This window comes from Desulfovibrio diazotrophicus, from assembly GCF_902498985.2.
Lineage (GTDB): Bacteria > Desulfobacterota > Desulfovibrionia > Desulfovibrionales > Desulfovibrionaceae > Desulfovibrio > Desulfovibrio legallii.
In genome coordinates, this window is the sequence record NZ_OX346397.1 from 1,931,716 (window position 1) to 1,988,716 (window position 57,001).

General features: G+C 62.5%; 50 protein-coding genes and 4 tRNA genes (2 of these 54 running past the window's edge). 26 read left to right on the plus strand and 28 right to left on the minus strand.

Features of this window, described 5'->3' with window-relative positions:
- From J7I12_RS08365 to mutY, 3 genes are all read right to left on the minus strand, one after another.
- A protein-coding gene (locus tag J7I12_RS08365; RefSeq protein WP_118230762.1) for a sulfite exporter TauE/SafE family protein crosses the window boundary here: on the minus strand, positions 1-985 show its 5' portion. The gene continues 281 nt to the left of window position 1, outside the view; 985 of the gene's 1,266 nt are visible here — the first part of the coding sequence; it begins with the start codon at positions 983-985; the stop codon falls past the left edge of the window.
- A 925-nt stretch (positions 986-1,910) separates the two neighbouring features.
- Entirely contained in the window at positions 1,911-3,506 is a 1,596-nt protein-coding gene (locus tag J7I12_RS08370) for a TerC family protein (protein WP_118230763.1), read from the minus strand.
- 36 nt (positions 3,507-3,542) lie between these two features.
- The gene (gene mutY, locus J7I12_RS08375; RefSeq protein WP_165450941.1) at positions 3,543-4,667 is read right to left on the minus strand and encodes an A/G-specific adenine glycosylase; all 1,125 of its coding nucleotides are present in this window, start codon (positions 4,665-4,667) and stop codon (positions 3,543-3,545) included.
- 150 nt (positions 4,668-4,817) lie between these two features.
- On the opposite strand from mutY, the gene J7I12_RS08380 reads away from it, so the two are divergent.
- The 3 genes from J7I12_RS08380 (at position 4,818) to J7I12_RS08390 (ending at position 7,389) form a co-directional block, all read left to right on the plus strand.
- The gene (locus tag J7I12_RS08380; protein WP_118230765.1) at positions 4,818-5,324 is read left to right on the plus strand and encodes a peptidylprolyl isomerase; all 507 of its coding nucleotides are present in this window, start codon (positions 4,818-4,820) and stop codon (positions 5,322-5,324) included.
- 221 nt (positions 5,325-5,545) lie between these two features.
- The gene (locus J7I12_RS08385; protein WP_118230766.1) at positions 5,546-6,412 is read left to right on the plus strand and encodes a HindIII family type II restriction endonuclease; all 867 of its coding nucleotides are present in this window, start codon (positions 5,546-5,548) and stop codon (positions 6,410-6,412) included.
- On the plus strand, positions 6,409-7,389 hold the full coding sequence (locus tag J7I12_RS08390) for a DNA-methyltransferase (RefSeq protein ID WP_208360710.1): 981 nt from the start codon (positions 6,409-6,411) through the stop codon (positions 7,387-7,389). Before J7I12_RS08385 ends, J7I12_RS08390 begins: the two co-directional genes overlap by 4 nt.
- Before the next feature lie 161 nt (positions 7,390-7,550).
- Here the strand turns inward: J7I12_RS08390 and J7I12_RS08395 are convergent.
- From J7I12_RS08395 to J7I12_RS08415, 5 genes are all read right to left on the minus strand, one after another.
- A tRNA-Gly gene (locus J7I12_RS08395) sits at positions 7,551-7,625 on the minus strand.
- 5 nt (positions 7,626-7,630) lie between these two features.
- Positions 7,631-7,705: transfer RNA gene (locus tag J7I12_RS08400), tRNA-Gly, on the minus strand.
- 36 nt (positions 7,706-7,741) lie between these two features.
- A tRNA-Cys gene (locus J7I12_RS08405) sits at positions 7,742-7,815 on the minus strand.
- Positions 7,816-7,825: 10 nt separating this feature from the next.
- Positions 7,826-7,900, minus strand: a tRNA-Gly gene (locus J7I12_RS08410).
- Positions 7,901-7,984: 84 nt separating this feature from the next.
- Positions 7,985-9,289, minus strand: a complete 1,305-nt coding sequence (locus J7I12_RS08415) for a phenylacetate--CoA ligase family protein (RefSeq protein WP_118230735.1) — start codon at positions 9,287-9,289, stop codon at positions 7,985-7,987.
- 254 nt (positions 9,290-9,543) lie between these two features.
- Between J7I12_RS08415 and rsfS the strand changes: the two genes are divergently transcribed.
- The 5 genes from rsfS (at position 9,544) to J7I12_RS08440 (ending at position 15,260) form a co-directional block, all read left to right on the plus strand.
- The gene (gene rsfS / locus J7I12_RS08420; protein WP_498793549.1) at positions 9,544-9,882 is read left to right on the plus strand and encodes a ribosome silencing factor; all 339 of its coding nucleotides are present in this window, start codon (positions 9,544-9,546) and stop codon (positions 9,880-9,882) included.
- Entirely contained in the window at positions 9,879-11,447 is a 1,569-nt protein-coding gene (gene gpmI, locus J7I12_RS08425) for a 2,3-bisphosphoglycerate-independent phosphoglycerate mutase (RefSeq protein ID WP_208360708.1), read from the plus strand. The genes rsfS and gpmI overlap by 4 nt, the downstream gene beginning before the upstream one ends.
- On the plus strand, positions 11,440-11,682 hold the full coding sequence (locus J7I12_RS08430; protein ID WP_118230738.1) for a hypothetical protein: 243 nt from the start codon (positions 11,440-11,442) through the stop codon (positions 11,680-11,682). The genes gpmI and J7I12_RS08430 overlap by 8 nt, the downstream gene beginning before the upstream one ends.
- Before the next feature lie 397 nt (positions 11,683-12,079).
- Positions 12,080-14,104: an acetate--CoA ligase gene (acs, locus tag J7I12_RS08435; RefSeq protein WP_130958306.1), complete on the plus strand. Its 2,025-nt coding sequence runs from the start codon at positions 12,080-12,082 to the stop codon at positions 14,102-14,104.
- A 586-nt stretch (positions 14,105-14,690) separates the two neighbouring features.
- Entirely contained in the window at positions 14,691-15,260 is a 570-nt protein-coding gene (locus J7I12_RS08440) for a hypothetical protein (RefSeq protein WP_118230740.1), read from the plus strand.
- Between the two features lie 119 nt (positions 15,261-15,379).
- Here the strand turns inward: J7I12_RS08440 and J7I12_RS08445 are convergent, their stop codons facing one another.
- The 10 genes from J7I12_RS08445 to rdgB form a co-directional block, all read right to left on the minus strand.
- On the minus strand, positions 15,380-15,895 hold the full coding sequence (locus J7I12_RS08445; RefSeq protein ID WP_118230741.1) for an HdeD family acid-resistance protein: 516 nt from the start codon (positions 15,893-15,895) through the stop codon (positions 15,380-15,382).
- A 306-nt stretch (positions 15,896-16,201) separates the two neighbouring features.
- Entirely contained in the window at positions 16,202-16,723 is a 522-nt protein-coding gene (gene fliW / locus J7I12_RS08450; RefSeq protein ID WP_118230742.1) for a flagellar assembly protein FliW, read from the minus strand.
- Positions 16,702-16,938, minus strand: coding sequence for a carbon storage regulator CsrA (gene csrA / locus J7I12_RS08455; protein WP_118230743.1), 237 nt, complete (start codon positions 16,936-16,938; stop codon positions 16,702-16,704). Before csrA ends, fliW begins: the two co-directional genes overlap by 22 nt.
- Positions 16,939-16,955: 17 nt before the next feature.
- Positions 16,956-18,497, minus strand: coding sequence for a flagellin N-terminal helical domain-containing protein (locus tag J7I12_RS08460; RefSeq protein WP_208360706.1), 1,542 nt, complete (start codon positions 18,495-18,497; stop codon positions 16,956-16,958).
- A gap of 9 nt (positions 18,498-18,506) precedes the next feature.
- Positions 18,507-20,639 carry a flagellar hook-associated protein FlgK gene (gene flgK / locus J7I12_RS08465; protein WP_208360704.1) on the minus strand — a complete coding sequence of 711 codons (2,133 nt, stop codon included), beginning with the start codon at positions 20,637-20,639 and terminating at the stop codon, positions 18,507-18,509.
- 3 nt (positions 20,640-20,642) lie between these two features.
- A complete protein-coding gene (locus J7I12_RS08470; RefSeq protein ID WP_208360702.1) occupies positions 20,643-21,125 on the minus strand; it encodes a flagellar protein FlgN in 483 nt (160 codons plus the stop codon).
- Positions 21,126-21,334: 209 nt separating this feature from the next.
- Positions 21,335-22,873, minus strand: a complete 1,539-nt coding sequence (locus J7I12_RS08475) for a rod-binding protein (protein ID WP_288908423.1) — start codon at positions 22,871-22,873, stop codon at positions 21,335-21,337.
- Positions 22,874-23,980, minus strand: coding sequence for a flagellar basal body P-ring protein FlgI (locus J7I12_RS08480; protein WP_118230747.1), 1,107 nt, complete (start codon positions 23,978-23,980; stop codon positions 22,874-22,876). It abuts the gene before it with no gap.
- Between the two features lie 111 nt (positions 23,981-24,091).
- On the minus strand, positions 24,092-24,982 hold the full coding sequence (locus J7I12_RS08485) for a DMT family transporter (protein ID WP_130958310.1): 891 nt from the start codon (positions 24,980-24,982) through the stop codon (positions 24,092-24,094).
- 114 nt (positions 24,983-25,096) lie between these two features.
- Positions 25,097-25,723, minus strand: coding sequence for an RdgB/HAM1 family non-canonical purine NTP pyrophosphatase (rdgB, locus tag J7I12_RS08490; RefSeq protein ID WP_130958311.1), 627 nt, complete (start codon positions 25,721-25,723; stop codon positions 25,097-25,099).
- A 243-nt stretch (positions 25,724-25,966) separates the two neighbouring features.
- Between rdgB and J7I12_RS08495 the strand changes: the two genes are divergently transcribed.
- Genes J7I12_RS08495 through J7I12_RS08505 form a run of 3 tightly spaced genes read left to right on the plus strand, consistent with a single transcriptional unit; the run spans position 25,967 to position 29,787 of the window.
- Positions 25,967-27,028 carry an N-acetylneuraminate synthase family protein gene (locus J7I12_RS08495; RefSeq protein WP_118230750.1) on the plus strand — a complete coding sequence of 354 codons (1,062 nt, stop codon included), beginning with the start codon at positions 25,967-25,969 and terminating at the stop codon, positions 27,026-27,028.
- Between the two features lie 3 nt (positions 27,029-27,031).
- Positions 27,032-28,759, plus strand: coding sequence for an LIC12162 family transferase (locus J7I12_RS08500; protein WP_288908437.1), 1,728 nt, complete (start codon positions 27,032-27,034; stop codon positions 28,757-28,759).
- Positions 28,760-28,761: 2 nt separating this feature from the next.
- Entirely contained in the window at positions 28,762-29,787 is a 1,026-nt protein-coding gene (locus tag J7I12_RS08505) for a tetratricopeptide repeat protein (protein ID WP_118230752.1), read from the plus strand.
- 1,161 nt (positions 29,788-30,948) lie between these two features.
- Here J7I12_RS08505 and J7I12_RS08510 read toward each other — a convergent pair.
- Positions 30,949-31,266 carry a TusE/DsrC/DsvC family sulfur relay protein gene (locus J7I12_RS08510; RefSeq protein ID WP_008682206.1) on the minus strand — a complete coding sequence of 106 codons (318 nt, stop codon included), beginning with the start codon at positions 31,264-31,266 and terminating at the stop codon, positions 30,949-30,951.
- 233 nt (positions 31,267-31,499) lie between these two features.
- A complete protein-coding gene (locus tag J7I12_RS08515; protein WP_118230810.1) occupies positions 31,500-32,177 on the minus strand; it encodes a CBS and ACT domain-containing protein in 678 nt (225 codons plus the stop codon).
- A 204-nt stretch (positions 32,178-32,381) separates the two neighbouring features.
- Between J7I12_RS08515 and J7I12_RS08520 the strand changes: the two genes are divergently transcribed.
- On the plus strand, positions 32,382-32,876 hold the full coding sequence (locus tag J7I12_RS08520; RefSeq protein WP_118230808.1) for a hypothetical protein: 495 nt from the start codon (positions 32,382-32,384) through the stop codon (positions 32,874-32,876).
- 159 nt (positions 32,877-33,035) lie between these two features.
- On the opposite strand, the gene dnaJ is transcribed toward J7I12_RS08520, so the two are convergent.
- Together dnaJ and rpoZ are read right to left on the minus strand one after the other, a co-directional pair.
- Positions 33,036-34,142 (minus strand): molecular chaperone DnaJ, encoded by a 1,107-nt coding sequence (gene dnaJ, locus J7I12_RS08525; protein WP_118230807.1) that lies wholly within the window; start codon positions 34,140-34,142, stop codon positions 33,036-33,038.
- A gap of 45 nt (positions 34,143-34,187) precedes the next feature.
- The gene (gene rpoZ, locus J7I12_RS08530; protein ID WP_118230806.1) at positions 34,188-34,424 is read right to left on the minus strand and encodes a DNA-directed RNA polymerase subunit omega; all 237 of its coding nucleotides are present in this window, start codon (positions 34,422-34,424) and stop codon (positions 34,188-34,190) included.
- Positions 34,425-34,715: 291 nt separating this feature from the next.
- Here rpoZ and J7I12_RS08535 point away from each other — a divergent pair, with 291 nt between their 5' ends.
- Positions 34,716-35,531: a tRNA lysidine(34) synthetase gene (locus J7I12_RS08535; protein ID WP_302148768.1), complete on the plus strand. Its 816-nt coding sequence runs from the start codon at positions 34,716-34,718 to the stop codon at positions 35,529-35,531.
- Positions 35,532-35,566: 35 nt separating this feature from the next.
- Positions 35,567-36,466, plus strand: a complete 900-nt coding sequence (locus tag J7I12_RS08540; RefSeq protein ID WP_118230804.1) for a M23 family metallopeptidase — start codon at positions 35,567-35,569, stop codon at positions 36,464-36,466.
- A 77-nt stretch (positions 36,467-36,543) separates the two neighbouring features.
- Here J7I12_RS08540 and J7I12_RS08545 read toward each other — a convergent pair whose 3' ends face one another.
- Positions 36,544-37,341 (minus strand): DODA-type extradiol aromatic ring-opening family dioxygenase, encoded by a 798-nt coding sequence (locus J7I12_RS08545; protein ID WP_302148769.1) that lies wholly within the window; start codon positions 37,339-37,341, stop codon positions 36,544-36,546.
- 284 nt (positions 37,342-37,625) lie between these two features.
- Between J7I12_RS08545 and J7I12_RS08550 the strand changes: the two genes are divergently transcribed.
- The 12 genes from J7I12_RS08550 to J7I12_RS08605 all read left to right on the plus strand — a co-directional run bounded on the left by J7I12_RS08550 (position 37,626) and on the right by J7I12_RS08605 (position 49,961).
- Positions 37,626-38,516, plus strand: coding sequence for a shikimate dehydrogenase family protein (locus J7I12_RS08550; protein ID WP_118230802.1), 891 nt, complete (start codon positions 37,626-37,628; stop codon positions 38,514-38,516).
- On the plus strand, positions 38,507-38,956 hold the full coding sequence (gene aroQ / locus J7I12_RS08555) for a type II 3-dehydroquinate dehydratase (RefSeq protein WP_118230801.1): 450 nt from the start codon (positions 38,507-38,509) through the stop codon (positions 38,954-38,956). The genes J7I12_RS08550 and aroQ overlap by 10 nt, the downstream gene beginning before the upstream one ends.
- A gap of 124 nt (positions 38,957-39,080) precedes the next feature.
- Positions 39,081-39,662 (plus strand): 4Fe-4S dicluster domain-containing protein, encoded by a 582-nt coding sequence (locus J7I12_RS08560; protein WP_118230800.1) that lies wholly within the window; start codon positions 39,081-39,083, stop codon positions 39,660-39,662.
- On the plus strand, positions 39,659-40,564 hold the full coding sequence (locus J7I12_RS08565) for a CoB--CoM heterodisulfide reductase iron-sulfur subunit B family protein (RefSeq protein WP_118230799.1): 906 nt from the start codon (positions 39,659-39,661) through the stop codon (positions 40,562-40,564). The genes J7I12_RS08560 and J7I12_RS08565 overlap by 4 nt, the downstream gene beginning before the upstream one ends.
- Positions 40,561-42,522, plus strand: a complete 1,962-nt coding sequence (locus tag J7I12_RS08570; protein WP_118230798.1) for a CoB--CoM heterodisulfide reductase iron-sulfur subunit A family protein — start codon at positions 40,561-40,563, stop codon at positions 42,520-42,522. Before J7I12_RS08565 ends, J7I12_RS08570 begins: the two co-directional genes overlap by 4 nt.
- Entirely contained in the window at positions 42,510-43,958 is a 1,449-nt protein-coding gene (locus J7I12_RS08575; protein ID WP_288907823.1) for a hydrogenase iron-sulfur subunit, read from the plus strand. The genes J7I12_RS08570 and J7I12_RS08575 overlap by 13 nt, the downstream gene beginning before the upstream one ends.
- A complete protein-coding gene (locus J7I12_RS08580; RefSeq protein ID WP_118230796.1) occupies positions 43,955-45,028 on the plus strand; it encodes a 4Fe-4S dicluster domain-containing protein in 1,074 nt (357 codons plus the stop codon). The genes J7I12_RS08575 and J7I12_RS08580 overlap by 4 nt, the downstream gene beginning before the upstream one ends.
- 210 nt (positions 45,029-45,238) lie before the next feature.
- Positions 45,239-46,069 (plus strand): FAD/NAD(P)-binding protein, encoded by an 831-nt coding sequence (locus J7I12_RS08585; protein WP_288907825.1) that lies wholly within the window; start codon positions 45,239-45,241, stop codon positions 46,067-46,069.
- Positions 46,070-47,047: 978 nt separating this feature from the next.
- Entirely contained in the window at positions 47,048-47,599 is a 552-nt protein-coding gene (locus J7I12_RS08590; protein ID WP_118230853.1) for a hypothetical protein, read from the plus strand.
- 315 nt (positions 47,600-47,914) lie between these two features.
- Positions 47,915-48,556 (plus strand): redox-sensing transcriptional repressor Rex, encoded by a 642-nt coding sequence (locus tag J7I12_RS08595; RefSeq protein WP_118230852.1) that lies wholly within the window; start codon positions 47,915-47,917, stop codon positions 48,554-48,556.
- Between the two features lie 29 nt (positions 48,557-48,585).
- Positions 48,586-49,359: an adenosylcobinamide-GDP ribazoletransferase gene (locus J7I12_RS08600; RefSeq protein ID WP_118230851.1), complete on the plus strand. Its 774-nt coding sequence runs from the start codon at positions 48,586-48,588 to the stop codon at positions 49,357-49,359.
- 23 nt (positions 49,360-49,382) lie between these two features.
- On the plus strand, positions 49,383-49,961 hold the full coding sequence (locus J7I12_RS08605) for a nitroreductase family protein (protein ID WP_118230850.1): 579 nt from the start codon (positions 49,383-49,385) through the stop codon (positions 49,959-49,961).
- Between the two features lie 587 nt (positions 49,962-50,548).
- On the opposite strand, the gene J7I12_RS08610 is transcribed toward J7I12_RS08605, so the two are convergent.
- The 5 genes from J7I12_RS08610 to pnp form a co-directional block, all read right to left on the minus strand.
- Positions 50,549-52,144 (minus strand): sigma 54-interacting transcriptional regulator, encoded by a 1,596-nt coding sequence (locus J7I12_RS08610; RefSeq protein ID WP_270229503.1) that lies wholly within the window; start codon positions 52,142-52,144, stop codon positions 50,549-50,551.
- Complete coding sequence (locus J7I12_RS08615) at positions 52,141-53,106, minus strand: SPFH domain-containing protein (RefSeq protein ID WP_118230849.1); 966 nt, start codon at positions 53,104-53,106, stop codon at positions 52,141-52,143. Before J7I12_RS08615 ends, J7I12_RS08610 begins: the two co-directional genes overlap by 4 nt.
- Before the next feature lie 184 nt (positions 53,107-53,290).
- Positions 53,291-53,806 carry an NfeD family protein gene (locus J7I12_RS08620; RefSeq protein ID WP_118230848.1) on the minus strand — a complete coding sequence of 172 codons (516 nt, stop codon included), beginning with the start codon at positions 53,804-53,806 and terminating at the stop codon, positions 53,291-53,293.
- 92 nt (positions 53,807-53,898) lie between these two features.
- Positions 53,899-54,897: a hypothetical protein gene (locus J7I12_RS08625; protein WP_242621280.1), complete on the minus strand. Its 999-nt coding sequence runs from the start codon at positions 54,895-54,897 to the stop codon at positions 53,899-53,901.
- Positions 54,898-55,152: 255 nt separating this feature from the next.
- Positions 55,153-57,001, minus strand: the 3' portion of a protein-coding gene (pnp, locus tag J7I12_RS08630; protein ID WP_498793557.1) for a polyribonucleotide nucleotidyltransferase. The gene runs 392 nt beyond the window's last position; only the last 1,849 of its 2,241 coding nucleotides appear in the window; the start codon falls outside the window, past its right edge; the stop codon is at positions 55,153-55,155.

The following is a 57,001-nucleotide window of genomic DNA, read 5'->3' on the forward strand; positions in this document are numbered from 1 at the left end:
AACCCAGCAGCATGCCGATGGCCAGGGTGTAAAAAACGTAGCCATAGATGGCGTACTGCCCCACGGCCGCGAAACCGGCGGTGAAGATGATCTGCAGGATGTCCGTGCCCACGGTGGTCATGGAAGACACGCCAAAGATGTACACAAACATGGGGAAGGTCACAAACCCCCCGCCCACGCCCATGATGGCGGCCAGCAAGCCCACCACCACGCCGCCGCAGGCCACGATCCAGCCGGAGATGCGCCGCCCGCCGGGCACCAGGTCTTCGTCAAAGGTGATCATGGGGGGCACGCTGAGGCTTTGCAGCTTGACAGAAACGCCCGTCAGCCCGCCGCTGCCGCCGCCGTGGGCGTCCTGGCTGGCAGCTTTGGCCCCGCGGCTGCTGCGCAAAAAGTCAAACAGGGCGTAAAAGCCCAGAAAGCCCAGCAGTACGGCATAGATGGTGCTGATGAAGAGCTCGGAAAGCAGGGGGTCTTTGTTATACAGCCCCTTGTTGATGAAACCGCCGATGAAGGTGCCGATAATGGAGCCGAACAAAAAGGCCACGGCCAGTTTGCCCGAAACATTGCCCAGTTTCTTGTGCACCGTGGTGCCCATGATGGCCTTGGCAAAGATGTGGAAGAGGTCCGTGCCCACGGCCAGAATGCCCTTTACGCCCACAGCCATAAGCGCGGGCGTGATAATGAAGCCGCCGCCAGCCCCGATACAGCCGGTAATGAGCCCGGCCGCCAGGCCCACGGCAATGGAGGCCAGAAAAATGGTGGTGGTATAGAAAGCCGGGGCATAGGCCGTCTTGCCGCCCAACATCTCATGGTATTCGTACGCCTCGGCCAGGCAGCCCGCCAGAATGGGCACGGCCAGGGCCAGCAAGATGAGCAGCTTTTTCCGGTTGCGCAGGATGGAAGTGGAAACTTCCAGATCCCATTTGGCATACGCCTGCGAGCCGCTCAGCAGAAATTCGTACACCTGTCTGCCGAATCGCATACACTCCTCCCATGCAAGATTGTGTCGGCACAGGGCCGGGGAACAGGGCCTCAAACCAGTTGTTCAAAAGCCGCACGACGCGTCCCGTGCGACCGTATGGCCTCAAAAATTTTAAGAATTTTACAGTGCCATCGCGCTGTCGGCTGCGCAAAACAGGCGTCCGTTACGGTAGTGTGAGCGCAGTGCAATTGCCTGTTGCGCGCGGCGTGGGCGTCTTGACATGCTGCAACGCTCTAGCCGTGCAACACAGCGCCCCTTTGGCAAAACGCCCCCGCGCGGCTTTTTGCGCGCTGCGGGGTCCGGCCTTGCCATCAAGGCTGCCTGGCCATGGACAAAAATTTAACCCGCACAGGTCCGGCCTCGGGAGCCCCAACCCGCAGGTGGGGGCGTCAGCACATGGGCTTACACTGACATATTTTGAAATGGTTGTAAAAGAAATTTATCACGAGCTGGGCCCCTTTAAACTTTTTTCCTGGGCGGAGCCCGATTTGCGCGTTGCTTTGGCCCACGCCATTTTTTAGCTTTTCAAGAGGTACAAAGGGTTGCGCGTCACGCATTGCGTGATAGCGGCTATTTGTGAAAATAATATTTTTTTCACGCAAACGCGACCGCCTCCGACAGCGCCGACAACAGGGCCAAGCGCCCTCTTCACAGGCGCGGTGGCTTACCCCTGAAGGGGCACTGCGGCCGTGCAGGCCCTTCGCCCTTAGAACAAGATTACCTTTAAGAATATGCACCCGTAAAGTACACGGACGCTCGTCCCGGCGCTTAGCCGCGCAAAGATACAGCGGTGCTGTCTGCATCCGTAGCTAGACGCTGCTGTCTTGGCCCGTAACGCCCTTCGTGCAACGGCTGAAGCCAGGCCTGCGCCTCCACGGCGAGCGGCTGCCTGCAGAGCCGCCGAACATTTCAAAGCTGAAAGGCCTCAGCGCACCTTTGCCGCGCGCTTTTTGCGCCCCACGCCCACGGGCGGCAGAGCTTTGACGGCGCGCACCGTATCAATGCGGCGCTTGTCCATGCGCAGCACCTCCAGTTCCCAGCCATGGTAGAGCAAATGGTCGCCCTTGACCGGAATGCGGCCCAGGCGCTCCATAATCAGACCGGCCAAGGTGGCGCTGGAAAGGCGCTTGGGCAACGGCACGCCCAACCAAGAAGCGAACAGATCCACACTCAGGCGGCCCGGCATGACCCAACTGCCGTCGGGCCGACGGCAAGCCTCAGGCCCGGCGGGCATGTCGCCCATTTGTCCGGCCAGCACACTGATCAGCTCCGCCGGGGTCACCACACCCACCACATCGCCGTATTCGTCGCGCACAAAGGCCAGAGGCACCGGATGGGTGCGAAAGTTATCCAGAATAGTAGGCAGAGGGGTGTGCTCAAAAATGGTGGGCGCGGGCCGGACAAAGGGGAGCAAACTCCAGGGCGCGCCCTTGGCCGGGGGCGGGGCGGCCAGCAGGTCGCCAGGCCGCAGCACGCCCAGCACTTCATCCGTATCCCGCTGCAGCACGGGCAGCCAGGGCAGGTTGGCGGCAGCCGCGTAGCGGCTCACGGTGGGCAGGTCGGCATTGCTGTCCAGCCAGCGCACCCGCTGGCGCGGGGTCATGATGAAGCGCGCCGTGCGCCCGCCCAGACGGATGACCCTGGCCACCATGTCGCGCTCCTGCGGGGCAAAAAGCTGGCCGCCGGCCTCGCCGGCCAGAGCGGCCGCGTCCAGCTGCATATCGCCCGAAGGCACGCCGCCGCCCAGGAAATTGAGGATAACCCTGGCCGTGGATTCCCGCATGTCCCGCATGCTGAAACGCCGCCGCCGGTTACGCAGAGCCCACTGGTTGCAGGCCTCCACCAGGATGGAAAAACCGATGGCCGCGTACATGTACCCTTTGGGGATGTGATAGCCCAGACCATCGGCCAGCAGGCTCAGGCCAATCATAAGCAAAAAGCCCAGGCAGAGCACAATGACCGAAGGGTGGCGCTCCACAAAATGCAGCAGGGGCGCGGCCGCCAGCACCATGATGGCCATGGCCGACACCACGGCCAGCATCATGATGGGCACATGCTCCACCATGCCCACGGACGTGATGATGGAATCCAGCGAAAAAACCGCGTCCAGCACCACGATCTGCACAATAACCTGCCAGTAGCCCGCATGCCGTTCCGGACCGGAGAAACTGCCCGCACGGCCTTCCACGCGGTCGTGCAGTTCCGTAGTGCCCTTGAGCAGCAAAAACACGCCGCCGGCCATGAGAATCAGGTCGCGGGCCGAAAACCCGTGCCCGCCCAGAGTAAACAGCGGATTGGTCAGAGTGACCAGCCGGGCCATGAAGGCCAGCAGGCCCAGGCGCATGAGCAGGGCCAGGCTGATGCCCGTCAGAAAGGCCTGCCGCCGCTGGGCTTCAGGCAGGCGCGTGACAAGAATGGAAATGAAAACCAGGTTGTCCACGCCCAGCACCACTTCCAGCAGTACCAGCGTGCCCAGTCCTATCCAGGCGGAAGGGTCCGCAATCCAGGCAAGATCCCACATGGGGCGACTCCGGGGCCGCGGCGCGCAGGCCGACGGTCAGGGGGTATGCGCGGCCGACGGGGCCACGGCAAACAGACGGTCCGCCAGCTTGCGGTGCGCGGCGGGCATGGCCAGGCCGTCCAGCTCCTCCGGGCGCGCCCAGCGGCTTTCCGTGGCGGCAGTGAGTTGCGGCAAAGCGGACTGCGCCGCATCCGCCAGTTCCAGGCCAAAACAGTGCAGAGTCAGACGATAGGTAGTGTAGCCGTGGCGGATAATGCCATACGTTGCGGCCACGCGCACGGTAAAAGCGGTTTCTTCCATAAATTCGCGCACCACGGCCTGCTCCGGGCTTTCATCCGGTTCCACCCTGCCGCCGGGGAACTCCCACAGGTTGCCCCACACGCCGGAAGGCGGACGCTTCTGCACAAAAACGCGCCCTGCGCGCCGCAGCACGCCGGTGACGGCCTGCACGGGCTTGATAACGGCCTTTTTGCCCGGCACGGGCCGCTGCTCCACAATGCCCAGATGGCGGCTACTGCAGAACACGGCCAGCGGACAGACCTCGCAACGCGGCTTTTTGCGGCAGACCAGCGCGCCCAGCTCCATCATGGCCTGGTTATGCTCCCGCGCCAGACCTTCGGGCACCAGGCGCAGGGCCCAGCGCCGCACCACGCCGGCGGCGGGATCCTGCTTCACCGGGCTGTCCACATCAAACACGCGGGCAATGACCCGCTCCACATTGGCGTCCACGCAGGGCAGTTTCTCCCCAAAGGCGATGCTGGCAATGGCCCCGGCCGTATACGGCCCCACGCCCGGCAGGGCGCGGATGGCCTCCAGATCGGAAGGAAACGCGCCCCCATGCTCGGCCATGATCTTGCGGGCCGCGGCCAGCAAATGCCGCGCGCGCGAATAATAGCCCAGGCCCTCCCACTGGCGCAGCACCGCTTCCTCATCCGCCGCCGCCAGGGCGGCAATGTCGGGGAAGCGGGCCATCCAGCGGTTGAAGTAGTCCACGCCGCGCTCCATCTGCGTCTGCTGGAGCATAACCTCCGAAACCCAGACCTCATAGGGCGTGTAGTGGACGCGCCAGGGCAGACGGCGCTGATTGACGGCAAACCAGTCCAGCAAGGCGCGCTGGATGCGGGGGATGTTCTGCTGCGGCGGCGCAAAGGGCTGCGACATGCGGGCGGACGCGCCTGCTGGCGCTGATGAAGAAGAGTCCATGCGCGGATTATAGTCATTCGGACGGGCATTGTCATCCGCCCTTCCCTGCCCTATAGTGCGGGCACCGGCGGCCCTTGCGCCGCACACCCCAGCTTGCAAGGAGCGAACATGGCCGACAACCCCACGGTTCTGCTGGAGACCTCCTCCGGCGATATTTTGGTGGAACTCTTCCCCGAACAGGCCCCCAAAACCGTCGCCAACTTTTTGCAGTACGTTGACGACGGCTTTTATACCAACACCATCTTCCACCGGGTCATCCCCGGCTTCATGATTCAGGGCGGCGGGCTCTCTGCCCGCATGGACGAAAAACCCACTCGCGAACCCGTGCCCAACGAGGCCGATAACGGCCTCAAAAACGCGCGCGGCACCCTGGCCATGGCCCGCACCCGCGACCCGCACAGCGCCACCGCCCAGTTCTTCATCAACCTGGTGGACAATGAATTTCTGGACCACACAGCCCCCAGCACGGACGGCTGGGGCTACTGCGTGTTCGGCAAGGTGACCGAAGGCCTCGACGTGGTGGACAAAATCGCCAAGGTCAAAACCAAAACCCTCGGCTTCCATGAAAATGTGCCCGCGGATATGGTGGTCATCACCGGCGCCAACCGGTTTTAGAGTAATTTCAAGTGGGAGCATAAAATAACGCATAGTATTTACATACAGCAGGAAATATAGGCGAAAGTGCCCCCAAGAACATCATTAGGGTTTCGGTAAACAACGCATGGAACCCCTCTCAGACATACCTATAAAATAGTATTTTTTTACACAACGCTGATGAAAATTTTTTCATCAGCGTTGTGTATATTTATATATCTCAATAAAAAAGGTAAGAGACGATGTTTGAAACACTACTAAAAAAAATAACAAAAGAATCTTCTCAAAATTTTGATATAGCATCAAACAATTTAACCGAATTTATTAATAAAGAAAAGAAGTTTATAGAGCTTATAAAACAAATCGGTACAATTCCAGAGTCAATACCACACGATTCAACCGAAGAAAAACTTTTTTCCAAGGCTTCAGATGCAGTATTAGCGCGTGCGTTTCGCGAACTTGGCTTAAAAGCCAGCGTAATTAAAGAACGTGCAGATACCGCTGACGTAATTGCGAAATCACAATATTTTGGATATACTTTAGTTGCAGATGCAAAGGCGTTCAGGCTCAGTAGAACTGCAAAAAATCAAAAAGATTTCAAAGTTTCCGCTCTTTCATGCTGGCGCAAAGACTCTGAATACGCGGTGCTGTGCGGGCCATACTTTCAATATCCAAAGACAGGGAGCCAGATATATTCTCAAGCTATCGATAACAATGTTTGCCTTTTAAGCTGGGAGCATATCCTTTTTATGATAAAAAAAAATATAAAAGAGACTGAAAGAGTTAACATGTCGGCCATATGGGGATTCTCAGGAGATTACGCAAAAAAAATTATAGCAGCAAATCAAAAGAAGTGCTTCCTTAAAGATTTTTCGAATACGCTCACATCTATATTCAATTACAACATCAACGACTTTGAACTACTGCTTAACATGCAGAAATCAACGATACGCGAACGAGCACAAACGGAAAAAGCTTTTTGGGAAAATGAAAAAAAAATTATTTCAGCTTATAGTAAAGGCAAAGCAATACGAGAACTCATAGCGACGAAAAAAATTAATGAAAAAATCAAACAAATAGATGATCACATCGCAAGGTTTTCCATATGATTGACCAGATTATACACGATGATTCGATAAAAAAAATAAAAGCAATCCCCGAGTGTAGTGTCCACGCTATTATCTCAGATATCCCATATGGTATATGTTATAATGAATGGGATATTTTACACGATAATAAGAACACAGCTCTAGGCGGAGCATCTATAGCACAAACCAAAGCAGGTGAAATTTTTAAACGACGTGGCAAACCTCTCAACGGTTGGAGTAGTGCAGACAAAAAAATTCCATATGAATATCAAGAATGGTGCGCGTCATGGGGAAAAGAGTGGTTACGAGTTCTTAAACCAGGAGGCTCATGCCTCATCTTTGCCGGCAGAAGATACTCACACCGCTGCATTGTTGCATTGGAAGATTGTGGTTTTACCTTCAAAGATATGATCGCGTGGGAAAAACCAACAGCACCATACAGAGCTCAAAGAATTTCAGAAACGTATAAACGCCGTGGCGATTACAAAAATGCCCAAAAATGGTCAGGCTGGAGGGTTGCAAATCTTAGACCATTGTTTGAACCTATTCTTTGGTTACAAAAGCCATATAAAACAGGTGGAACGCTCGCAGATAATATCCTTATCAATAATGTCGGCGGATGGAATCAAAATGCTCTAGAAAAATACAATGGTTCTGGATATTGCAAAGAGGCGCATCTTTGCTCAAATATATTTCGTATTTCCAGTGACAAAGACGACCATGGGCTTCACGAAGCACAAAAACCCCTTAATCTAATGGAATGTTTAGTATCTCTGGTTACTAAGCGAGGGGCTTTAATATTGGACCCCTTCGCTGGCTCCGGAACTACCTGTGTAGCAGCTCAAAAGCTAGGGAGACATTTCATAGGCATAGAAATAAATGAAAAATATGTGAAGATAGCTAAACATCGCCTTAAACAAATACAGGAATGCTCCACCCCGGAAGCCATACAACAACTGAGTACGATATCATTATTCCCTGAGCAAAATTTACTTTAAAATGGCTCACGCAAAATACTTAAGAGGCAACTCGCTCTGCTGTCCATTTTTCTAAGCTGCCGCACGCCATCCGCAAGGCCGTAAGGTCAAAAGAGTTTACTAAAAAGAAGTTGCTAACAAAAATGCCCTTACGGTTTTTCACCATAAGGGCTTGATTTTCCTGGAGCGGGAAACGGGATTTGAACCCGCAACCTTCAGCTTGGGAAGCTGACACTCTACCGTTGAGTTATTCCCGCAAAAGTGGAGCGGGAGACGGGATTTGAACCCGCGACTTCAACCTTGGCAAGGTTGCACTCTACCACTGAGTTACTCCCGCATGTATGCGAAACGACGCTGCGTGAAAAGAACATTCTGGAGGCGGCATCCAGATTTGAACTGGAGATGGAGGTTTTGCAGACCTCTGCCTTACCACTTGGCTATGCCGCCAATAGGAAAATGGAGCGGGAGACGGGATTTGAACCCGCGACTTCAACCTTGGCAAGGTTGCACTCTACCACTGAGTTACTCCCGCTCAGCGAGGAATCCTTTTATCCGGCTTGCCTCCAAGTGTCAAGTCCGCTGTGATATTTTTTCCGCAGCTTACGACGCGCCCCGCTCAGTCCTTGGGCCGCCTGTCCACAATGCGCTGGGCCTTGCCCTCGGAACGCTGGATGGAGCGCGGCTCCATCAGCCGCACCTTGGCCGTGACGCCCAGGAACTCTTTGATGTTCTTCTGCAGGCGTTTTTCCAGAGACTGCAGTTTGCGGATCTGGTCGGCAAAGAGCTTGTCGCTCACCTCCACGCACACTTCCAGGGTGTCCAGGTTGTCCATCCGGTCCACAATAATCTGGTAGTTGGGGGTAAGCCCCTCGCTTTCCATGAGCAGGCCTTCGATCTGCTGCGGGAAGACGTTGACCCCGCGGATGATGAGCATGTCGTCGCTGCGGCCCTGCAGGCGGGAAATGCGCACGTGGGTGCGCCCGCAGACGCAGGGCGTGTAGTCCAGACTGGTGAGGTCGCGGGTGCGATAACGCACCAGGGGGATGCCCTCCTTGGTGAGGGTGGTCAGCACCAGCTCGCCCACCTCGCCGGGGGGCAGGCTCTCGCCCGTGACAGGGTCAATGATTTCGGGCAGGATGTGGTCTTCCCACAGATGCATGCCGCACTTGGCCTCCCGACACTCCATGGCTACGCCCGGCCCCATGATTTCAGAAAGGCCGTAGATGTTCATGGCGTCGATATCCATCTTGGCTTCGATATCCCGGCGCATGGCTTCGGACCAGGGTTCAGCCCCGAAGATGCCGATGCGCAGGGGCAGCTCGCGAAAATCCACGCCCGCTTCCCGCGCCGCTTCCCACAGGTGCAGCCCATAGGAAGGCGTGGCGCAGAGCACCGTGCTGCCAAAGTCGCGCAGCAAGGAGGCCTGCCGCCTGGTGGCCCCGCCCGATGCGGGCACCACCGTGGCCCCCAGGCGTTCGGCCCCGTAATGCGCGCCCAGACCGCCCGTGAACAGGCCGTAGCCGTAGGCCACGTGCACCACGTCCGTGCTGTTGACGCCCGCCGCGGCCATACTGCGGGCCATGAGCCCGGCCCAGTTTTCCAGGTCGCGGGCGGTGTAGCCCACCACTACGGCCTTGCCCGTGGTGCCGCTGGAGGCATGCAGCCGCACAATATGATCCTTGGGCACGGCAAACAGGCCAAAGGGGTAGTGGTTGCGCAGGTCTTGCTTTTCTGTAAAGGGCAAACGCCGCACATCGTCCAGGGTCTTGATGTCGTCCGGAGTGACGCCCACTTCCGCAAAGCGCTTGGCGTAGAACGGCACCGTAGCGTACACGCGGGCGCAGAGATTGCGCAAACGGCGCAGTTGCAGCGCCTCCAGATCCTCGCGCGGCAGGGTTTCCTGTTGCATATCAAAAAGCACGGCCCTCTCCTTGGATTGCTGACAGTGACGCAAAAAAAATTACGACGCGGGCGCACCGGCCCGGCGAGCGACGCGGGTTTTACCGCCTGACGGCGTGTCGTTCCGGTATGCCGCAATGTGCCGATGGGGTCAATACAGGGCACAGCCCGGCATTGCCCTTTGCCCGGCTTTACGGTACATTTTGCGCTATGGAAAATACTACCCCGCCCGCACCCGCAGCTGCACATTCCTCCAGACGCCACTCGGCGCTCTCCGTGGCCGCCCGCATGGCGGACGTGGCCCGCTGGCTGGAGGAACACAAAGCCGCCAACGTGGTCAGCCTGGATCTCAACGGGCAGAACGCCTTTACCACGGCGTTGGTCATTGCCAGCGCCGGTTCCGCCCGTCACGCCCGCAGCCTGGCTGACGGCCTGGGTGAGCTCTGCCGCCTGCGCAACTATGAATTTCTGCGCACGGAAGGCTATACTGCGGGCCAGTGGATTCTGGTGGATATGAACGATCTGGTGGTGAACATTTTTCAGGAACCGGTGCGCGCCCTCTATGGCCTTGAGGCCCTCTGGGGCGCACAGAGCGCCGGGGAGGCCCCGCAATGACCCAAAGCCGCCCGGCAGGCTCTGCCGCGCTTACCCCCACCCTGTTGCTTATTCTGGACGGCTGGGGCTTGGCCGAGCCCGGTCCGGGCAACGCCCCCTGGTTGGCGCAGACCCCCAACCTGGACGCGCTCAACGCCGCCTGCCCCCATTCGCGCCTTGCGGCTTCGGGCCGGGACGTGGGCCTGCCTGCGGGTTACATGGGCAATTCCGAGGTGGGGCACCTTAATATCGGCGCGGGACGCGTTATTTATCAGGACATGACCCGCATTGATCTGGCTTTGGAGAACGGCAGCTTTGCCGCCAACCCCGTACTCACCGCCCTGCTGGATACGGCGGCCCGCACCGGCGGCCGTCTGCATCTGGCCGGGCTGCTCTCCGACGGGGGCGTGCACAGCCACATCCGCCACCTGGAGGCGCTCTGCGCCCTGGCCCACGCTCGTAAGGTGCCCGTGCGCATCCACTGCTTCATGGACGGTCGCGACCGCGCCCCACACAGCGGCGCGGGCTATATGCGCGACTTGCTCACGGCCATCAGAGATCAACCCGGCGCCCGCGTGGCCAGCATGGCCGGCCGCTACTACGCCATGGACAGAGACAAGCACTGGGAACGCCTGGCCCTGGCCTGGCAGGCCCTTGTCCACGGCCAACCCCGGACGGATCTGGACCCGGTGGCCGCAGTGGAGGCCTCCTATGAGGCCGGCATCACGGATGAATTCATCAAGCCCGTGGCCTTTGCGGGGGACGAAATTCCGGGCATGGCCGATGGCGACGCGCTCTTTTTCTTCAACTTCCGCGCGGACCGCATCCGACAGCTGACGCAGGCCATTATTCAGCCGGATTTTGCGGGCTTTGACCGCGGCCGTCTGCCGCAGCTGGCCGTCGTGGCCTCCATGACTGCCTACGAGGCCAGCTTTGCCATCCCTGTGGCCTTTCCCAAGGAGGCGGTGGTCGGTGGCCTGGGAGAACTGGCCGCAGCCCACGGCCTGCGCCAGCTGCGCCTGGCAGAAACGGAAAAATACGCCCACGTTACCTACTTTTTCAACGGCGGGGTGGAAGAGCCCTTCCCCGGCGAAGACCGCATCCTGGTGCCTTCTCCTCGCGATGTAGCCACCTATGACCTCAAACCGGCCATGAGCGCAGCGCAGGTAACGGACAAATTTGTGGAAGCCTGGAACAGCGGCGTCTACGACCTGGTGGTCTGCAACCTGGCCAACGGCGACATGGTGGGGCACACCGGCGTTCTGCCCGCGGCCATTGCGGCCTGCGAAACCGTAGACCAGTGCGTGGGCCGCATGGCCGCGGCCGTCAGAAACCGCCAGGGCCGCATGCTGATCATTGCGGACCACGGCAACTGCGAAAATATGCTCACCCCGGACGGCCAACCGCAGACGGCCCACACCACCAACCCCGTGCCCTGCATCCTGCTGCAGCCCGACGGCCTGCGCCACCCGCTTGCCGACGGACGCCTGGCCGACGTGGCCCCTACCCTGCTGGCCCTTTGGGGTCTGCCCACATCCCCCGCCATGACAGGCCGCGACCTGACAGGAGAGCATACCCGTGGCTGAATCCCGACGCCCCATAGAACCCGTAGCCCCGGACGGCATGGAAATCCTTTTTTTCTACCAATGCCCCGGCTGCGGCAAACACGTCCCCCAGGCCAGCCCGACGGAACCGCGCATGGTGCGCTGCCCCGGCTGCGGCCAGCCCTTCCCCATCATTCCCGTAGACGAACACAGCCTGCACTACGTGCGCATCATGCTGGCTGACGGCAAAGCCGCCGCCGACCCGGATTTTCTGTAATCCCCACAAAGCGGCCTGGCGAGCGGCCTGGACCGCCCCGCCTTTTGCGTTGCGCTGCGCACATCCCGTCGTTCTCAATCCCCGGCATGCGGCCAGGCCTTCCACATCCGCTCTCCTTTTTCAAGGGCTGCCTGCTCCCTTACTCCCCTCCCCAAAAAAATTTCATCTTTTTTTCTTTATATTGTGAAAAAATTCTTCAATTGTAATGGCATTACAATGCCGATTCCACCGTGCAAAACCGCAAAATCCGGCACGATTGTATAATTTTTCACAACTATGACTGAAAGACCAAACAATTACTGCCTCTTGACGACTCTCTCAAATCTTCGTAGTGAGCTATCATGGCGCTTTGCCATCCTTGTTGCACAACTCTTATCACAGGAGGGAGGACAGGATTATGTCCCAGGAGCGGATCACTACACTGTTGAATGAAAATCGCAGCTACCTTCCACCAGAGCACGGCAAGACTTCTGCCTGGGTTTGCGGCCCGGCAGAATACGACGCTCTCTGCCGTCGCGCCCTGGAAGACCCCAATGACTTCTGGGGTGCGCGAGCTTCGCAACTGATCCACTGGTTCAAACGCTGGGACAAGGTACTAGAAGCCGATGAGGTACACCATAAATACAAATGGTTTGTTGGCGGAAAACTCAATGCCTCGTTCAATTGCATAGACAGGCACCTGATCTCCGGCCGTCGCAACAAAGCCGCCATCATCTGGCAGGGCGAAAAAGAAACTGACGTGCGCTGCTACACCTATCAGATGCTCTACACCGAGGTATGCCGGGTGGCCCACGCCTTAAGCTCCCTGCGCATTCGCAAGGGCGACCATGTGGCCCTGTACATGCCCATGATTCCAGAGCTCTTCATCGCCATGCTGGCCTGCGCCCGCATCGGGGCCATCCACACGGCCATCTTCTCCGGCTACGCCGAAGGCGGCGTGCGCAGCCGCATAGAAGGCTGCAAGGCCCGCGTGGTCATTACCGCCGACGCCGCCGTGCGCGGGGGCAAATGCAAACCCCTCAAGGCCAACCTCGACCCCATCCTGGAAAAATGCCCCTCCGTAGCCCATGTGGTGGTGGTGCGCCACGCCGGGCTGGACGGCGTGACCATGCAGCGCAACCGCGACATCTGGTGGCACGACCTCATTGACGACTTCACCCTCAACCCCGACTTCCCCTGCGAACCCATGGACGCCGAAGATACCCTCTTTCTGCTCCACACCAGCGGCAGCACGGGCAAACCCACGGGCGTCATGCACGCCACGGGCGGCTACCTGACCTACGCCGCCCACACCACCCAGTGGTGCTTTGACATGCGCGACGACGACGTCTACTGGTGCACAGCCGACGCGGGCTGGATCACCGGCCATACCTACGGGGTCTACGGCCCTCTCTCCCTGGGGGCCACCACCCTCATGTTTGAGGGCATCCCCACCTGGCCCTACCCCGACCGTTACTGGCGCATTGTGGAAAACTTCCGCGTCAATATCCTCTACACCGCACCCACGGTCATCCGCTCCCTCATGCGCATGAACGAAGCCTGGACCGAACGCTACGACCTGGGCAGCCTGCGCATCCTGGGCAGCGTGGGCGAACCCATCAGCCCCGAAGTCTGGCAGTGGTACCACAAACATATCGGCAGCGGCGAACTGCCCATTGTGGATACCTGGTGGCAGACCGAAACCGGAGGCGCCATGATCGCCCCCATGCCCTACGCCACCAAACTCAAGCCAGGCTCAGCCAGCAAACCCCTGCCCGGCATCGACGCCACCGTTATGGGCTCCGCCGCCCGCGACGGCGAAGAACCCGAAGCAGGCTGCCGCGCCGGCCACCTGGTCATCCGCCGCCCCTGGCCCGGTATGATGCAGGGCGTGTTCAATGACGAGGAAAAATACCAGTCCTACTTCTCCCGCTTCGGCTGCTACGCCTCCGGCGACGCCGCAGAAGTGGACCAGGACGGCTACTTCTGGATCCTCGGCCGCATCGACGATTCCATCAACGTCTCCGGCCACCGCCTCTCCACCGCCGAAATCGAAGCCGTACTGGCCGCCTGCTCCGAAGTGGGCGAAGCCGCCGTGGTGCCCATGCCCCACCCCCTCAAGGGCGAAGGCATCTACGCCTACGTGGTCACCCGCGATGAAGTGCCCTGGAGCGCCGCCCTGCGCGTCAAACTGCGCGACGCCGTGCGCCGTGACATCGGCCCCCTGGCCAGCCCCGAACATATCCAGTTCGTGGAAGCCATGCCCAAAACCACCTCCGGCAAAATCATCCGCAGAATGCTGCGCAAAATCGCCGGGGGCCAGTACGAAGATATCGGCGACGCCACCTCTCTGGCCGAACCCCACGTGCTGGACCAGATCATCAATGGTCACCGCAACCTCATGGCAGGCCGCCACGAAACCGAAGACGAAGTGGCGGAATAAGCGCAGAACAGGCTGGATTGGCGTTCGTTGGGGGAAGGGAACTTTTGTTCACAAAAGTTCCCTTCCCTCAACACCCCCATCCTTCAAAAAACGTCACTTCCTCAGACAACGCAGCAGGCATACCCTGGCTGAAAAATGTTTTGAAACGGCTTTATACAGCGTTCCAGCAGCCTTAGCATCCCACCCATGCGGGCGGCATCTCATGCGGCGGGTTTATATCCGCTCTCACCATGCGGGGGGCGCAGATTGCCAAACTGCAGCAACGAAGTCCGGCGCAGCGTCCTTCCCCACCCATGCGGGCGGCATCTCATGCGGCGGGTTTATACCGCTCTCACCATGCGGGCGGCATCCTGGACGGCGCGGGATGGATTTTGTTCTCCGGCAAGGAAGCGGGCCGTTTGGGGATGGGGATAGTACTCCTCTGGTACAGCCCCGGACCAAAACGGCCCACTGACGCAGCCGGAGGGCAAAAGACGCCCGCGCCGGGGCAAAAGACGCCCGCGCCGGGGCAAAAGACGCCCGCGCCGGGCCAACACCATCTTGACCGGCCCCCCCCCAACAGGCATAACAGCCTGCGGAGGCCGCCATGCTCAAACCGTTCTACCAGGGCAAGCTGGACACGTTTTGCGCCATCTACGCCGTGCTCAACGCCCTGCGCCTGACCCACGGCCTGCGCGTGCTCAAAGCGCGCGATATTCTCAATGAAACCCTCATGGGCTTGGCCGCAACTCCCCAGGCCTTTCGCGCCGTACTGGAGCAGGAGACAGACTACTGCGCCCTGGTGGACGGCATGCTGCGCGTGCAGCGCCGCAGCTTCCCGCTGGAAATCCGCCAGCCCTTTGCCGTTACGGACGATCCCGCGCCGGCACAGCTCTGGGAATGCTGCCGCGACTGGCTCAACCCCGCCGACCACCGGGCAGTCATCTTCCGCTTTACGCGCCACCTCACGGCCGACGGCCCGGCGGTCAACCGCCACTGGACCACGGCAGACAGCCTGGAAGGCGACACCCTGCACCTCTTTGACTGCAGCCATGAGGCCGAAGCCATCCTCAACATCCACTCTCAGGATTTCGTCACCCGCGCCGAGGACGTAAGCGTTCAGCGCCTGCTGCACATCCAGCCCTATACCGTCCGCCTGCTGCGCCTGCCGTTTTAGGACATGAGCGCCCCCACGAAAATGCAAATACCGCCCGGCCCGCGCCCCACGCACAGGGACTGGACCGGGCGGCGCGCCTGCGCACGCAGTCGCCAAAGCACCTGCAAAATGAAATTGGCCTATGTCCGCGGCCGACCAAAGGCCAGCAGGATGCTCACGATGCCCGCGCTCATGAAGTAGAAGCCGGCTAGAAAACTCATGGTCAGGATGGAGGAAAGGGGGTTAACTACCATGAAAAAGCCCAGAATAACGCAAAGAACGTTCAGTATCAGCGTAAAAATATACAGTCCCTTGTTCCACAGTTTCAGCGGCCAGGAATAGACCAGGGCGTCAATGGAAGTCATGATGAACCAAAAGGCAAAAATATACGGCATAATAGCCATGGAGAAACCAAGATTGAACAAAAATATCACACCAATGGCTACATCCAGAATGCCGACGACCAGCCGGAGGGTGCTGCCGCCGCGCTGACGGATCAGCAGAATTCCCTTGAACAGGGCTGCCATAGCAAAAACTATGGTAATAGCCGCCAGATTGGCCGCAGGATTCCTGAAAGCGATAAGCGCCACAAACAAAAACAGCACTCCGATAAGCAGGCAACTCCAATCAAACTTATTTGTACGCTCTGCACTCATGGCGATACTCCTCTAAAGTAGAGTGAATGGCATGAACAACCGTGACAATAACATGCCAACTACAATATAGATATCTTTCTGAACAATAATGTCAAGCAGTGCGGGCCCCGGCTTTCAGCCGGGACAGTGGCGCACCGCCCGCGTCCGCGGCGATTGCCTCTGCTCTGGGGTGGAGCGCAAGTCTGGCCGACGCGCCTTCCGCCGGGGCCCGCCGACGCAAAGCCCCCCGGAAACCGCGGACGGTTTCGGGGGGCCAGAAAGCCGGGCCTTGGGGGGGCTAAAGCGGGCAACCCAGCGACGCCGGGCTTACTCCGCGGGCGCTTCGGGCGGGGCTGCGGGCTCCGCGGGGGCTACGGGGTCTGCGGGGTCTGCGGGAGCCACGGGCTTAAGGGTGTGCATATTGATCTGCTGCGGGCCTTCCACGCTCTGGGGCGCCTGCACGCCCAGCCGCACCTTGTGGTTGATGAAGATGGGGCCCGTAAGGTTGAGGGCGGCCTGCTCCGGCACACCCACAGGGATGGACACGGTGACCAGCAGCACGGCTTCGGCCGGGTCTTCCAGTTGCAGCAGCTGCCGTTCCGCCGGGCCCAGAACCGGCGCGTAGGATTTGTCCAGGAAACTGTAAGGATCGGCCACCAGCAGGCCCACCTGAGGCGTGTGCACGCTTTGGAGGATGAGCAACGGCGCTTCCGGGCGGATCTGCAGCAGGATAAAGTCCCGCTCGGTTTCAAAGCCGGCCAGGCCGCGCGGGAAACGCACCACCTTGTCCATATCGATGCTCCGCTGCCCAAGGCGCGTATCGATGATTACTTCTTTGTTCCGTGCCATAGTTCAGCAGCCACCATAAGGTCGTTGTTACTGGTTGCAAGGGCGCGACGGTTTTCTTCCACAACCCGCCGGTAGACTTCTTCGCGGTACACTGTGGTTTCTTCCGGCACTTCCAGGCCAAGGCGGACCTGCTTGCCCTGCATCCCCAGCACGGTGATGCGGATATTTTCGCCCAGGTAGAGGCTTTCTCCGGGGCGTCGCGTCAAAATCAGCATGCGTGCGGTCCTAGGTCCTAGAGGTAATTGGCCAGACTCATCTGCATGATCAAGGATGAGGACTGCAGCACGGTCTGGTACGTCAGTTGCTGCCGGGTCAGCTTGCTCAGCAATTCCGTAAGGTCGATATCTTCAATATAACTCAAGCGCTCTTCCTGGTCCAGCTTTTGAAAGCTGAGCACGTCGCTGGCCGTGCTGACCCGGTTTTCCAACCCGCCGATGCGGGCCACCTGGGTAAGCACGCTCTGCTGCACGCTTTCCAGCTGGGCCAGCACCTGCTGGCAGCCTTCCTGATTGTTGTTCTCGCAATAGGCTACAAAGTTGCCCGCCACCTCAAACAGATTGGTGTCTCCCGTCATGGTGGCCTGGCCGTTGTAGTAGCCGCCGAAGATATCCTTGCCCACGCTGTTGATGGAGATATAGGTATCCTGCAGAATTTCCAGGTCCAGGTCGGCGCGCGCGGGATGGATGAGCACCTGCGTGCCTGCCGTGACAGTACTGGAGGCGGCGCTGCCTGCGTCCAAGTCCGTGTAGCCGCCCGGCACTGGCAGGCGCACCGTGCCCGTGCCCGTACTCACGGCCGTAGCCGGCACCCAGGTGGCCCCGCTGTCCGTGCTGTAGGAATAGCCGAACTCCGTACCCGCCGCATTGAGGTCCACGTCGCTGTCCACCCGCACCAGCACGTTACTGCCAAAACTGCCGGTGGCCGTGGCCTTAAGGCCTGTGGGGCCGCCCATAATGGTCATGTCCGGCGGGGGGTCGTTGTCGTCGCCCTGGTACACGGCCGTGGGCCGGATATAGAGCAGGGTGCCGTTGTCCGCCCCCGCGCCCAGGGTGGTGTCTGCCGCGCTTACAGCCAGGTTCTGGCCGTCGGCCACGGTAATGGTTACGCCGTCGGCCACAATTTCCCGGCTGCCGGCGGCCACCGTGCCGTCGCTCCAGGTAGTGCCGCCGTCCTTGGACCACCGGTAGTTCAGCTCGTTCGTGCCCAGGGTGCCGTCACTGGTAAACTGCACCATCATGGATGTGTCCGACGCGCCCTGGATGGTGTATGCGCCCGCGTCAATGGCCTTGTCCCAGTTTTCGTCCCAGCTGGTCAGGGCCAGGCTTTCTTCAAAGGCGCTGCCCGTATAGCGCTGCCCGGCAAAAATGCTCTTATCCTCGTACTGGGTATTGGAAAGGTTGAGGATCTGGCCGAAAATTTCTCTGGCCTGATCGGCGATCTGCTGTCGGTTCTCCGCCGAATACGTGCCCGTGGAGGCTTGTTCGGCCAGGCTTTTCAGGCTGGTAATGGCCGTGCTCAGCTGGGTGCCCAGCACGTTGTCGGCCAGCTCCAGCCAGCCGGTAGCCGTATCCACGTTGCTCTGGTACTGCTTGGTGGCGCTGATGTCGTCGCGGGCCATGAGCACGCGGTACGTGCCCGCCGGGTCGTCTGAAGGCCGGTTGATCTTCTTCTGAGTGGAGCCCTGCTCGTTGCTCTCCATATAGGCGGCCAGGTTGCTCTGCATCTGGCTGACCACGGTATTGTACATGGACTGCTGCGTCACGCGGATGGCCATACGCCCCCCTTATTCCTTGAGGCCCAGCAGGGTTTGCAGCATCTGGTCGGCGGTGGTGATGAGCTTGGCCGCCGCCGTGTAGGAATGCTGATATTTGATGAGATTGGCCATTTCTTCGTCCAGATTCACGCCCGTAACGGAACTCACCTGATCTTCCAGGTCGCTGGTCAGGGCCGTGTGGTATTCCGCATTGGTCTGGGTAAGGCGCGTATCCGAGCCTACGGTGGTAACCAGGTTGGCGTAGTACTGGGAAATGGTCTGGTTGCTTACGGTTTTCCAAACCGTGGAAATGGTCACGGTGCTGTCCGTCAGCTTGGCAATGGCGGTGGCGGTGACATTGTCGCCGGCATTGGCCTGATAATCGCCGTTGACCTGCCCGGCGGCGATGTAGTTGACATTGCTGTGCAACTGGCTGTTAACGGCCAGGTCGGAGGCGCTGGACCCCGTAAAAAACACATTGATGCCCAACGCGGCCATCAGGCCGGAGGAATCCGTGCCCATAGCAAACTGTACGTTGCTGGCGTCATTGGTCTCAAGCAACAGCCTGCCGTCCTGAATACTGGCCTTGAGCAGATTCTGCCCGGCATTGTTGGGGTCAGGAAAACTGGTATTGATGGCATTCGCCACGTCCTCAAGCGTGTGTACAGAAGGATCGAAGTTCTGCACGCCGTCGGCGGCGGCGTCAAAATCCAGCATGCCGGAGGTCAGGTAGTCGCCGGTAGTCTTGTCATAAAAATGGATGTTGACGTTGCCGGACTGCAGGCGGTCCGCATCGGGCAGAATGGCCTGGGCGGAACCCAGGGCCTGGGTGGCGCTCTGCACCTGCTGCTGCCCCTGGGCATAGTCCAGCAGGCTGTTGCCCGTGCCCTGACTGTGGATACGGTTGACCTCCCAGATCAGGGAAGAGGCCACGGCGTCCAGCTCGTCCAGGTAGCGGCCGCAGTTGTCGTCACGAACGCTGAAATAGGCGGTCAGGGTGCCGCCGGTGGCGCGGTTGCCGTTTTCCGTGCCGTCCAGGTACGTCTGCGGGGTGATATTCTGGGGCCCGCGCGTGGGTTCTATCCAGTACAGGCCGGTTTTGGGCACGATGTCGAACTTGTCGCCCGCACTAAAGCCCGAGGTTTCGGAAAAAGAAATGTTGAGTTCCTTGACCAGCACGGGGTCCACCTGGCCGTCGCCGTCGTTGTCCGTGATGGTGTAGCGCAGCTCGTTGCCGTCTTCGTCGCGCAGCCAGGTTTTGCCGCCGTCCAGCGAAACGCGGAAGGAGGGCGGCGGCGTGTCGCCCACGGCCCCGCCGTTGACGATTTCCAGGGTGTATTCGTGGCTGTCCGTGCCATCAAACTGTACGCTGCCCGCATAGGAGGAATTGGCCGTGAGCCGTTCTTCCGCGCGGGGGCCGAGCACCTGCAGATCAAAGGTGTCCAGCCCCTGCACCAGGGGCTGGCCCGTGGAAAGCCGGACCGTGTAATCGCCGCCGCCGTTGTCCGTGGTCTGCACGTCCACCAGGCCGGCCAGCTCCCGCACCATCTGATCGCGCTGGTCCAGCAGATCGTTGGGGTTGCTCACACCCTCGCGCGTGCGCGCGTTGATCTGTTTATTGAGGTCGGCAATGCTCTGGGCCAGGGCATTGACCCGGTCCACGCCCTGGTTGATGGAAACGTCCATCTCGCTCTGAATGGCCTTAAGGCTGTCCACAGTGCTGCCCAGCATGTCGCCGAGGCTGTCGGCGTAGGAAAGCAGACTCTCGCGCGTGGCCGTGTCGTCCGGGCGCTGGGCCAGATCGCTCCAGGCCGTGAAAAACTCTGTCAGTGTAGAGCTGATGCCCGTGCGGTTGGATTCGTTGAACAGGTTTTCCACCGAAGACATGATGGTTTCCTGTTCACTCCAGCGGGCGGAATTGGTGGACTGCCGCACATAGGAGCTTTCCAGAAAAGCGTCAAAATAGCGCAGCACTTGCTGGGCATTGACGCCCAGGCTTTCGCCGCCGGGTTTGGTGGTGATGGTGCCGCCATCGCGCTGGTCCACATAGCGACGGGTATAGCCCTCGGTATCGGCATTGGCGATGTTGCTGCCCGTGACCGAAATCCAGGCCTGCGCAGCCGTGAGGGCCGTATGCCCGATGTTGAGCAGACCGTTGAGCATGGTCTAGAGCCTCCCGGAAATGAACGCCGCCTGCGGATGGGCCCGGGCCCGCATGCCGCCTTTACGGCCGTAGGTATCCGCCGGTACGGGCAGAGCCTGACGGGTCAGGGCCTGCAGGCTGCGGCTGCTCTGGTCCAGCAGGGCCAGGGCCAGCTGGCTGTTGCGCGAAGCCTGCCGCGAAGCGCGCTGCTCGGCCTTGTCCACGGCGCGGACCAGGTCGTGCAGGGCCGCGCCTTCCGCCTCCCGGCCCGGCGCAGCGCAAAGCTCTGCGGCGTAGTCTGTAACCCGCACACCATTCATGGCCGTGATTACAGTGACTTTTTCCACAGCCAGCTGCCGGATGAGCTCCTGAATGGAAAATTCCAGCCCGGCCACATCGTCCGCGCGGCGTGAAAGCAAAATGCCGTACTCCTCTTCCAGCAGCTGGCAGAGCAGTTCCAGGGCCTTGGCCTGTCGGTGGAGGGATGCGTGGAGGGATGCGTACATGGCTGCCTCGACAAGGGGACGGTGGTGAACGCCCGTGGGCCTCACGGCCAAAGCCGGGTCCGCCGACGCGGGCAGAAACTGCCGCCCCAAGCGTTCTGCACAAAGTTAAAGCAAGATCCGTGCCGGATTTGGGGGACGGATCAGGTCCGCCTGCCCTGGCACGGCTTCACCAGCACGCAGACCGCCGGAACGGACGCAGGCATACAGCTCTACCCTCCCAGGTCCGCCGCCGTGAGGGGCGGAATGCCAGGAGCGGACGTGCCGCGCTCCGCGCCCGGCTGGGGGTCTGCGGCCACAGCGGCCTGCATGGGCAGCGGACCGGCGGCCTGCCCGCCCGGCTGGGCAGCCTGCCCCGGCGACGCGGCCGGAGCCTGTTGCGCCTGCTGGGCGTGGTAAGCGGCGAGCCCCGCCCCGGCCCGGCTGTTGGGGCCTGCGGCGTCCGTCTGCAGGGTGCGGATGAGTTCGTCCTTGTGCCGCTTGCCCTTGGCCGGAATATTGGTGGTGTAGCGCACCTTCATGGGCTGTGGAGCGTTCTGTTGCATTGCTGTCTTGGGGGCCGTCGGCGTGGCGGCTGTTGCGGCCCGGCCCGCCTGCCCGGCCGGGTCGGACCCGGTGGTCTGCAGGTTGCGGACAAGTTCGTCCTTATGCCTTTTGCCTTCGTCGGAGATATTGGTGGTATAACGCACCTTCACGGGCTGCAGGGCGCTTTGCCGCTCCAGCGCGCCGGGGGCTGCGCCCGCCGAGCTGTCCGCGAGGGTGGCCCGGTCAAAAGCCTGGCCCACATTGGGGTTGGCGGCCTGCCCCGCTGTCGGCGCCATGAAGGAGCCCGCCCCGGCAAGGTCTTGCGCCGTGAGGGGCGGCACGCCCCCTGCCGCCCCATGCTGCTGCGCCTGGGCCTGGGTGCGTCCCGCAAATGCGGCTCCCTCAGGGTGTAAAGACGGCAGGACGGCTCCCGGCCCCAGCTTGCTGCCCGCCTGGAACCGGGCGGCGCGGGCCCGCTGCAGGCCGGCGTCGCCCCTGCCCGCGTGCGTCACGCGGATGTTTTTCTGCGCCTCGCCGCTCTGCTGCAAAGCCTGCTGGGCCCGCAGCACGGCCAGGGCCTGGTCCACCTCCGGCGGATTGGAGGCCGCGGCAACCGCGTCCGTGGCGCTGCCTGCCCCCGCCGCAGTCTGCGGCATGGCCCCGCCTACGGCCCCGGCATCGCGCACGGGGGCCGCGCCGTCATAAATGGCGGCCGCCGAAACCGGCGTTTCGGTCCAGTCCCTGGCTTGGGCACGGGTCGCCCCCTGCCCGGCCGTTTCCTGCGCTGCCGGTTGTTGCGGATTTGCCGCCAACAGGGGCGCGGCTTCGGGGCTGAACCCCCGCGCGGGCGCAGCGGAAGCCGCCGCGCTTTGGCTGGCGCTGCCCAGGCGCTGGGAAAGCTGAGCGTACATCATGTCCGCCAGGCCCACGCCCCCGGCCCCGGCCATTTTTTTAGCCAGCTCCTGATCGTACATGCCCTGCCAGAACTGTTCTTCCCGTCCCTGCAGCAAATTGCTTTTGGGCAGGGTATTGCGCATCTCCTGCCACATTTTCTGAATAAAAATGGATTCAAAACCCTGGCAGGCCTCGCGCAGTTTTTTGTCTTTCTGCGCTTCCGTCAGATTTTTGCCGCCAACGCCGGCCAGGCGCGTCTGCACCTCCTGCCGGGCCAGTTCGGATGCGCCCGCCTGGGGCGCCAAAGGGGGTACACCCAAGGACGCGCTCATTTAGATCACCTCCAGGTCCGCGTGCAGCGATCCGGAAGCCTGCATGGCCCGTAGAATGGAAATGAGGTCGCGGGGCGTGGCTCCAATGGCATTGAGGCCGTCCACCAGTTCCTGCAGGGTGGCCCCTTCCACCATGACCAGGTGGCGCTGTTCCTCACGGATATTGGCTTCGGTCTGCGGGGTCACCACAGTCTGCCCTTGAGAGAAGGGCCCCGGCTGCGAGACCTGCTCGCTCTCCTGCACGGTGATCTGCAGGTTGCCGTGGGCCACGGCCGCGCGGGACACGCGCACGTCGCGCCCCAGAACCACGGTGCCGGTTTTTTCGTCCACTACCACTTTGGCGGCCGTATCCGGGTTCACATCCAAGTTTTCCACCGAGGCCATCAAGGGCACAAGATTGTTGCGGTACTGAGGGGGCACGTCCATGACCACGCTGGTGGCGTCCACGGCGCGGGCGTAAGGACCGCCCATGGCTCCGTTGAGGCGCTCCGCAATCTGCTGAGCCGTGGAAAAATCCCCTATGCGCAGGTTGAGGGTCAGCTTGTTCTGCTGGTTGAATTCAAAAGGTATGGACCGCTCCACAATGCCGCCGCCAGGGATGATGCCCACCGTGGCCACGTTTTTGCTGGTGCTGGCCGCCTTGCCGGAGGCGGAAAAGCCCCCCACCGTCAGCGCGCCCTGGGCCAGGGTATAGATCTTGCCGTCCACGCCTTTAAGGGCCGTCTGCAGCAGCACCCCGCCCATAAGCGAAGTGGCGTCGCCCACCGAAGAAACCGTCACGTCCAGCCGCGTGCCGGGCTTGGCCGACACAGGCATACGCGCCGTAACCATGACCGAAGCCACGTTCTTGATCTTCAATGAGGACGAATCCACGCCCACGCCCATGCGGTCCATCATGTTTTTCATGGAACTGAGCGTAAACACTGAATCCTTCTTATCGCCCGTGCCCGCCAGACCCACCACCAGGCCGTAGCCGATGAGCTGGTTGTCACGCACGCCCGAAAACGTGGCAATATCCTTGATGCGCACCGCCTGCGCCGGCCAAGCATGGCTCAACATCAGAACAGCCGACAGCACCGCGACCCACCGGGGCAGAGTCAATTTCATGGCGCAGCCTCCTTGCCGAAAGACCGGCGTCAAGGCTTATGCAGGAGGCGTGCCACACCTGAAAAAATGTCGCAACAGGGGGGCGCAGGGCGCAGGGGACGAGCACGCGCCTTATTGCGGGCGACGATGCAGGCGTGCGCCCAAAGCGCGGAGTTTGTCCCCCAGAAGGACAAGAATGACGGAAGCGACGATGAAAGCCACACCGCCGGCAATGGGCGGCGTGAAGGGCTCGTGAAAGACGCAGACGCCCACCAGGACAGCGGTGAGGGGTTCCATGACGCCGAGGACAGAGGCGAGAGTGGAGCCGATGCGTTGCACGGCGAGGATAAGCGTGAGATTGGAGATAACGGCGGTGATGACGGCCAGCAGCAGGGCGAGGCCCAGTTCTCGCCAGGAACGCAAGGGGCGGAAGACGCCGGTGGCCAGGCAGTTGGCCAGGGAGAGCAGGCCGCCCAGGGCCAGGACGTAAAAGGTCATGACCAAACCGCTCATGTGGGGAATGCGGGCGGCGAAGATAGCGGTAATGTAGATGGCGTTGCAGAGGGCGGAAACAAGCAGCAGGGCCACGCCCACGGGCTGCACGCGGCCGCCCGCGCCGCCGCCCAGAAGGTGAACGCCCAGCAGGGCCAGGGCCACGGCGCCGGCGGTGATCCAGGAGAACCGTTCGTGGAAAAAGACGATCATGAGCAGCATAACCATGACCGGATAAAGAAACTGGAGGGTGGCGGCCACGCCGCTGGGCATATAGGCAAAACCCCAGAACATGAGCAGAGCGGCCATGGCGTACATGACGCTCATGCCCGCAAGCAGGCAGAGAGAACGCGCGCTGGTGTGGAAACGCTCTCCCCGCAGAATGAGGATGCCGCCCAGAACCAGGGCGGCAATGGAAAAGCGGTAGAACAGCACCAAGGGCGCAGGCATCCCCCCATGGATAAGCGGCAGGGCGAACAGGGGGATGAGGCCGAAGGCGGCCGAGGACAGCAAACCATAAATGAAACCCATGGCATCCTTCCTGAGCGCGTCACGGCAGAAGCATTGTCTTACTGCAATACTCCCGGCGAACAGCGCAGAAGTGGGGGGGCGATGCGCCTGAATTCCTTGTATCCGTCGGCGGGGTCAACTCCGGACAAAGGCGGCCCAGCGGTCCAACAGGGCGCGCAGGGCCTTGCCGCGATGGCTGCGGGCGTTTTTCTGTTCCGGGGTCATTTGGGCAGCGGTCAGGCCCAGGGTGGGGTCAAAAAAAAGCGGATCGTAGCCGAAGCCGTTGTGGCCGCGCTGCTCCGCAAGCAGGCGCCCTTCCCAGACGCCGCGCGTTGCCAGGCTTTGCCCAGCGGGTGTTACGGCGGTCATGCAGCAGACATAACGGCCGGTGCGCCGGGCTTCGGGCACACCCGCCAACTCCTGAAGAAGTTTGCGCATATTGCGGGCATCCCGACTTTCACCGGGCAGGGAGGGCAGGTCGTCGGCGTAGCGGGCCGAGTACACGCCCGGCGCGCCGCCCAGGGCGTCCACTTCCAGGCCGGAATCATCGGCCACGCTCAGCAGCCCACTGTGCCGGGCCACGGTGGCGGCTTTGATGTAGGCGTTTTCTTCAAAGGTCAGGCCCGTTTCAGCGATGTCGCCGATTTCGGGAAAAGCGTCCAGTCCCAGCACTTCCACCCCGGCGTGGGCCAGGGGTTCCGCCAGTTCACGGACCTTGCCCGCATTTTGGGTGGCCAGAACGATGCGCAGCACGGCAGTCATGAAAAAGCTCCTTGCCGATGAAATACAATGCGATGGCGCAAAGCGCTGCAATATACGCCCGGCTTATACGCTTTGACAAGACCTTGTCCCCGCAGATCTGGCAGGGGCAGGGCGGCTGCCGTCGACGGCAGCAATAATATATGTTATTCAAGTATGTTAAGCATTCACACAAGACAACGCGCTTTTCTTTTGCCCCAGGCGGGAGTATACTCCTAGGCCAAAGCTCTTCTGTGAGGAAACCCCATGGATATTATGGATATATTTGCTGTTCCCCAGCCGGAAACGCGCATTCCCGCGCCCTACGTCATCGCCGAAGCCGGCGTGAACCACGAGGGCAGCATGGAAATTGCCCGCCGGCTCATTGACGAGGCCGCCGCAGGCGGAGCCGACGCCATAAAATTTCAGACCTACAAGGCGGCCAGCCTGGCCTCCAAGGACTCCCCGGCCTACTGGGACACCAGCAAGGAACCCACGCGCAGCCAGTACGAGCTGTTCAAAAAGCATGATTCCTTCTGGAAAAATGAGTTTGAAGCGCTAAAAAAACACTGCGACGCGGCGGGCATTGCCTTCATGTCCACGCCTTTCGACGTGGAGTCCGCCCATTTCCTCAATGATCTCATGGAGGTTTTTAAAATATCCTCCTCAGATATCACCAACAAGCCCTTTATCCGCATCCTTTGTGATTTCGGCAAGCCCATCATTCTTTCTACGGGCGCGGCGCACCTGCACGAAATTGCCGAAGCCGTGGAGTGGATTGAGGCCAAGGGCAACAAACTGGCCCTGCTGCACTGCGTGCTCAACTATCCCACTGCGGACGAAAACGCCGCTCTGGGCATGATCCCCGCGCTCAAACGCCACTTCCCCGGGCATGTCATCGGCTACTCCGACCACACCCTGCCCAAGGACATGCATATTCTGGAAACCGCCGTCCTTTTGGGCGCGCGCGTGCTGGAAAAACACTTTACCCACGACAAAACCCTGCCCGGCAACGACCACTATCACGCCATGGACAAGGACGACCTACGCCGCTTTCGCACGCGCCTGGCCGCCACCCTGGCCAGCGTGGGCAACATGGAAGTGCGCGCCCTGCCCGAAGAGGAACCCGCCCGCCTGCACGCCCGCCGCTCCCTGGTCACGGCCCGCGCTGTGCCTGCAGGCCAGCCCCTTACTCCCGCCGACCTCACCTGGAAACGCCCGGCCCACGGCATCTCGCCCCGCGACTACGACAGCGTGCTGGGCCTGCGCGCCCGACGCGATCTGCCCGAAGACACGGTGCTCACCTGGGCGGACCTGGACAGGGCCTGAGCCATGGACAACGGCCGTCCTACCCTTGTGCTCGGCCGCATGCCCCGGGGCGCGGACCCCGCCACCCACTGGGCGGCGGGCCCCTGGTGTTTCGCCGAGCAGGAAGAATTCTTCCCGGACTGGGAGCAGCGCTTTACCTTTGCGCCGGAACCGCTCACGGACATGGCCCTGCAGGAACAGGCCTGCGCTGAGGTCAAAGCCCTCTGCGCCGACACCCTGCCCGCCCTGGCCGCCCGGCTCTGCCCGCACAGCCACAGCCTGCCCCCGGCCTATTGGGAAACCCTGCTGGCTCCCTGGGCCATGAACGCGGCCAAACAGATCGTGGAACGCTGGTGGCGAGTCAAGGCTTTGATCCGGACCTGGGGGGAAACCCCTCTGCATGTGCCCCTGCTGCCCGAGACCTGTACATTTTTCTTCGCGACAGGGCCGGACTTTGTACTGCACGGATCATTGGGGCACACCTTCAACCACTGGCTCTTCTCCCGCCTGCTGGAACCGGTCTTTCCCGCCGCCTGGAGCAAAGCCTGGCTGCCGCCCCAGACCAAAAGCTACGGCAGCCTTGCCCGGCCCGCGGGCAGCGCCCGCCTGCGTGAACTGGCCCGCAACGCCCTGCTGCGCCTGCCCTTTCCCCGCATCAAAGGCGCAAGCCTGGGGCAAAGTCTGCGGTTTTCTCTGGCCTTGCTGCACCGCAGCCCCGGGCCGGACCAATCCACCCCCCTGGCCGCTTACGGCGCAGAGGCTACGGGCAAAAAAGCCGATCTGCCGGCTCCTTACGACGTTGATCCCCTGCCCCTGTTTCTGCCCGCCCTGCCGCGTCTGTTGGCCGGGCTGCGCCACCCGCGCCGGCTGCGCCCCGCACTCTGGGGCCCGCGTCTGCGTGTGGCCAATGTGCTGGCCTACGAAGACGCCGCCTACCGTCAGACCCTGGCCCTCTGGCGTGGACGCGGCCACCGGCTCATGTATGTGCAGCACGGCAGCGATTACGGCCAGGTGCGCTGCCTCACGGAAGTGGAAATGGTGGAATACGCCCAGCACGCCTTTGCCACCTGGGGTTGGAGCCGCCACACGGGCTGCCGGGGCAACTTTCTGCCCCTGCCCCACCCCCAGCTGGCCCGGCTGGCAGGGCGCTGGCAGGGCGCCGCAGGCCATAACCTCCTGCTGGTGGGAACGGAAATGCCCGCCTTCGGCTACCGTCTGGACGCCCACCCCTCGCCCCTGCAGATGCTGGACTACCGCAAGGACAAGGCCCGCTTTTTCGCCGGGCTGAGCCGCGACCTGCAAGGGAAAAGCCTTTACCGTCCCTATTTCCCCGTGCCCGGCAGCCTGCGTGACGCCGACTGGGTGCTGGAGCGTTTTCCGGCCGTACGCCTGGCTTCCGGCCCCCTGGACAAACACCTCTTTGCCTGCCGCCTGCTGATCCTGGACCACAACGGCACTACCCTGCTGGAAGCCCTGGCCGCCGATATGCCCGTCATCGCCTTCTGGCGACGGGAGGCCTGGCCCCTCACCCCTGAAAGCGACGTTCTGCTGGACCAGCTGGCCCAGGCCGGCATTTGGCAGCCTTCCCCCGAAGCCGCCGCCATACAGGCCGCCAAAGTCTGGGACGACCCCCTGGCCTGGTGGCGGAGCGAACCCGTGCAGGCGGCCCGCCAAACCTACTGCCGCGAACAAGCCCGCACCGTGGCCGGCAGCGTCACTCCTTATTGGATTCAAACCCTCAAGAGTTTATAATCATGCGATTTCTTTTCTTTTCCAGCGTTTTTACCCTGGCGCTCTGCCTGCTCTGCCTCCCCTCCCCCGTCCCCGCAGCCGGGGACGACGCGGGCAAAACCCTTCAGGAAGTGCAGGCCGCCCTGGACAAAAACGACTATGATCAGGCCGTGCGCCTGCTCAAACCTCTGGCGGACAAACGCCAGCCCGAAGCCCTTTATGTTATGGGCCGCCTGATCCTGGACGGCAAGGGCGTCAAAAAAAACGCCACCCGCGCGGCGGAGTTTTTCCGTCTGGCGGCTGAAGGCGGTGACCTCAGCGCCATGAATTCCTGGGCTACGGCCCTGGCCTCCGGCGAAGGCGTGCCTCGCAACTACCGCGAGGCTGCCCGCTGGTTCCGCAAGGCTGCGGAACAGGGGCACGCCACGGCCCAGTATAACCTGGGCTACCTCTACGCCCATGGCCGGGGCGTACCCAAGGACGAAGCAGCAGCCATGGACTGGCTCACCCGTGCCTCCAACCAGGGCCTGGCCACAGCCCAGTACTCCCTGGGCTGGCTCTACCTCAACAGCAAGGGAGAAAACCAGAGCGACACCAAGGCCGCCCACTGGTTTGAACAGGCCGCCCAGCAGGACGACCCCAAGGCCCAGAACAACCTGGCCTACATGTACGCCGAAGGCCGGGGCGTGGCGCAAGACCCCGCCCGCGCTGTGCAGTGGTACCAGCGTGCCGCCGACCAGGGCTACGCTGAGGCCCAGTACAACCTGGGTTTTATGTATGAACAGGGCCGGGGCGTGGCCCAGGACTACACCAGGGCCGTGGACTGGTACCGTAAGGCCGCCGAACAGAACGAACCCGCCGCCCAGTACTCCCTGGGCCTTATGTACGACCAGGGCACCGGCGTGCCCCGCAACCTGGGCGAGGCCAATCGCTGGTACCACCTGGCCGCCAAAAACGGCGACCCCGATGCCAACGCCGTAGTCCGCGCTCAAAAAGCCAAACCCCAGGCCCCGGCCCGTACCCGCAAAGCGCCGCGCGCAGCGCAGTAGGCGAAAGGGACTGTTTTGTGGGGGGAAGTGGGGACTTTTGTGAACAAAAGTCCCCACTTCCCCCCACGCCCCCCATCCCCTTCAAAAAACTTCATTCCCCCACAGAACCGCACAGGGCGTACCCTGACCGCAAAAAAAATGTTTCTCGCGCCACAAGGGCTTGCCGAAACCATCCAGTATGCTGACGGCGCACGGATGTGGGATTTCGCTGGCGTTGAGCGCGGCATAAAGGGGTGTGGCCGCGCAGCGGCACACCCCAGCCGCGCCGGACACAGTTACTCTGCCGCCCAACCAACATAAGGCAACCACTGACGACAAATGCGCGGAGAACCTGCGAGGGCACGAAAGACGCCGGACACGGGACCCGGCAAAATATGGGGGCTGTGGGGCCTGCGGTTGTTGCGCCCGGCATAAGGGGCGCGGTCGCGCAAGCGGCGCGTCCCAGCCGCGCCGAACATGGTGGGGCTGCCCTGGGAAAGCGGGGGGTTATGGGGGGTGTGGGGGGCCTAAGGGGGGGCGCAGCCCCGCCCTTGGCCCCCTGCCCTCGCCGGAGGCGGCCCAAATAACGACAAAGAAAGAACCGCCGCGCCCGCAGGGCAACCAGCCTCCGGCAGGATCCCCCGCCTTCCGGCGGAACTCCCAACCGCACAGCGGCCCCCTCGCCGGAGGCGGCCCAAACACCAGACAAAAACCAAACCGCCGTGCCCGCAGGGCAACCAACCTCCGGCAGGATCCCTCGCCTTCCGGCGGAACTCCCAACCGCACAGCGGCTCCCTCGCCGGAGGCGGCCCAAACGCCAGACAAAAACCAAACCGCCGCGCCCGCAGGGCAACCAGCCTCCGGCAGGATCCCCCGCCTTCCGGCGGAACTCCCAACCGCACAGCGGCTCCCTCGCCGGAGGCGGCCCAAACGCCAGACAAAAACCAAACCGCCGCGCCCGCAGGGCAACCAACCTCCGGCAGGATCCCCCGCCTTCCGGCGGAACTCCCAACCGCACAGCGGCCCCCTCGCCAGGGTACTCCCTTTCTTCTGCGACTCCTGTCGCAGCCCCCATAAAAACGCCGCAGAGAACAAATCCCTCCTGCGCTTTGGCGCAAAAACGCAAAAAGCGGGAGGGCTTGCCCTCCCGCTTCGCGGAAAAAATGCTGTAACGGCCGGAAACTACACGCAGCCCGTGGGCTTGGGCAGACCGGCCATCTTGCAGGCGCCCTTGCCGGGGCCAGAGGGGAAGAGCTCGTACACTTCCTTCAGCTTGTAACCGGTGTTTTTGGAAAGGATGCGGACCATGGGGGCGATGCCGTTCTTCTTGTAGTAATCCTGCAGGAAGTCCAGAATCTTCTGATGGTCGGGCGTAATCTCGGAGATGCCTTCCGATTCCTTCACATACTCCATCCATTCAGGGCACCAGTCGTCAAAACGCAGCAGGAAACCGTCTTCGTCAACTTCAAAGCTTTTACCTTTATAGGTGATCTCAGCCATGCGTGTGTCCTCCTTGGACAGATATTGCTCAACTCCGCCAGGGCAAGCCTACCCCAACGCTACGCCAACCGGGCAAACCCGGCCGAATTCCTTCGTAGGCGCGAAAGCGTAACGCAATCACAACGAATGCGTTTATGCCACAAACAAAACTCCTTGGCAAGCCCCGGCCGTTTTTTTGGCCTCCGGGCCCAGCCTTGACGAAAATTTTTGCGTTTTCATTTCAGAAAGATATATTAATCATGATTGCATTGATTGCATACTCGCCCAGCGCAATACAGCACATGGGCCTGTTTGCCGATAGCTTCCAGCAAGGCCTTTTCGGCATCGGGGCTGTCCATCTGGCGGATGCGCAAAAAAACCTGCCGCGCGCCGTCGTCGCTGTTGGCCGTCAGCACAGAAAGCAGACGGGCGCTGTGGGCGCGCAACGTGTCAAAAATAGGCCGCATGGTGCCGGGCGCATCCGGCAGTTCTACCCCCACCTGGATGCCGCCCTGCCGCGCGCCGGTAATGTCCACCAAAGCCTTGAACACATCCTGGTCGGAAAGTATCCCCACCATCCGGCCGCTTTCTTCCACCACGGGCAGACCGCCGATTTTGTGGTCCAGCATGAGCATGGCCGCCTTTTCCACCGTTTCCGCTGGGGAAATGGTGATGGGGTTGGCGGTCATGATGTTCTTGGCCTTGAGTTCGGCCAGCAGGTAGTGCATCTCATACATATCCAGCGTGGTGGCCTTGGAAGGCGAGGCGTCGCGCACGTCGCGGTCGGAAATAATGCCGACCACATGGCCTTTGTCGTCCAGCACGGGCAGCCGACGGATATTGTGGTCTTTCAGCAGCTTGCCCACCTTGAGCAGAGAAGTCTCCGGCGTAACGCTCACAACGTCGGTGGTCATCCAGTTCTGTACGAGCATGCTTCCCTCCAGAGGGACAGGAATGTTGTAGGCAACAAACAGGGCCACGCCTCTCGCAGCGCCTCTTTCTTTATACACCACTTCCGGGAGGCAGTACAAGCCCACCGCGGATCGGCTCCGGCAGCCACTTTACGCCCCCCTCTTGCGCCCCTTGAGCGAAAGGCATATGCGGAGCTGGGAAACAGCTTTCCCCAAGGAGAAACCATGAACGCAAGCAATCTCACCTGGAAGCATATGGCCCTGACTGCTGCGGCGGCCGTCCTGTTCTACGGCCTGGCCCCCGCGCTGCCTGCTGACGCAGCCAACGAAGCCCCGAATCAGCAGCAACAGCGGCAGGACCAACGCCGCCAACCCCAGCGTCAGGACATGCGCGGCAACAGCGGGCAACACCGCCAGGACATGCACGGCAACAACGGACAGCACCGTCAGGACATGCGCGGCAACAGCGGGCAGCACCGTCAGGACATGCGCCACGACCAGCGCCGCGACCGCCCAAATGGTCAGATGGACCGCCGCCACGACCAACGCGGCCCCCAGAACGGCCAGATGCACAAACCCAACGGTCAGCGCCCGCCCCGCGACGGCCAGATGCACAATCCCAACGGCCAGCGCCCGCCCCGTGACGGCCAGATGCATAACCCCAACGGCCAGCGCCCGCCTCGCGGCAATGACGACGGCCCGCGCGAAGGTCTGAACTGACCAACGCGACGTAAGCTCCAAAAGCCCCACGAAACGCAACGTTTCGTGGGGCTTTTTCTGTATCGGGCCGCCCTGCCGCAGCCTGCCGAACCAGAGACGTTCAGGCGGCGTGGCGGGCGTCTGCGTACACAACCGTCAGGGCATTGCAAAGGTGCAGGCCTAGTCCAGGCCCATGGCCTTGCCGATCTTCTTGGCGGCCTTTTTGACCTTGGCCAGGGGCGTTTTTTCGCCTGCGGCAGCGAACTGACGCAGCAAATCTTCCTGTTCTTTGGAAAGGCGGGTGGGGGTCAGCACGCGCACTTCCACCAGCAGATCGCCGCGCGCCTGCCTGCCGGGATAGGGCATGCCCTCGCCGGCCAGACGCAGCAGCGTGCCGCTCTGCACGCCGCGCGGAATTTCAAGGGGCAGCGGCCCGTCCAGGCCGGGCACGTCCACCCGATGCCCCAAGGCCGCCTCCACAAAGCCGATTTCCTGCGTATAGAGCAGGTCTTGCCCTTCCCGCCGCCAGCGCTTGTCGGCCTCTACCGTCAGGACTACATAGAGGTCGCCTGGGGGGCCGCCGTGTTCGCCGGGCTCACCCTCGCCGCGCACGCGCAGGCGCGTGCCCGTGTCCACGCCGGCGGGCACGCGCACCACCAGCTCACGGGTGTCAGTCACTACGCCCTCGCCCTTGCACCGCGGGCAAGGTTTAACAATGACCCGGCCGGAACCGTGGCACACCGGGCAGGGCATGGCGATCTGGAAAAAGCCCTGAGTCCGCCGCACCTGCCCCGAACCGCCGCAGTGGCGACAGGTCTCGGCCTTGCTGCCGGGGGCAGCCCCGCTGCCGCGGCATTCGGCACAGACCACATGCTTGGGCAGCGAAAGGGTAATCTCGTCCCCTTTGGCCGCCTGGGCAAATGAGATGTTCAGATTGTAGCGCAGGTCGGCCCCCACCGTGGGGCGCGGACCACGCGCAGTTGCGGAAAAGCCGAACAAATCGCCAAAAATGTCGCTGAAATGGGCAAAAATATCCTCAGTGCTGCCAAAACCGCCTGCGCCGCCCTGCACGCCCGCCCGGCCAAAGCGGTCATAGCGGGCGCGTTTTTCCGGGTCGCGCAGCACATCGTAGGCCTCGGCGGCCTCTTTAAACTTCCGCTCGGCCTCGGCATCCCCAGGATTATGGTCCGGGTGATACTTGAGGGCCAGTTTGCGGTAGGCGCGTTTAATGGCGTCGGTTTCAGCGTCGCGGGCGACGCCCAGCACCTCGTAGTAGTCAAGCTCCATCGTGGTTCCGATCAGCGCGTTGCGGTTTGCAAATGGGTGGGATGCCTAGTCTTCGCCGCCGACAGTCTGCCCTTCCGGCAGCGGATTGTACAGGCTGAGATCGTCGGGCAACACCTTGCCCGCCGCAATTTCGCGCAGGGCCGTCACCACTTCCTTGTTGCGCGATTCCACCAGGGCCTCATAGCCCTCGCGGTACTGGTGCACCCGCTTGATGGCCATCTGCACCAGCAAAAAGCGGTTGTCCACACGTTCCTGACAATCTTCTACAGTAATACGGGCCATGCTGCCTCCATGGGCGGTTCCTGCGGCCGTCGTCTGTCGACGCGCCGCGCTTGCGGAACCCCTGCCCTGCGTAACATATCCGGGCCGCCTGGGCGGCTTTTTCCGCTGCATCCCGCCGGGCGCGGTCTGCATGACCACGGGCGGGTTTCCGGCATAAACATAATGCCGCCCGCCCCCATGTAAAGGGCCGGGCAGACCAGCGTACAGGTTTTGACCTGCCGAAATGAGATATGCTAGAGGCTCTCATCGCCCTTGTCAAGGGCACAGTCTGCAGCACAAGGAGCATACCACATGTCGGGCAATAAAGGTAAAAAACGTTCTTTCGCGCAGGAGCTCTGCGTCAAAAGCGCCGGCAGGGCCATGCAAAGGGCCGGCATGCTCTGGCCCGGCTGCCGGGTGGGCGTGGCCGTATCCGGCGGGGTAGACAGCTTTGTGCTGCTCAAGACCCTGCAAATCCGCCAGGGCATTGTGCCCTTTCCCTTTGAAATCATGGCCCTGCACCTTAATCCAGGTTTTGATCCGCAAAGCCACGCGGCCCTGCCGGGCTGGCTGGCCCGGCACGGCATCGCCAGCCATGTGGAGGTGACAGACTACGGCCCCGAAGCCCATTCGGAAAAAAATCTGCGTCGTTCGGCCTGCTTCCGCTGCGCCTGGCTCCGGCGCAAGCGGCTGTTTGAACTCTGCGCGCGCTACAAGCTGACGCACCTGGCCCTGGGGCACAACGCCGACGACCTGGTGCAGACCTTCTTCCTGAACCTTTGCCGCAACGGCCGGGTTGACGGCATGCACATGAACGAATCCTTCTTCGGCGGCGGCCTGCATCTTATCCGTCCGCTCCTGCTGGTGGAAAAAAAATATATCGTCAAGGCCGCCCGCCAATGGGCTTTGCCCGTCTGGGCCAACGCCTGCCCCTCGGCCGGGCACACGGCCCGCAGCGCCATGAGCGCCACCCTGGAGCAGCTCTACGGCGTGGCCCGCGACGCCCGCCGCTGCATCTACAACGGCCTGGCGCGCTGGCAGATGGAACAGAACAGCGCCGCCCCGCAGGAGGACGCAAACCCGACGCAAGGCGCGGCCCCGACAGCCCACGCCCCCATACGCCATTGACAGGGCCGGGAAAGCGGACCTAAAGTGGCCCACCCATGCTTTTTGGCAAATACCACATTGTCATTTTTAAGGAAGGCCGCAGCGGCAGCCGCAACCTGCGTTTACGCGGCTGGCTTGGCTTTGCCGCCGCCGCTCTGGCGCTGAGCCTTGTAGCCGCCAACGTCTGGCTGCTGCGGGCCTGGCTTGAGTCGCGCCACCTGGCCGACGACCTGCAGAACGCTCAGAGCCTTCTGGAAGGCCAACGCCGCCAGATGGTCCACCTGGCCGGGCGCATCACGGGCGTAAGCCGCGACCTGGAGCGGGTGCAGCGCTTTGACAGCAAGCTGCGCATCATGATGAATATGGAAAAAGACCCGCAAGACGCCGGCGGCGGCATGGACCGGCCAGGGGATTTTTCCCGCCTGTATCTGCCCCTGCACCGGCAGGAGCTGGCGGCCCGCAAAATGCAGGACTTTCTTGACCGCCTTTCCGAATCCACCCGCCTGGAAGAAGTGCGCCAGCAGGACTTGCTCCTGGCCTTGCGCGAAAACCGCGAGGCCCTTTCCTCCATGCCCACCATCTGGCCCGTGGTGGGCTTTGTATCCTCCAGTTTCGGCTGGCGCTCCTCGCCTTTCGGCGGCCGGGGGCAGTTCCACAAAGGGCTGGACATCACCAACCGCGTGGGCACGCCCGTGGTAGCCCCGGCCCAGGGCGCGGTAACCTTCAGCGGGCACGACGGCGCCTACGGCATCAGCGTGGAGATCAACCACGGCGGCGGCATCACCACCAAGTACGGCCATTTGCAGCGCAGCGCCGTACAGCCCGGCCAATGGATCAAACGCGGCTCGGTCCTCGGCTATGTGGGCAACACAGGCCGCACCACCGGCCCCCACCTGCACTACGAGGTGCGCCTCAACGGGGTGCCCGTCAACCCCATGCGCTACATCCTGGAATAAACCGGCGGATCTCCGCCCTGCGGCAGGCCGGGGAAGGTTGCCCACCCCTTTCCGGCTCAGGCCGGCTTCCGCCCCGATTACGCCAAAGCAAAACCTGCCAGCGGCGCGCCCATGGCGCGGCCATGAAAGGCCAAGCGGCCCTGTCCCGCCGCGCCCGCCAGCACCATGAGCGGCAGCAGATGTTCTTCGCGCGGGTGGGCAAAGCGCGCGCCCGGCGCTTCCGTCCAGCGCGCCAGGCGCTGGTTGCGCGCCGTCGGCGGCAGGTCGCACACGCTCTCAACCAACCAACGGTCAAAGGCCTCCGCCCCGGGAATGGGCATATTGTCCCCGTAGCGAAAGGCCCGCATGTTATGGAAGCTCATGCCGCTGCCCACCAGCAGCACGTCCGCGTCACGCAAAGGGGCCAGGGCGCGCCCCAGGGCCAGATGTTCTTCGGGGTCCAGTCCCTGCCGCAGCGAAATCTGCACCGTGGGCATGTCCGCCTGAGGAAAGGACAGCAGGCCGGGGATAAAGACCCCGTGGTCAAAGCCCCGCCGATCGTCCTCATCCAGCGCCAGGCCGGCCCCGCGCAGCAGGCCGCGCACACGCTCGAACAGCTCCGGAGCCGCCGGGGCGGGCCAGTGCAGGTCATAGGTGTGCGGCGGAAAGTCATAATAATCGTACAGCAGGTCCGGCTCGGGCGTGGTGAGCAGGGTAAAACGCGGGGCCTCCCAGTGGGCGGAAATCACCACCTGCGCTTTGGGCCGACGCGGCAGCGCGGCGGGAATGGCGCGCAGCCACGCGCCCAGTTTTTTCCAGGTGTCCGGCGGGTTCCAGTCCATAAAAAAGCAGGGGCCGCCCCCGTGGGGGACGTAGTAGGCAGGCATGGCAGGCATGAAGGCCTCCTTTAGAGCAGTTAGCGAATGAAATGAGCTATCTGCTCTGCAAGGATTTTCTTGAAAATCCTTGCCACGAAATGCGAGAAGGCAGGCTTTTGCCTGCCGTAAGCGAGCATTTCAAGTGTTAAATGCTCTAGAGGCATGCTACACGCCATCCGCACCCGCGCCAAGCCCTGCCCGCCGCCCTTCAGGGCTTTTCTTTTACGGCGCATTGCGGCACAATTAAAACTTAACTTTGCGGGGAGCGCACGCGCCGGCTCCCCAGGCTTTTCGAGGTTGTCATGGAAGATCTGGCCCTGTACGGCGTTACGGGCTGGCCGCTGGGCCAGAGCCTTTCGCCGCTGCTGCACAATACGGGCTTTCAGGCCCTGCGCCTGCCCGCGGCCTATGCCCGCTGGGAAGTGCCGCCCGAAAAGCTGCCCGCTTTTGTGGAAAGCGTGCGCCTGTTGCACATCCGCGGCTGTTCGGTAACCATCCCCCACAAGGTGGCCCTGACCCCGCTGCTGGACGCGGTAAGCCCGCTGGCCCGGCAGGTAGGCGCGGTCAACACCCTGTACTGGCAGGACGACGCCCTCTGCGGCCACAATACCGACGTGGCGGGCTTTCTGGCCCCCTTGGCCGGTCTGCCCCTGGACCGGGGCGACGCCCTGTTGCTGGGCGCGGGCGGCGCCGCGCGAGCCGTAGCCGCCGGGCTCACCGGCCTGCCCCAGGACAAACGCCCCCGGCGCATCTATGTGGCCACGCCGTCTAACCGCTCCCACCTGCCCCTGGCGCAGACCTTCGGCCTGACCCCCCTGCCGTGGGAAGAACGCCACAGCGTGCCTGCCCTGCTGGTGGTCAACACCACGCCTCTGGGCATGTGCGGCAAGGCCGGAACAGCAACGCCCTACGATTTTGCCCAAGCCCCCTTGCCGCACTGCCAACAGGACGATTTTTTTGACGGAACGGCTGCGCAGGCAACGCCTTTGGCCTACGACCTGGTGTACAACCCACTGGAAACGCGCTTCCTGCGCGAAGCGCGGCTGGCGGGGCGACGCGGCATTTCCGGGCTGGAGATGTTTTACGGCCAGGGCGACGCCCAATTCCGCCTCTGGACGGGCCGGGCCCTGCCGCCGCAGGCGCGGCAGGCGCTGGACGCAGCCCTGAAAGTAAAGGAGATCCCATGCGTATAGCGGTACTGCACGGCGTGAACCTGAACATGTTCGGGCAACGCGACCCGACCCAGTACGGCACAGCGACCCTGGCGGACATCGACGCTGCCCTGGCGTCCCTGGGCCGGGAGCTGGACGTGACTGTGGACTGCTTTCAGACCAACCACGAAGGCCTGCTGGTGGAGCGCATCCACAACCTGGCGGACTCGGACGCGCGGGCCGTGGTCATCAATGCCGGAGCCTGGACCCACTACAGCTACGCCCTGGCCGACGCCCTGGCCATTTTGCGCGTGCCCGTGGTGGAGGTGCACATGTCCAACGTGCACGCGCGGGAGACCTTCCGACACCATTCAGTACTGGCGCCGGTCTGCGCGGGCAGCGTCTGCGGCTTCGGCGTGGAAAGCTACCTGCTGGGGCTGCGCGCGGCCCACAGCCTGGCCCTGCGCGCGGGGGGAGTGTAAGAAACAAAATTTTGTACAGTTTTTCACTGCCCCGACCCTAGCTTTTCCTGCCTGTTTGGGGTATTTTTCGTCTGATTTTGTATAGTCCAGGCTTCTTTAGTCAGCCTCTAACCAGAGAGTTCCCATGAGCGACGCCATCAACCTGAGCCGGATGCGCGACGCCGCCTTTACGGCGGAAGTGGAGGCGCACAGCGGCCAAAACGTGTCTACCTGCTACCAGTGCGGCAACTGTACGGCCGGCTGTCCGGCAGGTTTTGTCTATGACCTGCAGGCCAGCCAGATTATGCGCGCCGTACAACTGGGCCTGAAGGACATGGTGCTGGATTCCAAGTCCATCTGGATGTGTCTGTCCTGTTCTACCTGTAGCCAGCGCTGCCCCAACAATATTGATGTGGGCGGCGTCATGGAAACCCTGCGGCACATGGCCCGCCAGGAAGGGCGCGTCACCGTGCCCAAGGTGGAAAAATTCTGGTGGTCCTTCCTTGATACTGTGCGCGCCTTTGGCCGCACTTACGAAATCGGCACCATGGCCTTGTACATGATGCGCTCCATGCGCGTGTTCACGGATCTGGACCTGGCGCCGGAGGCCCTTAAGAAAGGCAAACTGGGCTTCAAGCCCCATGTGCTGCCCCACGGCGCGGCTCCGGTGGCCCGTATCTTCAAGCGCTACAAAGAGCGCGCCAAACGCGAGGGGGTGCGGCCGTGAATTTTGCCTACTATCCCGGCTGTTCGGCCCGCGGCTCTTCGGCGGATTACGAAAAATCCACCCAGGCCGTGTGCAAGGCCCTGAACATGAACCTTGTGGATATTCCGGACTGGAGCTGCTGCGGCTCTACCCCGGCCCACGCCGTAAGCAGCGAGCTTTCCGCCGCGCTCTGCGTGCGCAACCTGGACATCGCCGCCCAGCAGCAGGCCGACCTGCTGCTTACCCCCTGCCCCAGTTGCCTTTCCAACCTGCGCATGGCCTCCAAGCGTATGGAAGACCCCCAGTTCCGCGCCAGAGTGGACGAACTGCTGGACGGCCCTGCGGCAGAAAAATTCCCGCCCGTGACTTCGGTCATGCAGGGCATTGCCGGTCAGCTGGACATGGACGCCATCGCCTCCCGCGTGCGCAAGAGCCTCAAGGGCCTCAAGCTGGCCGCCTATTACGGCTGTCTCATGAGCCGCCCGGCGGAAATCATGGACTTCGGCGATCCGGAAAACCCCACCCTCATGGAGAGCATGCTGGCCGCCTGCGGAGCGGAGATGGTGGACTTTCCGCTCAAGACCTCCTGTTGCGGCGCTTCGTTCGGCATTCCCGAACGGAGCATGACGGCCCGCAACACCGGGCGCATCCTCGACCTGGCCACACGCCTGGGCGTGGACGCGGTCATTGTGGCCTGTCCCCTCTGCCAGATGAACCTGGACCTTCGGCAGGTGCAGGCCGGCGACGCCGTGCAGACGCGCTTCAATCTGCCCATCCTCTATTATACGCAAATGCTGGGCCTGGCCTTTGACCTGCCCAAGACCGACCTGGGCCTGGAAAAACTGCGCGTCAGCGCCGACGGTCTTATCGCCAAACTGGAAGAACTGCGCCGCGCCGACGCCGCTGAAGGAGGCCGGTCATGAGAATAGGCGTCTTCATCTGCCACTGCGGCAGCAACATTGCCGGCACCGTGGACTGCGCCAAGGTGGCCGAAATCGCCCGCAGCTACCCCGATGTGGTCTACGCCACCGACCCCATGTACACCTGCGCCGAACCGGGCCAGGCCGCCATTGAGGCCGCCATCCACGAAAACAAGCTGGACGGCGTGGTGGTGGCTTCCTGTTCGCCGCGCATGCACGAGCCCACCTTCCGCCGCACGGTAGAACGCGCGGGCCTCAACCGTTACATGCTCGAAATGGCCAACATCCGCGAGCACGTTTCCTGGATCGGCCGCGACAAGGAAGCCAATACCAACAAGGCCGCCGAGCTGGTGCGCCTGGCCGTGGAAAAGCTGCGCAACAACAAGCCCCTGCTGGCCAAGAAGTTTGACGTCACCAAGCGCGTGCTGATCATCGGCGGCGGCGTGGCGGGCATCCAGGCCGCCCTGGACTGCGCCGAAGGCGGCGTGCCCGTGGTGCTGGTGGAGCGCGAGGCCACCATCGGCGGCAAAATGGCCAAACTGGACAAGACCTTCCCCACCGTGGACTGCTCGGCCTGTATTCTGGGCCCCAAGATGGTGGACGTGGCCCAGCACCCCAACATCACCCTCTACGCCTACTCTGAGGTAGAAGACGTTTCCGGCTATGTTGGCAACTTTACTGTCAAAATCCGCAAGCGTTCCACCTATGTGGACTGGAGCCTGTGCACGGGCTGCGGGGCCTGCACCGAAAAGTGTCCGGCCAAAAAAACGCCCGACGCCTTTAACGAGCTTACGGGCAACACCACGGCCATCACCATAGCATTTCCCCAGGCCATCCCCAAGAAGGCCGTCATCAACCCGCAGTTCTGCCGTCAGCTCACCAAGGGCAAGTGCGGCGTGTGCGCCAAGGTCTGCCCCACCGGGGCCATCAAGTACGACATGGAGGACGAGATCGTCACCGAAGAGGTGGGCAGCATTGTGGCCGCCACGGGCTACGACCTCATGGACTGGACCGTCTATCAGGAATACGGCGGCGGGGCCTACCCGGACGTGATCACCTCTCTGCAGTACGAGCGTCTGCTTTCGGCCTCCGGCCCCACGGGCGGGCACATCAAGCGCCCCTCGGACGGCAAGGAGCCCCAAAACATCGTCTTCATCCAGTGCGTGGGTTCGCGCGACAAATCCATCGGCCGCCCCTACTGTTCCGGCTTTTGCTGCATGTACACGGCCAAGCAGGCCATCCTCACCAAGGACCACATCCCCGATTCCAAGTCCTTCGTCTTCTATATGGATATCCGCGCGCCGGGCAAGATGTACGACGAGTTCACCCGCCGCGCCATGGAGGAATACGGCACGGAATACATCCGCGGCCGCGTTTCCCAGATCTACCCGGACGGCCAGGGCCAGCTTGCAGTGCTGGGCGTGGATACCCTACTGGGCCGCCCCGTGGAGGTGCACGCCGACCTGGTGGTGCTGGCCGTGGGCATTGAAGCCAGCAAGGGCGCGCCCCAACTGGCCGAAAAGCTGCGCATCTCTTACGACAGCTACGGCTTCTTCATGGAAAGCCATGTGAAGCTCAAACCGGTGGAGACCAACACCGCCGGCGTATTCCTGGCCGGCGTGTGCCAGGGGGCCAAGGACATTCCGGCCTCCGTGGCCCAGGGTTCGGCGGCGGCGGCCAAGGTGCTGGCCCTGTTCGCCAAAGACAAACTGGAAAGCGACCCGCAGATCGCCCAGGTGGACATCCGCCGCTGCGTCAACTGCGGCAAGTGCATCCGCTGCTGCCCCTTCGGGGCCATCAAGGAAGTGGAAATCCGCGGCGAGGGCAAGGCCCAGGTCATTGAGACCGTCTGCCAGGGCTGCGGTCTGTGCACGTCCACCTGCCCGCAGGGGGCCATCCAGCTTTCACACGCCACCGACAACCAGATCCTTGCGGAGGTGAACGCCTTATGCCAGTGCTGACCGGCAAAGAACTGCGGATCGTGGGCTTTCTCTGCAACTGGTGCTCCTACGGCGGCGCGGATACGGCCGGCGTGGCCCGCGCCACCCAACCCACGGATTTACGCATTATCCGCGTGCCCTGCTCGGGCCGCATCGACCCCCTGTTCATCGTCAAGGCCCTGCTCAACGGCGCGGACGGCGTACTGGTTTCCGGCTGTCACCCGCGCGACTGCCACTACGCCGCGGGCAACTTCTACGCCCGCCGCCGCCTGGAAGTGCTCAAGCAGTTCCTGCCCGTGCTGGGCATTGATGAACGTCGCTTTGAATACACCTGGGTTTCCGCCTCCGAAGGCCAGCGCTGGCAGCAGGTGGTGACGGTCTTCACTGACCGCATCCACAAGCTGGGGCCCGCCCCCAGGCTGGAAAACGCCGAACCCCTGCTGGAAGTGGCCGACATGGCCCTCAAGTCCCTGCGGCCTTTGGGCACAGGGCAGAAGGCCGCCCTGGACGACCTCAAAGAGGCCATCAAGGCCAAGCTGCCAGAACTGGACTGCGTCATCGGCTGGCAGCAGGGCTACGACGCGGCCCACACCGTGCCCCTGTTCATGCGCACGCCCGAAGACGTGGACAAGCTGGTCTGGGGGCCCTTTAACGTCAACAACCCCGCCGTGTACCTGCCGTCCTTCAAAGGCAAGAAGGTGGGCGTGGTGGTCAAGGGCTGCGATTCCCGCTCTGTGGTGGAACTGCTGCAGGAAAATCTCATCCGCCGCGAGGACGTGACCATCTTTGCCCTGCCCTGCGAGGGTACCCTGGATATGGCCCGCGTCAATCAGGATTTGGGCCGCTACACCAAGATCGACAGCGTCAGCTACGACGAGGCCGGCGTGACCATCACCGCCGACGGCAAGGAACACCGCTTCTGCATCACGGACTACGCCCAGGGCAAGTGCTACGGCTGTACCACGCCGTCGGCCGTGCTGGCCGACACGCGCCTGGGCGAACCCGTCAAGGTGGAACCCGGCCCCTGTACCCCGCCGGAACTGGCCCTGCTGGATTCCATGAGCCTGGACCAGCGCCTGGGCTTCTGGAAGGCGCAGATGGACCGCTGCCTGCGCTGCTACGCCTGCCGCAACGCCTGCCCCATGTGCGTGTGCCGCGACTTCTGCGTTTCAGACAGCCGCGACCCCCACTGGATGTCACAGGAAGATTCGGCCAAAGAAAAACTCTTTTTCCAGACCATCCACGCCCTGCACCTGGCCGGGCGCTGCACGGGCTGCGGCGAATGCCAGCGGGCCTGCCCCGTGGGCATCCCCATTCTGGCCTTGCGCCAGCAGATAGCCCGCGCCGTGGGCCAGCTCTTTGACGGCTACAAGCCCGGCCTCAACCCGGACGACACGCCGCCCCTGCTGGGCTATGAAGTGGTTGAAAAGAATATTCATGAGAGGGACTGGAAATGAGCACCTTCCGCTTTGTTACCCCTGACGGTCTGCCCGCTTTTCTGGCCTACCTCTCGCAAAACGGCCGCCGGGTGCTGGCGCCGGTGGAAAAACCGGCGGACAAGCTCTCGGTGGTCTTCGAGCCCTGGCAGGAAGGCAAGCCCTTTACCCTGACCAAAGCCACTGTGCCCGCCAAGGAAGCCGTGCTGCCCCAGTGCGAAACCCTGGTGCGCTACAAAAAAACCAAAGACCCCGAAAACCCCGAACGTGTCTCCATGAGCCTGGACGACACGCCCGAAGCCCAGCCCACCGTAGTCTTCGCCTGTCGCCCCTGCGACGCGCGCGGCTATGCCACCCTGGACCGCCCCTACCTTAAAGGCCCCTACGCCGACCCCTACTACAAGGCCCGGCGCGAACAGCTGGCGGTGATCACCCTCACCTGTCCCTGCGGCTGCAACACCTGTTTCTGCCACTGGGTGGGCGGCGGCCCCACCTCTCCCGAAGGTTCGGACGTGCTCATGACCGAAATCGAGGGCGGCTATGTGCTCCAGGCCATCACGCCCAAGGGCGCGGAACTGCTGGAGGCCTCTGACCTCAAAGACGGAGCGGAGCTCTTCCCCAAAGCCGAAGCCGCCCGCAAAGCGGCCTGGGCCAGCCTGGAGCCCGCGCCAAATCTTAAAGAAGCCCCGCAAAAGGTGGCCGCCCGCTTTACGGATGTGGACTTCTGGCAGCGCTGGACAGACCGCTGCCTCTCCTGCGGCGCGTGCACCTACTTCTGCCCCACTTGCTACTGCTTCACCATCACCGACGAGGGCGAAGGCCTGAGCGAGAAGGGCGGACGCCGCCTGCGCAGCTGGGACAACTGCATGTCCTCTCTGTTCACGCGGGAGGCCAGCGGCCACAACCCCCGCATGCTCAAGGCGCTGCGCATGCGCAACCGCGTGTCGCACAAATTCTCCACCTATCCTGAAAACTGGGGCGTCTTCTCCTGCAACGGCTGCGGCCGCTGCATCAGCAACTGCCCCGTCTGCCTGGACATCCGCGCCATTGTGCTGGCCGCCATGGATGAAGGGCAGAGCCCCAAGGAGTAGGAGCCCATGGCAACCAAAAAAACTTCCGCCAAAACCAAACCCACCGCCGCGCCCAAGCCCGCCGCCAAAGCGGCCGCCGCCACGGCCCCCGTGAAGGAGAAGCCCATGGCCGCTCCGGAAAAGGCAACCGCGCCCGTGAGCCCGACGGCCCCCAAAGCCGCCGCGCCCAAGCCCGGCGAATACCGTCACACCATCAGCCCCCGGCCCATGATGCAGGGCAACCCCTATAAGCCCATGCCCGCCACCGTGGCTGAAGTTATCCAGGAAACCGGCAATATCAAAACCCTGCGCGTGGTGTTGGACGACCCCGAAACCATGCGCAACTTTACCTATGAGCCCGGCCAGGTGGGGCAGCTTTCCGTGTTCGGCGCGGGCGAATCCACCTTTGTCATCAATTCCCCGCCGTCCCAGAAGGACTACCTGCAGTTTTCCGTCATGCAGGCGGGCGAAGTGACTGCGGCCGTCCACCGCCTCTCCCCCGGCGACAAGGTGGGCGTGCGCGCCCCCCTGGGCAACTTCTTTCCCTACAACGACTGGAAGGGTAAAGATATCTTTTTCGTGGGCGGCGGCATCGGCATGGCCCCCATCCGCACCATCATGCTCCACCTGCTGGAGCACCGGGCGGACTACGGCAAAATCAACCTGCTCTATGGCGCGCGCAGCCCCCGCGACATGGCCTTCAGCTACGAAACCGAAGACTGGCTGCGCCGCCCCGATCTGGACTGCACCCTGTGCATCGACGCCCCCTTTGACGGCTGGGAACACAAGGTGGGCCTCATCCCCAACGTGCTTCTGGAAATCAACCCCAAGCCGGACAATTGCGTGGCCGTGCTCTGCGGACCGCCCATCATGATCAAATTCACCGTGCAGGCCCTGCAAAAACTCAACTTTGCGCCTGAAAACATCGTCACCACCCTGGAAAAACGTATGAAATGCGGCATCGGCATCTGCGGACGCTGCAATATCGGCGGTCGCTACGTCTGTGTGGACGGCCCCGTCTTTACCTGGAAACAACTTCAGGAACTTCCGCCTGAATTGTAAGAAAAGGTTTTGTGGGGGGAAGGGGGGACTTTTGTGGACAAAAGTCCCCCCTTCCCCCCGCGCCCCCCATCCCCTTCAAAAAACTTCATTCCCCCACAGAACGGTACAGGGCGTACCCTGACCGCAAAAAAAATGTTTCTCGCGCCACAAGGGCTTGCCGAACCATCCAGTATGCTGACGGCGCACGAATGTGGGATTTCGCTGGCGTTGAACAAGGTTTTGTGGGGGGAAGGGGGGACTTTTGTGAACAAAAGTCCCCCCTTCCCCCCACGCCCCCCATCCCCTTCAAAAAACTTCATTCCCCCACAGAACCGCACAGGGCGTACCCTGACCGCAAAAAAAAGTTTCCCGCGCCACAAGGGCTTGCCGAAACCATCCAGCATGCTGACGGCGCACGAATGTGGGATTTCGCTGGCGTTGAGCGCGGCATAAAGGGGTGTGGTCGCGCAGCGGCACACCCCAGCCGCGCCGGACACAGTTACTCTGCCGCCCAACCAACATAAGGCAACCACTGACGACAAATGCGCGGAGAACCTGCGAGGGCACGAAAGACGCCGGACACGGGACCCGGCAAAATATGGGGGCTGTGGGGCCTGCGGTTGTTGCGCCCGGCATAAGGGGCGCGGTCGCGCAAGCGGCGCGCCCCAGCCGCGCCGAACATGATGGGGCTGCCCTGAAAAGCGGGGGGTTATGGGGGGTGTGGGGGGCCTAAGGGGGGGCGCAGCCCCGCCCTTGGCCCCCTGCCCTCGCCGGAGGCGGCCCAAACGCCAGACAAAAACCAAACCGCCGTGCCCGCAGGGCAACCAACCTCCGGCAGGATCCCTCCCCGCCTTCCGGCGGAACTCCCAGCCGCACAGCGGCCCCCTCGCCGGAGGCGGCCCTTCTCCTGTTGACAGACGCCCCGCACTGGGCGAAGGAAGAGAGACGCGCACTGCGCAAAGAATAAAAAAGAAAGCGCACTGCGCGAAGGAAAACCATATGCAAAAAATGCTTGCGTGCTGCAGTTTGGCCGCCGTGTTCTGCCTGGGACTGCCTTTGGCGGCTCGTGCCGACAATGATCAGATCGACCCCAAAACCTATATCTGCGCCGAGCTGGTGGTCCAGCCCACTACGGACGGCGGACAACCGCCCGTTTTCGAGGCCTTGCAGATCGACGGCTACGCCAGCGCCCTGGCCAATCACACCGTAGCCGATCCGGAAAGCCTGGCCCCCATGCTGGGGCAAGTCTATGCGGCCTGCCAGGCCAAACCCACGGAAAAGGTTCTGGCAGTCTGGCAAGAGGCGCGCAAATCGCAGCCCGCTGCCACGGACGGCGCCTGGCGCGCGGACAAGACCACCTGCGGCGACTATGCCGCCGACACAGACAACGGCAGCGGCTTTGTTATCTGGCTGGACGGCTACCACCGCGCCAAAACAGGTAAGGATGCGTCAGTGCTTTCCAGCGACCAAAAGCTCAAGGACTATCTGGACGCCTGCACCAAAAAGCCTACGGCCCTCATGCTGGACGTTATGAACGAGCAGACGCGCTAGCGCAGAATCCTGTTGCAGGGCATGCCTTCCCGACGGAATGCTGCGGCGAAAGCTGTGCCTTCTGAGTATGTTGCGGCGCATTGTCGTTCTTTGTGCGACAATGCGCTTAACCTTTGCAACCTTTTTGAGTATACTTTTAGAGCGGTCATTGACGGATGCGTTTCACTGACTTCCGTTTTTTCCGTTTTTCTGCGCAGTTGCCAGAATAAAAAGTAAAAAGAGGCCGGCTTGCACATTTGCCGTTTTTTGGTAGATACTTTATTCACATGAGGTCGGTTCCTCTCCACACCCCCGCGGCAGTCAGAAGGTACATCTATGGCCACCCCTCCCAAGAGCAAACACATTCCACGAGCCACCATCCAACGCCTCGCCACCTACGTTCAGGTTCTTGAAAATTTCGCCCGCGATAATGTGGAAGTCATTTCTTCCAATCCCCTGGCCGAAGCCTGCGGCGTCAACGGATCTCAGGTGCGCAAGGATCTTGCCTACTTTGGCGAATTCGGCATCCGCGGCGTAGGCTACCACGTCAAATCCCTCATAGCGGCCATCACGTCCTCCCTCGGTGTGGACCGTGAATGGCGCATGGCCCTCATCGGCGTGGGCAACCTGGGCAAAGCCATTCTGAATCACGGAGAGTTTCGCGCCCGCGGGTTCAACATTGTGGGCATTTTTGACTGCGATCCCTTCAAGATCGGCGAAATAGTCCACGGTCTGGAGGTGCACTGCACCCGCGACCTCAAAGACATGGTTGACGACCTCAATATTGAGATCGGCATTATCACCACCCCGCCGGAACGCGCCCAGCGCGCGGCCCAGCACCTCATGGACGCGGGCATTTCCTCCATCCTCAACTTTGCCCCGGCGCGCATCAAGGTGCCGGAGCGGGTCAATGTGGAGTATGTGGACTTTTTCCACCACCTCTACTCCCTGGCCTTCAACCACCCGCACACCCGCTGAGCTTGACATCCCGCGGAGCATGTCGGCCAGTGCAGTGGGTCATCCAAGCCTATGACGCCCTGGCCTTTCTGAGCCGCCTGACGCCACCGCGCCGGGCGGCCGGAGCGGCGGCGTTGACCGCCTGCGTGCCATTTTTTCCTTTGGCCGGGCTGCTGCTGGGCCTGGTCTTTACCCTGCCCCCCTGGTTATTGCTCACAAGCCTTGCACCTGCTGCGGACGCCACGACCCTGCCGCTGCTGACGGCGGCCTGGTGTTGGCTGGCTGCGGAAATCTGGGCCACACGCGGCCTGCACTGGGACGGCCTGGCGGATTTGGGCGACGCCACGGGCAGCGGCGCGCACGGCCAACGCTTTTGGGACGTGCTGCGCGACAGCCGCCTGGGAGCCTTTGGGGCCCTGCACTTGCTGCTGGCCTACAGCGGCATGTGGGTGCTGTTGGCCTGGCAGCTGGGCCAAGGGCACTGGGCGGCCTTAGTGCTGGCCCCGGCCTGGGGCCGGGCCGCTGCCCTCTGGCTGGCCGCAATGACGCCTGCGCGAGAGGTACAGTCTTTGGGGGGGCTGGCCAGGGCCGGGGTGACCCTGCGCCTGGCCTGGAGTTTTGCCTGCGCGGGCCTGGCCCTGCTCTGCGGGCTGGCCGCGACCTTTGCCCTGCCGTTTTGGCGCGTGCCTTGCGCGGTTTTGGGGCAAGCCCTGCTTCTGGCCCGCCTGTCGGCCGTAGCTCGCCGGGAAGGCGGCCTTTCCGGCGATTTTCTGGGGGCGGCCATCCTGTGGAGCCAGTTGTGGTTTCTGCTGCTTACGGTGTAGGCTGAATCACCAAGGAGGATGCTATGGATTTTCATGCACTGGTTTCGGAAGCGCGCACCTGCCGCCGCTTTGCGGAGGACAAGCCCCTGAGCATGGCGGACCTGGAATGGCTTGCGGATTGCGCGCGCCTGGCGCCTTCGGCCCGCAACGCGCAGGACCTGCGTTTTATTCTGGTGGGGCCCGGCGAAACGTGCACGCGGCTTTTTGCACTCACGCGCTGGGCCGGCGCGCTCAAGGACTGGGGCGGCCCGCAGCCCGGCGAGCGGCCCACGGGCTTTATCGCCTTACTGCTGCCCGCCAAGGGCAACGACCTGCACCTGGTGGACGCGGGCATTGCGGCCCAGACCATGCAGCTGGCCGCCGCCAGCCGGGGCTGGGGTTGCTGCATCATGCAGGCCTTTGATCACCAGGCCGCCCCGCAATTGCTGGCTGTTCCCGCGGAATACGCCATGACTCTGGTGCTGGCCTTTGGTGCAGCCAACGAAAAGCGAGTGCTGGCGCCCATGCCTACCACGGGCAACGCCCCCTACTGGCGGGACGCCCAGGGCGTGCACTATGTGCCCAAGCGGGAGCTCAAAGATCTGGTCCTGGCGCGCTATTAGAGTATTTAACACTTGAAATGCTCGCTTACGGCAGGCAAAAGCCTGCCTTCTCGCATTTCGTGGCAAGGATTTTCAAGAAAATCCTTGCAGAGCAATTAACTCATTTCATTCGTAAACGGCTCTAGCGCGTGCTGCCGTTACAAATCATAGCCCAGAGCCGCAAGACTTGCCTGCGCCAAGAGCCCCCGCCGGCAGGCCCCGGCGCAGAAAGGGCCGGACATGTGCCGCGGCGCACGGAAGACGTCGCCCTGTCTCCGCGCGCCGCTTGAGGCACAACGTCCGGCCCTGTCCGGCGGCCCCGCTTTCTGGGGAGGTACCGCAAACGCGGAGCTCAGGCCAGACACTGGAGCATATGGCCGTTGTATCTGTCTTTGAGAATGCCCTTTCTCAGAGAGAAATATTTCTATAAACAACTATTAGCATATATAGAATATTATGCTAGCGTCAAGCAGAACACACACTCTTTTACCGTAACAAGCCCTGCAGGACTTGTGCTGCCTGCTTTGCGCATTTTGGCCGCAGCTGCCGATGCAGGCCGGGTTCCCCTGCTCCGCCCCTTTGCCCGCCGCGCCTGCCCGTTTCGACGGTTACGCCTGCCCCTTGTCCCCATTCGCCGACGGCACGGCCGCCAGATAACGACGGTGGTCAATGCCGTACTTCTTCATCTTGTAGTAGATGATGCGGTAGGTGATGCCCAGATCTCTGGCGGCCTGGTGGATATTGCCGCGGGCATTTTTGAGGGCGTCCACAATAAATTCCTGCTCCATGCGGGCGATGGTTTCCGTAAAGCCCGGAGCATTGGCGATCCGCCCTGTGCTGCTGCTTTCGGCGCTCTGCAGGGTGCTGGGCAAATGGTGGGCGCGCAGCACGGCGTCATCGCAGATGAGTACGGCGCGTTCCACCACGTTTTTCAGTTCGCGCACGTTGCCGGGCCAGTGATACTGCAGCAAAAGGTCAATGGCCGGTGTGGAAATACGCCGCACGGGCCGGCTGTATTCCTTGCTGAACATCTGCAGAAAGTGTTCGGTCAGGGGCAGGATGTCTTCCGGTCGCTCGCGCAGCGGCGGAATAAATACGGGAAAAACGTTGATACGATAGTAGAGGTCTTCGCGAAACTGCCCCTGCTCCACCAGATCTTCCAGCGGCCGGTTGGTGGCGCAGACCAGGCGCACGTCCACCTTGTAGCGACGCTCATCGCCCAAGGGCTGGATTTCGCCTTCCTGCAGGGCGCGCAGCACCTTGGCCTGCGCCGTGAGGGAAAGATCGCCTATTTCGTCCAGAAACAGCGTGCCTTTGTCCGCCTGGCGGAACAGGCCTGCGCGGTTCTGCACTGCCCCGGTAAAGGCCCCCTTACGCCAGCCGAACAGCTCCCCTTCGATGAGCTCCGAGGGCAGAGCCGCGCAGTTAAGCATGACCAGAGGCTGCGCCCGACGGGGGCTGGCCGAGTGCAGAGCCTGGGCCATAAGCTCCTTGCCCACGCCGGATTCGCCCCGCAGCAATACTGTAGCCCGGCTGGCGCCGGCCTGGGTGAGGCGGCGCAGTACGTGCCGCAGGCTTTTGGAATTGGCAATGACCGAAGAAGGCGTGCCGCTGACCAGAGGTTCATCCGGCAACATGCAGAAGTGCTGCCGGGCCATTTCTTCCTGCAGCCGGGCCACCTGTCGACCCACCAGGGTAGCCACAGTTTCCAGAAAGCGACAGCGTAGGTCCAGTTCGGCCTGTGGGGCCGTGGGCGTATCCGCGCTGAGGGTGCCGATCACTTCATGCTGGTCGGCGTTGTCCACGCGCACGGGCACGCTGATAAAGGCCAGGCGGGCCATTTCTTCCGCGCTGCGGCCGAAGAGGCGATTCTGAAAGTCCGCCCGCCCCTGCATGCAGGGCACCACAATGGGCTTGCCCTCGGCAAAGACCTGCCCGGTAATGCCCGACCCCGGCGCATAGGCGGCTTCGGGCGCGTCGGCCTGTCCGTAGGAAAGCGAAAGGCGCAGCTCGCCGCTTTCCGGATCCTGCACCACAATATGCGGTCGATCAAAGTGCATATCCTCGGCCAGGGCCGTGAGCAGCTCCTGCAGAGAGTCGCGAAAAGGGTGGCCGGGGGCCAGGGCGGCCAGCACCCGGTTCAGGGTATCCAGGCACTGGCCCGTGCCCATAAAGGTATTGGCAAATGGCTCGCGTTGGTTCATGAAGTTGTGTGTTCGCCGGGCCCCGCCTTGGCGGCCAGGCCCCGGCCCGGTTTGATGATGCCGCTCACGGCGGCCACCATCCCCGCCACATCGCCGATGTCGGCGGGGATGATCAGGCTGTTGCCCTCGCGGGCCAGCCGTCCGAACTGGTCAATATAGGCCTCTGCCAGACGCAGCTGGGCTGCGGCCACGGGGTCGTCGCCCAGTTGTCCGGCCACAATGCGCAGTCCCTCCGCCGTAGCCGTGGCCACGGTGCGGATTTGGGCGGCCTCGCCTTCGGCCTGGTTAATCAACGACTGCTTTTCGCCTTCGGACTGGGCAATGGCTGCGGCCTTGGCCCCCTCGGCCAGATTGATGCGCGCCTGCATCTCGCCTTCGGACTGGGCGATGGCCGCGCGCTTTTCCCTTTCGGCGCGCATCTGCTTTTCCATAGCTTCCATAACCGTCACGGGCGGGGTGATGTCGCGTATTTCATAGCGCAGCACCTTCACGCCCCAGGGCGCGGTGGCGGCGTCCAGGGCCTCCACCACTTCCTGATTGATGCGGGTGCGCTCCTCAAAAGTCTTGTCCAGCTCCAGCTTGCCGATGACCGAACGCAGCGAGGTCTGGGCCAGTTGAATGGCCCCCCACTCGTAGTCAGAAATGCCGTAGGCGGATTTCTCCGGCGTAATGATCTGCAGATAGAGCACCCCGTCGATATCCACGCTTACGTTATCTCTGGTAATGCAGGTCTGCTTGGGCACGTCCAGCACCTGCTCCTTGAGGCTGCGGCGGTAGGCGATGACGTCCACAAAGGGCACCAGCAGGTGAAAACCGGCAAAGAGCACCTTGTGAAACTTGCCCAGCCGTTCCACCACGAAGGCCGACTGGTTGGGCGCCACCACCGCGCTTTTGATCAGAGCAATGACCACCAGTACGGCCAGCAGCACCAGCCAGCCGTATTCCGTCACAAATGTTTCCATAGGCACCTCGAACGGTCAGGGGGGAGGACCGCCGCAATCTTGGGGGGGAGGGAGGCGCAACGCGCCCCAACAACGTGCAAAGCCAGACGCCGGGTACGGCGCAAATGGGCATCAAGAACGCTGCAGCACGCCGGAACAGACTCCATGATAACTTTGGGAAAGGGCCTTCCCAAAGGCAAAAGTTTTATGCCCCAGGGCCCTGCCGTGTGCCCGCATCCGCGCTGCCTGTGCCCCTGTTGTCAGGGGCCGGGGCCACGCAAAGCACCAGGCCGTTGCCGGGCTGGGCCCCCAGCACCACCACGGGCGCGCCTTTTTCCAGGGGCGTCGTGCTTACCGCCCGCCAGAAGCTGCCGCCGGCGCTCACTTCGCCCTCAAATCCCGACTGCAGGGCCTTGCTGACCAGGCCGCGCGTGCCGGTGAGGGGATGGGGCGCGGGCCCTTCATCGTCGTGGGGGGCATCGCCGTCTTTGGCCCGCCCGCCGAACACCCGCCGCAGGCGCTTGCGAAGCACCGCCAGGCTGAGCAGGGCGACCGCCATAAAAACCACCAGCTGCCCGGAAAAATCCAGGCCCGCCAGAGCCGCCAGCGCCGCCGCCCAGGCCCCCAGCCCAAAAAAGAGCAGGACCAGAGCGGGGGTCAGAAGCTCGGCCAGCAGCAGGGCCGTACCGAGAAAAAACCAGAGCAGTGGTGGCGCGGACATAAGGGCCTTTATCCTCTCGGGCTACACGCCGGGCGCGCCCTGAAAACCACATCGGGCCGGGGCTTCTGCGGGGCCGCCCCAAAGTCGCGCGTCTACTGCACGCGCTCCGCGCCCGGCTGTTGCGGCTCCCGGTCAAAGTCGATAATCCGCCCCTGTAGCCAAACATAGGCGTCCACTTCGTGGCCAACTTCCGGCTCGTAGTCGCCGCAGGCCATCTTTGAAGCGTACACGGCCAGACGCAGGGCCGGACGGTTTTCAAACGGAAAGCTCATGTAGAGCAGTTTGACCGGCATCTTTTCCAGATGGCAGTCCTGCATTTCTTCCACGGTGCCGCGCATCTGGTATTCACAAAAATTTCTGCCCGGCATGATCATGTGCTTGCCGCCGATATTGATCTTCAGGGGCGGCACGTCCAGTCGTTCTTTGTCGGGATTGGCCGCCAGCCAGGCTGCCGCGTGGGCCTCGAACTGCGGGCCCTTGGTGATGGTGAGCTCGTCCAGCAGGGCCCGGCGCAAGCCGTAGGCCAACCCCGCCAGCAAAAAGGTATGCGTCACGCCGGGCGTAAGGTCGATCTGGTCCCGACCATAGAGCGGATCGTAGAACCACATGGGATTCTTCCCTTCCAGCATGCTCACGGCCACGTTGGCGTCCACGCCCGTCTTCCAGGGGTGGGTGTCCTCCACCAGAAGGTCGTTGGGCAGGCCGTCAAGGAGGGGCGCGGCAGAAACAGGACGCAGCTTATCGCCCTCTTCGCCGGCCACCAGCACGGATGCGCGCACGGGCTGGTCCTGCGGCCAGGCCAGCAGCACATGGTCACGGCCGTCCCGCTTCCACTGCCAGGCCGGGCGCGTGCCGCCCTCGTGCATGACCGTGGCCGCTATCTGCCCCATGATGGCTTCCGGATTCTGCCCCGTAAGCACGGCCCAGGCGTCGCCCAAAGTTTCCGTATGCGCGCGGTTGGCCGCCATAAGCCGGGCCTGCACCTCTTCCGCTGTGGGGCCCTGGTCCGCCAGGGGCTCACCCTGCGCGTCCACCCGCACCCACTCTTCGGCTTCGGGGGCTTCGGGGTTTTTTTCTGCTTTTTTGACCATATGCGTCATCCTTATCAGCGCTGGATGAAAGGGATTCTGTGGGGCAAAGACCAGCTGTGGACAAGCCTCCGTCTTCCCCCATGCGCCCCCTTGCAAAACTTTTTCCTCAGGAAATGGGCCGGGCGGACGCTGGCCGGGGGCGGGGCTGCCTGCGGACGCGGACAGCCTGGGCGCGCTCTGCGCCCCAAGCGATAACAGAGCGGGGGCGGGGGGACGACGCCCCCCTGGCCGCCGAAGGCCGTGCCCCCGGCTCCATCAAACGCTAACGGTCGCCGCGCGGGGGCGACGGTCGCGCCCGCCGCGGTCGCCGCGGTCGTGCCGGTCGCGGGGGCCGCGGTCGGAACGGGGCGGACGGGCCGTTTCTTCCGGATTCCAGGGGTGGCCCTGTTCCTCCAGCAGCACGGCCTTGCGGCTGGCGCGGATACGGTCGCCGTTGATTTCAATGACTTTGACCAGCATGTCTTCGCCCAGATGGGCCACATCGCCGGGCTGTTCCACCCGCTTCACGTCCAACTGAGACACATGGACCAGGGCTTCCACATTGGGCAGCACTTCCACGATGACGCCGATCTCCATGATCTTGCGCACCTTGGCCATGTAGTTTTTGCCCAGATCGGGGCGCTGGTCGTAGTAGGAAACCATCTCGCGGGCTTTTTCCAGGGCTTCGGCTGTGGGCGCAAAGATCGACACCCGGCCCGAATCCTCAATATCCACGGAAGCGCCCGTGGCCGCGGTGATGGCCTTGATGTTCTTGCCGCCGGGGCCGATGATCAACCGGATGATGTCGGGATTGACAAAAACCTCGGCGTGCTGCGGGGCAAAGCGCGAAAGCTCCTTGCGGGGCTCGGCGATGGCGCGGGCCATTTCGCCCAGAATGTGCTGTCGGGCCTCGTGGGCCTGACGCATGGCGGCGCGCATGATTTCAGTGGTCAGGCCCGTGACCTTGATGTCCATCTGCACGCCGGTGACGCCGTCGGCCGTGCCGGCGATCTTGAAGTCCATATCGCCCAGAGCGTCTTCGTCACCCAGAATGTCGGTGAGCACAATGTACTTTTCCCCTTCCTTGATCAGGCCCATGGCCACGCCGGCCACCGGGGCGCTCACAGGCACGCCCGCGTCCATAAGGGAAAGGGAGCCGCCGCATACCGCCGCCATGGAGGAGGAACCGTTGGATTCCATGGTCTCCGCCACCACGCGCAGGGTGAAGGGGAAGTCCTCTGGGGCGGGCAGCACGGGCCGCAGGGATTTTTCCGCCAGGGCGCCGTGGCCGATTTCACGCCGCGAAACGCGCACGGGCTTCACTTCGCCCACGCAGTAGGGCGGGAAGTTGTAGTGCAGCATAAAGCGCTTGGTCACGTCGCCGGTGAGGGAATCCATGCGCTGTTCGTCCGTGGTGGAGCCCAGAGTGGTCACCACCAGGGATTTGGTTTCGCCCCGGCGGAACAGGGCCGAGCCGTGCGCCCTGGGCAGCAGGCCGGTCTGGATCTGGATGGGCCGCACACTTTTGGTGTCGCGGCCGTCAATGCGCGTACCTTCGTTAACGATGCGGGCGCGCACCAGTTTCTTTTCCAGGTCCGTGAGAATATCGCCCACGTTCTTCAGCGCGGCGTCGTTGTCAGCCCAGGCCGGATCGTTGCGCAGATTTTCCGCCACTTTTTCCTTGACGGCCTTGCGGGCCTCTTTGCGGGGCAGCTTGTCGGGCACGCGCAGGGCGTCTTCCAGGCCGGCGGCCAGGGCCAGCTCCCGCACACGGGCCACCAGCACGGGGTCTTCGTCGTGGGGGGTGAAGGCCATTTTCTCTTTGCCGGCCAGTTCCCGCAGCTTGAGCTGTGCGGCCACCAGGGGCTGGATCTGCTGCCGACCCCATTCCAGCGCGTCGATAATCACGTCTTCGGCCACAAAGCGGGCGTCGCCCTCCACCATGGTCAGGGCATCGCCCGATGCGGCAAAAATCAGGTTGATGTCGCTCTGGGCCTGCTGCTCAAAGGAAGGATTGAGCACAAACTGGCCGTTGACGCGACCCACGCGCCCGCCGGCCACCGGCCCGGCAAAGGGCAGCCGCGAAAGCATCAGCGCGGCCGAAGCGCCGGTCAGAGCCAGCACG

Excerpts from the sequence above, each read along its gene's own strand:
- J7I12_RS08370 (WP_118230763.1), bottom strand. The coding sequence starts at position 3,506 with ATGTGGGATCTTGCCTGGATTGCGGACCCTTCCGCCTGGATAGGACTG.
- mutY (WP_165450941.1), bottom strand. The coding sequence starts at position 4,667 with ATGTCGCAGCCCTTTGCGCCGCCGCAGCAGAACATCCCCCGCATCCAG.
- J7I12_RS08380 (WP_118230765.1), top strand. The coding sequence starts at position 4,818 with ATGGCCGACAACCCCACGGTTCTGCTGGAGACCTCCTCCGGCGATATT.
- J7I12_RS08385 (WP_118230766.1), top strand. The coding sequence starts at position 5,546 with ATGTTTGAAACACTACTAAAAAAAATAACAAAAGAATCTTCTCAAAAT.
- J7I12_RS08390 (WP_208360710.1), top strand. The coding sequence starts at position 6,409 with ATGATTGACCAGATTATACACGATGATTCGATAAAAAAAATAAAAGCA.
- gpmI (WP_208360708.1), top strand. The coding sequence starts at position 9,879 with ATGACCCAAAGCCGCCCGGCAGGCTCTGCCGCGCTTACCCCCACCCTG.
- acs (WP_130958306.1), top strand. The coding sequence starts at position 12,080 with ATGTCCCAGGAGCGGATCACTACACTGTTGAATGAAAATCGCAGCTAC.
- J7I12_RS08440 (WP_118230740.1), top strand. The coding sequence starts at position 14,691 with ATGCTCAAACCGTTCTACCAGGGCAAGCTGGACACGTTTTGCGCCATC.
- J7I12_RS08445 (WP_118230741.1), bottom strand. The coding sequence starts at position 15,895 with ATGAGTGCAGAGCGTACAAATAAGTTTGATTGGAGTTGCCTGCTTATC.
- fliW (WP_118230742.1), bottom strand. The coding sequence starts at position 16,723 with ATGGCACGGAACAAAGAAGTAATCATCGATACGCGCCTTGGGCAGCGG.
- csrA (WP_118230743.1), bottom strand. The coding sequence starts at position 16,938 with ATGCTGATTTTGACGCGACGCCCCGGAGAAAGCCTCTACCTGGGCGAA.
- J7I12_RS08460 (WP_208360706.1), bottom strand. The coding sequence starts at position 18,497 with ATGGCCATCCGCGTGACGCAGCAGTCCATGTACAATACCGTGGTCAGC.
- flgK (WP_208360704.1), bottom strand. The coding sequence starts at position 20,639 with ATGCTCAACGGTCTGCTCAACATCGGGCATACGGCCCTCACGGCTGCG.
- J7I12_RS08470 (WP_208360702.1), bottom strand. The coding sequence starts at position 21,125 with ATGTACGCATCCCTCCACGCATCCCTCCACCGACAGGCCAAGGCCCTG.
- J7I12_RS08475 (WP_288908423.1), bottom strand. The coding sequence starts at position 22,873 with ATGAGCGCGTCCTTGGGTGTACCCCCTTTGGCGCCCCAGGCGGGCGCA.
- J7I12_RS08480 (WP_118230747.1), bottom strand. The coding sequence starts at position 23,980 with ATGAAATTGACTCTGCCCCGGTGGGTCGCGGTGCTGTCGGCTGTTCTG.
- J7I12_RS08485 (WP_130958310.1), bottom strand. The coding sequence starts at position 24,982 with ATGGGTTTCATTTATGGTTTGCTGTCCTCGGCCGCCTTCGGCCTCATC.
- rdgB (WP_130958311.1), bottom strand. The coding sequence starts at position 25,723 with ATGACTGCCGTGCTGCGCATCGTTCTGGCCACCCAAAATGCGGGCAAG.
- J7I12_RS08495 (WP_118230750.1), top strand. The coding sequence starts at position 25,967 with ATGGATATTATGGATATATTTGCTGTTCCCCAGCCGGAAACGCGCATT.
- J7I12_RS08500 (WP_288908437.1), top strand. The coding sequence starts at position 27,032 with ATGGACAACGGCCGTCCTACCCTTGTGCTCGGCCGCATGCCCCGGGGC.
- J7I12_RS08505 (WP_118230752.1), top strand. The coding sequence starts at position 28,762 with ATGCGATTTCTTTTCTTTTCCAGCGTTTTTACCCTGGCGCTCTGCCTG.
- J7I12_RS08510 (WP_008682206.1), bottom strand. The coding sequence starts at position 31,266 with ATGGCTGAGATCACCTATAAAGGTAAAAGCTTTGAAGTTGACGAAGAC.
- J7I12_RS08515 (WP_118230810.1), bottom strand. The coding sequence starts at position 32,177 with ATGCTCGTACAGAACTGGATGACCACCGACGTTGTGAGCGTTACGCCG.
- J7I12_RS08520 (WP_118230808.1), top strand. The coding sequence starts at position 32,382 with ATGAACGCAAGCAATCTCACCTGGAAGCATATGGCCCTGACTGCTGCG.
- dnaJ (WP_118230807.1), bottom strand. The coding sequence starts at position 34,142 with ATGGAGCTTGACTACTACGAGGTGCTGGGCGTCGCCCGCGACGCTGAA.
- rpoZ (WP_118230806.1), bottom strand. The coding sequence starts at position 34,424 with ATGGCCCGTATTACTGTAGAAGATTGTCAGGAACGTGTGGACAACCGC.
- J7I12_RS08535 (WP_302148768.1), top strand. The coding sequence starts at position 34,716 with ATGTCGGGCAATAAAGGTAAAAAACGTTCTTTCGCGCAGGAGCTCTGC.
- J7I12_RS08540 (WP_118230804.1), top strand. The coding sequence starts at position 35,567 with ATGCTTTTTGGCAAATACCACATTGTCATTTTTAAGGAAGGCCGCAGC.
- J7I12_RS08545 (WP_302148769.1), bottom strand. The coding sequence starts at position 37,341 with ATGCCTGCCATGCCTGCCTACTACGTCCCCCACGGGGGCGGCCCCTGC.
- J7I12_RS08550 (WP_118230802.1), top strand. The coding sequence starts at position 37,626 with ATGGAAGATCTGGCCCTGTACGGCGTTACGGGCTGGCCGCTGGGCCAG.
- aroQ (WP_118230801.1), top strand. The coding sequence starts at position 38,507 with ATGCGTATAGCGGTACTGCACGGCGTGAACCTGAACATGTTCGGGCAA.
- J7I12_RS08560 (WP_118230800.1), top strand. The coding sequence starts at position 39,081 with ATGAGCGACGCCATCAACCTGAGCCGGATGCGCGACGCCGCCTTTACG.
- J7I12_RS08570 (WP_118230798.1), top strand. The coding sequence starts at position 40,561 with ATGAGAATAGGCGTCTTCATCTGCCACTGCGGCAGCAACATTGCCGGC.
- J7I12_RS08575 (WP_288907823.1), top strand. The coding sequence starts at position 42,510 with ATGCCAGTGCTGACCGGCAAAGAACTGCGGATCGTGGGCTTTCTCTGC.
- J7I12_RS08580 (WP_118230796.1), top strand. The coding sequence starts at position 43,955 with ATGAGCACCTTCCGCTTTGTTACCCCTGACGGTCTGCCCGCTTTTCTG.
- J7I12_RS08585 (WP_288907825.1), top strand. The coding sequence starts at position 45,239 with ATGCAGGGCAACCCCTATAAGCCCATGCCCGCCACCGTGGCTGAAGTT.
- J7I12_RS08590 (WP_118230853.1), top strand. The coding sequence starts at position 47,048 with ATGCAAAAAATGCTTGCGTGCTGCAGTTTGGCCGCCGTGTTCTGCCTG.
- J7I12_RS08595 (WP_118230852.1), top strand. The coding sequence starts at position 47,915 with ATGGCCACCCCTCCCAAGAGCAAACACATTCCACGAGCCACCATCCAA.
- J7I12_RS08605 (WP_118230850.1), top strand. The coding sequence starts at position 49,383 with ATGGATTTTCATGCACTGGTTTCGGAAGCGCGCACCTGCCGCCGCTTT.
- J7I12_RS08610 (WP_270229503.1), bottom strand. The coding sequence starts at position 52,144 with ATGAACCAACGCGAGCCATTTGCCAATACCTTTATGGGCACGGGCCAG.
- J7I12_RS08615 (WP_118230849.1), bottom strand. The coding sequence starts at position 53,106 with ATGGAAACATTTGTGACGGAATACGGCTGGCTGGTGCTGCTGGCCGTA.
- J7I12_RS08620 (WP_118230848.1), bottom strand. The coding sequence starts at position 53,806 with ATGTCCGCGCCACCACTGCTCTGGTTTTTTCTCGGTACGGCCCTGCTG.
- J7I12_RS08625 (WP_242621280.1), bottom strand. The coding sequence starts at position 54,897 with ATGGTCAAAAAAGCAGAAAAAAACCCCGAAGCCCCCGAAGCCGAAGAG.